Annotated in this window: 48 protein-coding genes and 1 pseudogene (2 of these 49 only partly in view); 30 read left to right on the plus strand and 19 right to left on the minus strand. The window is 60.6% G+C overall.

Annotated features, from left to right (window positions below; translation table 11 throughout):
• The 6 genes from PR017_RS27990 to PR017_RS28015 form a co-directional block, all read right to left on the minus strand.
• A protein-coding gene (locus tag PR017_RS27990; protein ID WP_111221669.1) for an ATP-binding protein crosses the window boundary here: on the minus strand, positions 1-432 show its start. It extends 897 nt beyond the left edge of the window; only the first 432 of its 1,329 coding nucleotides appear in the window; the start codon lies at positions 430-432; its stop codon lies off the left edge, out of view.
• Positions 429-1,151 (minus strand): response regulator, encoded by a 723-nt coding sequence (locus PR017_RS27995; RefSeq protein WP_111221670.1) that lies wholly within the window; start codon positions 1,149-1,151, stop codon positions 429-431. The genes PR017_RS27990 and PR017_RS27995 overlap by 4 nt, the downstream gene beginning before the upstream one ends.
• 94 nt (positions 1,152-1,245) lie before the next feature.
• Positions 1,246-1,752 carry a hypothetical protein gene (locus PR017_RS28000; protein WP_133255640.1) on the minus strand — a complete coding sequence of 169 codons (507 nt, stop codon included), beginning with the start codon at positions 1,750-1,752 and terminating at the stop codon, positions 1,246-1,248.
• Positions 1,692-2,165 (minus strand): hypothetical protein, encoded by a 474-nt coding sequence (locus PR017_RS28005; protein WP_133255641.1) that lies wholly within the window; start codon positions 2,163-2,165, stop codon positions 1,692-1,694. Before PR017_RS28005 ends, PR017_RS28000 begins: the two co-directional genes overlap by 61 nt.
• Positions 2,166-2,334: 169 nt before the next feature.
• Positions 2,335-2,943, minus strand: a complete 609-nt coding sequence (locus PR017_RS28010) for an outer membrane protein (RefSeq protein ID WP_111221673.1) — start codon at positions 2,941-2,943, stop codon at positions 2,335-2,337.
• 168 nt (positions 2,944-3,111) lie between these two features.
• The gene (locus tag PR017_RS28015; protein WP_133255642.1) at positions 3,112-4,872 is read right to left on the minus strand and encodes a sensor domain-containing diguanylate cyclase; all 1,761 of its coding nucleotides are present in this window, start codon (positions 4,870-4,872) and stop codon (positions 3,112-3,114) included.
• Between the two features lie 360 nt (positions 4,873-5,232).
• On the opposite strand from PR017_RS28015, the gene PR017_RS28020 reads away from it, so the two are divergent.
• From PR017_RS28020 to PR017_RS28055, 8 genes are all read left to right on the plus strand, one after another.
• On the plus strand, positions 5,233-6,933 hold the full coding sequence (locus PR017_RS28020) for a methyl-accepting chemotaxis protein (protein ID WP_111221675.1): 1,701 nt from the start codon (positions 5,233-5,235) through the stop codon (positions 6,931-6,933).
• A 438-nt stretch (positions 6,934-7,371) separates the two neighbouring features.
• Positions 7,372-9,945 (plus strand): LuxR C-terminal-related transcriptional regulator, encoded by a 2,574-nt coding sequence (locus tag PR017_RS28025; protein WP_240539095.1) that lies wholly within the window; start codon positions 7,372-7,374, stop codon positions 9,943-9,945.
• 109 nt (positions 9,946-10,054) lie between these two features.
• Positions 10,055-11,749, plus strand: coding sequence for a hydantoinase B/oxoprolinase family protein (locus tag PR017_RS28030; protein ID WP_111221677.1), 1,695 nt, complete (start codon positions 10,055-10,057; stop codon positions 11,747-11,749).
• Complete coding sequence (locus tag PR017_RS28035) at positions 11,746-13,803, plus strand: hydantoinase/oxoprolinase family protein (RefSeq protein ID WP_111221678.1); 2,058 nt, start codon at positions 11,746-11,748, stop codon at positions 13,801-13,803. The genes PR017_RS28030 and PR017_RS28035 overlap by 4 nt, the downstream gene beginning before the upstream one ends.
• Before the next feature lie 2 nt (positions 13,804-13,805).
• Positions 13,806-14,864: an ABC transporter ATP-binding protein gene (locus tag PR017_RS28040; protein WP_111221679.1), complete on the plus strand. Its 1,059-nt coding sequence runs from the start codon at positions 13,806-13,808 to the stop codon at positions 14,862-14,864.
• A 69-nt stretch (positions 14,865-14,933) separates the two neighbouring features.
• A complete protein-coding gene (locus PR017_RS28045) occupies positions 14,934-16,109 on the plus strand; it encodes an ABC transporter substrate-binding protein (RefSeq protein WP_111221680.1) in 1,176 nt (391 codons plus the stop codon).
• A 59-nt stretch (positions 16,110-16,168) separates the two neighbouring features.
• Positions 16,169-17,038, plus strand: a complete 870-nt coding sequence (locus PR017_RS28050; protein WP_111221681.1) for an ABC transporter permease — start codon at positions 16,169-16,171, stop codon at positions 17,036-17,038.
• Complete coding sequence (locus tag PR017_RS28055) at positions 17,035-17,841, plus strand: ABC transporter permease (protein WP_111221682.1); 807 nt, start codon at positions 17,035-17,037, stop codon at positions 17,839-17,841. Before PR017_RS28050 ends, PR017_RS28055 begins: the two co-directional genes overlap by 4 nt.
• Before the next feature lie 60 nt (positions 17,842-17,901).
• Here the strand turns inward: PR017_RS28055 and PR017_RS28060 are convergent, their stop codons facing one another.
• On the minus strand, positions 17,902-18,378 hold the full coding sequence (locus PR017_RS28060) for an Hsp20 family protein (protein WP_111221683.1): 477 nt from the start codon (positions 18,376-18,378) through the stop codon (positions 17,902-17,904).
• A gap of 192 nt (positions 18,379-18,570) precedes the next feature.
• Entirely contained in the window at positions 18,571-19,491 is a 921-nt protein-coding gene (locus PR017_RS28065; protein ID WP_111221684.1) for a LysR family transcriptional regulator, read from the minus strand.
• Positions 19,492-19,579: 88 nt separating this feature from the next.
• On the opposite strand from PR017_RS28065, the gene PR017_RS28070 reads away from it, so the two are divergent.
• The 3 genes from PR017_RS28070 to PR017_RS28080 all read left to right on the plus strand — a co-directional run bounded on the left by PR017_RS28070 (position 19,580) and on the right by PR017_RS28080 (position 21,257).
• Positions 19,580-20,020: a DoxX family protein gene (locus PR017_RS28070; protein ID WP_111221685.1), complete on the plus strand. Its 441-nt coding sequence runs from the start codon at positions 19,580-19,582 to the stop codon at positions 20,018-20,020.
• Between the two features lie 120 nt (positions 20,021-20,140).
• A complete protein-coding gene (locus PR017_RS28075) occupies positions 20,141-20,653 on the plus strand; it encodes a DsrE family protein (protein WP_111221686.1) in 513 nt (170 codons plus the stop codon).
• Complete coding sequence (locus tag PR017_RS28080; protein WP_111221687.1) at positions 20,646-21,257, plus strand: TlpA disulfide reductase family protein; 612 nt, start codon at positions 20,646-20,648, stop codon at positions 21,255-21,257. The genes PR017_RS28075 and PR017_RS28080 overlap by 8 nt, the downstream gene beginning before the upstream one ends.
• Positions 21,258-21,284: 27 nt before the next feature.
• Here PR017_RS28080 and PR017_RS28085 read toward each other — a convergent pair whose 3' ends face one another.
• The 5 genes from PR017_RS28085 to PR017_RS28105 all read right to left on the minus strand — a co-directional run bounded on the left by PR017_RS28085 (position 21,285) and on the right by PR017_RS28105 (position 26,089).
• On the minus strand, positions 21,285-22,055 hold the full coding sequence (locus tag PR017_RS28085; protein WP_111221688.1) for an SDR family oxidoreductase: 771 nt from the start codon (positions 22,053-22,055) through the stop codon (positions 21,285-21,287).
• Positions 22,052-23,047 carry an ABC transporter permease gene (locus PR017_RS28090; protein ID WP_111221689.1) on the minus strand — a complete coding sequence of 332 codons (996 nt, stop codon included), beginning with the start codon at positions 23,045-23,047 and terminating at the stop codon, positions 22,052-22,054. The genes PR017_RS28085 and PR017_RS28090 overlap by 4 nt, the downstream gene beginning before the upstream one ends.
• Before the next feature lie 62 nt (positions 23,048-23,109).
• Complete coding sequence (locus PR017_RS28095) at positions 23,110-24,150, minus strand: sugar ABC transporter substrate-binding protein (protein WP_111221694.1); 1,041 nt, start codon at positions 24,148-24,150, stop codon at positions 23,110-23,112.
• Positions 24,151-24,182: 32 nt separating this feature from the next.
• The gene (locus tag PR017_RS28100) at positions 24,183-24,953 is read right to left on the minus strand and encodes an ATP-binding cassette domain-containing protein (RefSeq protein ID WP_111221690.1); all 771 of its coding nucleotides are present in this window, start codon (positions 24,951-24,953) and stop codon (positions 24,183-24,185) included.
• A complete protein-coding gene (locus tag PR017_RS28105) occupies positions 24,950-26,089 on the minus strand; it encodes an ROK family transcriptional regulator (RefSeq protein ID WP_111221691.1) in 1,140 nt (379 codons plus the stop codon). Before PR017_RS28105 ends, PR017_RS28100 begins: the two co-directional genes overlap by 4 nt.
• 366 nt (positions 26,090-26,455) lie before the next feature.
• Here PR017_RS28105 and PR017_RS28110 point away from each other — a divergent pair, with 366 nt between their 5' ends.
• The 3 genes and pseudogenes from PR017_RS28110 to PR017_RS28120 all read left to right on the plus strand — a co-directional run.
• On the plus strand, positions 26,456-27,559 hold the full coding sequence (locus tag PR017_RS28110; protein WP_425070066.1) for an alanine racemase: 1,104 nt from the start codon (positions 26,456-26,458) through the stop codon (positions 27,557-27,559).
• A gap of 174 nt (positions 27,560-27,733) precedes the next feature.
• Positions 27,734-29,155: an ISNCY family transposase gene (locus PR017_RS28115; RefSeq protein WP_111218748.1), complete on the plus strand. Its 1,422-nt coding sequence runs from the start codon at positions 27,734-27,736 to the stop codon at positions 29,153-29,155.
• Between the two features lie 555 nt (positions 29,156-29,710).
• Positions 29,711-29,974: pseudogene (locus PR017_RS28120) on the plus strand (helix-turn-helix domain-containing protein); the annotation flags it as partial.
• Between the two features lie 133 nt (positions 29,975-30,107).
• On the opposite strand, the gene katG reads toward PR017_RS28120, so the two are convergent.
• From katG to PR017_RS28135, 3 genes are all read right to left on the minus strand, one after another.
• Positions 30,108-32,297: a catalase/peroxidase HPI gene (gene katG, locus PR017_RS28125; RefSeq protein ID WP_111218745.1), complete on the minus strand. Its 2,190-nt coding sequence runs from the start codon at positions 32,295-32,297 to the stop codon at positions 30,108-30,110.
• A gap of 228 nt (positions 32,298-32,525) precedes the next feature.
• Complete coding sequence (locus PR017_RS28130) at positions 32,526-33,836, minus strand: ABC transporter ATP-binding protein (RefSeq protein WP_111218687.1); 1,311 nt, start codon at positions 33,834-33,836, stop codon at positions 32,526-32,528.
• Between the two features lie 29 nt (positions 33,837-33,865).
• Positions 33,866-35,599, minus strand: coding sequence for an ABC transporter permease (locus tag PR017_RS28135; RefSeq protein ID WP_111218685.1), 1,734 nt, complete (start codon positions 35,597-35,599; stop codon positions 33,866-33,868).
• Positions 35,600-36,095: 496 nt separating this feature from the next.
• On the opposite strand from PR017_RS28135, the gene PR017_RS28140 reads away from it, so the two are divergent.
• The 3 genes from PR017_RS28140 to PR017_RS28150 all read left to right on the plus strand — a co-directional run bounded on the left by PR017_RS28140 (position 36,096) and on the right by PR017_RS28150 (position 39,328).
• Positions 36,096-37,097 carry a sensor histidine kinase gene (locus PR017_RS28140; RefSeq protein ID WP_240538938.1) on the plus strand — a complete coding sequence of 334 codons (1,002 nt, stop codon included), beginning with the start codon at positions 36,096-36,098 and terminating at the stop codon, positions 37,095-37,097.
• Positions 37,094-37,732 (plus strand): response regulator transcription factor, encoded by a 639-nt coding sequence (locus PR017_RS28145; RefSeq protein WP_111218681.1) that lies wholly within the window; start codon positions 37,094-37,096, stop codon positions 37,730-37,732. The genes PR017_RS28140 and PR017_RS28145 overlap by 4 nt, the downstream gene beginning before the upstream one ends.
• Before the next feature lie 168 nt (positions 37,733-37,900).
• On the plus strand, positions 37,901-39,328 hold the full coding sequence (locus PR017_RS28150; RefSeq protein ID WP_111218743.1) for an aldehyde dehydrogenase family protein: 1,428 nt from the start codon (positions 37,901-37,903) through the stop codon (positions 39,326-39,328).
• Between the two features lie 30 nt (positions 39,329-39,358).
• Here PR017_RS28150 and PR017_RS28155 read toward each other — a convergent pair whose 3' ends face one another.
• Positions 39,359-40,234, minus strand: a complete 876-nt coding sequence (locus PR017_RS28155; protein ID WP_240538942.1) for a GNAT family N-acetyltransferase — start codon at positions 40,232-40,234, stop codon at positions 39,359-39,361.
• A gap of 248 nt (positions 40,235-40,482) precedes the next feature.
• On the opposite strand from PR017_RS28155, the gene argE reads away from it, so the two are divergent.
• The 6 genes from argE (at position 40,483) to PR017_RS28185 (ending at position 47,166) form a co-directional block, all read left to right on the plus strand.
• The gene (gene argE, locus PR017_RS28160; protein WP_111218677.1) at positions 40,483-41,607 is read left to right on the plus strand and encodes an acetylornithine deacetylase; all 1,125 of its coding nucleotides are present in this window, start codon (positions 40,483-40,485) and stop codon (positions 41,605-41,607) included.
• 67 nt (positions 41,608-41,674) lie between these two features.
• On the plus strand, positions 41,675-42,598 hold the full coding sequence (locus PR017_RS28165; RefSeq protein ID WP_111218675.1) for a 2-hydroxyacid dehydrogenase: 924 nt from the start codon (positions 41,675-41,677) through the stop codon (positions 42,596-42,598).
• A 21-nt stretch (positions 42,599-42,619) separates the two neighbouring features.
• Positions 42,620-42,973, plus strand: a complete 354-nt coding sequence (locus PR017_RS28170; RefSeq protein WP_111218673.1) for a cupin domain-containing protein — start codon at positions 42,620-42,622, stop codon at positions 42,971-42,973.
• A 199-nt stretch (positions 42,974-43,172) separates the two neighbouring features.
• Positions 43,173-44,636, plus strand: a complete 1,464-nt coding sequence (locus PR017_RS28175; RefSeq protein ID WP_111218671.1) for an aldehyde dehydrogenase family protein — start codon at positions 43,173-43,175, stop codon at positions 44,634-44,636.
• Positions 44,637-44,647: 11 nt separating this feature from the next.
• Positions 44,648-45,691, plus strand: coding sequence for a tartrate dehydrogenase (locus PR017_RS28180; protein ID WP_111218669.1), 1,044 nt, complete (start codon positions 44,648-44,650; stop codon positions 45,689-45,691).
• A gap of 17 nt (positions 45,692-45,708) precedes the next feature.
• Positions 45,709-47,166, plus strand: a complete 1,458-nt coding sequence (locus PR017_RS28185; protein ID WP_111218667.1) for an NAD-dependent succinate-semialdehyde dehydrogenase — start codon at positions 45,709-45,711, stop codon at positions 47,164-47,166.
• 57 nt (positions 47,167-47,223) lie between these two features.
• Here PR017_RS28185 and PR017_RS28190 read toward each other — a convergent pair whose 3' ends face one another.
• Positions 47,224-48,501, minus strand: a complete 1,278-nt coding sequence (locus tag PR017_RS28190; protein ID WP_111218741.1) for an NAD(P)/FAD-dependent oxidoreductase — start codon at positions 48,499-48,501, stop codon at positions 47,224-47,226.
• 11 nt (positions 48,502-48,512) lie between these two features.
• Positions 48,513-49,181 (minus strand): haloacid dehalogenase type II, encoded by a 669-nt coding sequence (locus tag PR017_RS28195; protein ID WP_111218665.1) that lies wholly within the window; start codon positions 49,179-49,181, stop codon positions 48,513-48,515.
• A gap of 361 nt (positions 49,182-49,542) precedes the next feature.
• Here PR017_RS28195 and PR017_RS28200 point away from each other — a divergent pair, with 361 nt between their 5' ends.
• The 7 genes from PR017_RS28200 to PR017_RS28230 form a co-directional block, all read left to right on the plus strand.
• The gene (locus PR017_RS28200) at positions 49,543-50,376 is read left to right on the plus strand and encodes a GNAT family N-acetyltransferase (protein ID WP_111218739.1); all 834 of its coding nucleotides are present in this window, start codon (positions 49,543-49,545) and stop codon (positions 50,374-50,376) included.
• A gap of 14 nt (positions 50,377-50,390) precedes the next feature.
• On the plus strand, positions 50,391-51,764 hold the full coding sequence (locus PR017_RS28205; protein WP_111218663.1) for an aspartate aminotransferase family protein: 1,374 nt from the start codon (positions 50,391-50,393) through the stop codon (positions 51,762-51,764).
• A gap of 269 nt (positions 51,765-52,033) precedes the next feature.
• Positions 52,034-52,750 carry an HAD-IA family hydrolase gene (locus tag PR017_RS28210; protein ID WP_111218661.1) on the plus strand — a complete coding sequence of 239 codons (717 nt, stop codon included), beginning with the start codon at positions 52,034-52,036 and terminating at the stop codon, positions 52,748-52,750.
• 64 nt (positions 52,751-52,814) lie between these two features.
• Complete coding sequence (locus PR017_RS28215; RefSeq protein ID WP_111218737.1) at positions 52,815-54,428, plus strand: ABC transporter substrate-binding protein; 1,614 nt, start codon at positions 52,815-52,817, stop codon at positions 54,426-54,428.
• 92 nt (positions 54,429-54,520) lie between these two features.
• Complete coding sequence (locus PR017_RS28220; RefSeq protein ID WP_111218659.1) at positions 54,521-55,471, plus strand: ABC transporter permease; 951 nt, start codon at positions 54,521-54,523, stop codon at positions 55,469-55,471.
• Between the two features lie 2 nt (positions 55,472-55,473).
• The gene (locus PR017_RS28225) at positions 55,474-56,316 is read left to right on the plus strand and encodes an ABC transporter permease (RefSeq protein ID WP_111218657.1); all 843 of its coding nucleotides are present in this window, start codon (positions 55,474-55,476) and stop codon (positions 56,314-56,316) included.
• On the plus strand, positions 56,316-57,671 hold the 5' portion of the coding sequence (locus tag PR017_RS28230; RefSeq protein ID WP_111218655.1) for an ABC transporter ATP-binding protein. Its footprint extends 306 nt past the window's final position; only the first 1,356 of its 1,662 coding nucleotides appear in the window; its start codon is at positions 56,316-56,318; its stop codon lies off the right edge, out of view. The genes PR017_RS28225 and PR017_RS28230 overlap by 1 nt, the downstream gene beginning before the upstream one ends.

Here is a 57,671-nt window from a genome sequence, read left to right on the forward strand (position 1 = left end):
TATCGACAACGCATTGTCGTTGTCGAGCATGACGAGCAGGTTATGGCGGGGACTGGAATGCGAAAAGATTTCGCCGATCTCCGCAACAAAGGATTTGTCCAATAGCCTGCGAATGCCTGGGCGAACGTCTGCCTGGATCGGCACGACGGCAGCAGCATCGGCGAACTCCCTGGGATCGACCCGCCCCATGCGAAGCCCGACTGCCGCCGCATTGGCCAGTGCGGCATCCTCGTCCGCTCGAGAATTGGCCTTTTTGAATTGCTCCAGCACCGTCTCCACGCGACCGGCGAACAAGCCGATTTCGATCCCCTTGTCGTGACGGCCATAGATGAACGGCTCTGTGATCGTCGCGACAGCTGACACGAGTACGACGAGGAGAACGGCAAGCAGAAGTATCTGTATGCGAAGTGACGCAGAACGCAGCGATATCACAATATCCGCTCCACTTTTGCGGCAAACATGTAGCCGCCGAGCCGAACCGTCTTGATGAACGTCGGCTCCTTGAGGTTCGGCTCGATTTTCTGCCGAACCCGACTGATGTGCGCGTCGATGCTGCGCTCGATCGGTCCCGCAGTGCCCGCGTGGGTCATCGACAGCAGTTGCTCCCGCGTCAGGATCTTGTTGGGATTTTGGCAGAAGGCCAGAAGCAGGTCGAACTCGGCAGTTGTCATCGACACCTGCGCGCCCTCGGCGTCGTGAAGCTGGCGACTGTTTGGATCTATACGCCAGCCCGAAAATGCCAGGGCGGCAAGCCCGCCATCCTGTTCCCGCACATAGGAAGCCCGGCGCAGGATGCTCTTGATTCGGGCGATGAGTTCGCGAGAATTGAACGGTTTGGTGACGTAGTCGTCCGCTCCCAGCTCTAGCCCGAGAATACGATCGATATCCTCCTGGAGCGCCGTCAGCATAATGATCGGGATGGTGCCGGAGGAGCGTAGCCTTCTGCAGATGCTGAAACCGTCTTCTCCGGGAAGCATCGCATCCAAAACGATCAGGTCGTATTTGTAGCGCGCCAGAAGGCGGTCCATGTCCGCACCGCTGTCGGCCGACGTCGCCTTGTAGCCATTGGCACAGACGAGTTCGACCAGCATTCCGGCGATTTCGGTGTCATCTTCAACGATGAGGATGTGAGCTTGGTCTGGAAATGTCATCTCGGCGGGCTCCCCGATCTCAGAGGCCAGTCTTACCGCAGTTGCAAGACGGCTGCTGGATTTATCGGCTCCGGTCTTTTTTTCAAGCTCCAGATCATATCCCACCGGCCATCCCCGTATCGACGATGATCATCGAGATATAGCAGGCGCGTGCCGCAACCATGAGAAAAAAGGCAATCCCGAGAGTGAGTGTCGCGTAGTGGCGCCCGCGGGAATACTTCGGCATGCCTTCGATGATCTTCATGAGAGATATCTTCAGAACCTTCGCAAACGTCAGAAGGCAAAAGAAGGCTGTCAGAACGAAACCGCTGACCGAGGCAGCGCCAATTATCCACAACATCAAAAGAGACCCTATCCAGAAGAGGAGTTCGCATTTTACCGCGGCGACCTGTGCAGGATCCAATCCTTGGGGGAGCCAGGTGAAAGCGGTCCTGCCAGTTGCCAACGTTTTCAGGCGACCAATGCAAAACATCGGGTCTGCGCTCCCATGACGCGTCATGAAATCCGGGCGATGGCCAGAGAGATCGGAAATACGCACGCTCAGATGTCGATCCTCGCCATGGAACGGCTTTTGAAAAAATGCACCGCTGCTTTGCGCCATCCCGCATAGCCGGGGTTCGCTGCAGCCTGCTTGCGGCCGAACTCCTTGACCTTCTCGGGCTCACGGCCTGACCGGGGCACAGTGAGCGTCTTTATGCGGTTGACGAAGGCATTGACGTCGAACTGTTTGCCGCTGATCTCGGCGCTGTCGGCCGTGAGCGCCGCGTGGAAGAAGACCTCGAGGTTGACGACCGGGATCGTCATGATGTTCCGGACGATATCGATCTGCGGCCGGACTGTGACTGCCAATGCGAACGCATCCGAGCGAAGCGCATCGAACAGGTCCGGGACTGTCGTGACCGCCACCGCCGGATAGCCCGCTAGCTCTAGCCTGGCGACGATGGTGTTTGCCGCGTTGGCCGGAAGAAAGACAAGAATGGGGCGTCTGTTGTTTTTGCTCGCAGGTCCGCTCACGGCAAAGTCTCCTTGCTTGATCGCCTGGAGGCTTCTCCCGGGATCCATCTGTTCGTTGGATTTTTGTTCCGTCTTTATTGCCGGGCTGCGGCGGCGACGGGATGGAGGTGACCATCCCGGATGGGCCGGGAAAGTCTCGTCTCGTCCTTCCCGGCCGTCCTGCCTGCGGCTAGAACTTGTAGCTGGCGCCGATCAGGACCTTGTTCTGGGTGGCGCCAAAATCGCCGACGCCGGCACCGAAATCCTTCTTGCCGAAATCCGAATAGCGATATTCGCCACGAACCAGGATGTTGTCGGTGATGGCGTGTTCGACACCTCCACCCGCAGTCCATCCAATGAGGATGTCGTCTTTCTTGCGTATAGCGGGGATGTCCAGCTTGCCGCTCGTCGCCGCGATGCCGGCAGTTGCGAAGATCAGCGTACGGTCAAGGGCATAACCGATACGACCACGCCCGGACGCATCCCATTCAAGGTCGGTGTCCTTGTCTTTGGCGAAGTTGTAGTTGAAGTCGTTCTCAATTCCGTAGACGATGCTGCCCGACTGGAAGTTGTAGCCGGCGTGAATGCCTGCGGAGCCGTTGTCCAGATCTTCCTTGGTGCCGAGAACGGTGGTTTGATTCCAGCTATAGCCACCCTGGGCGCCGATGTAGAAACCTGACCAGTCATAGGCTGAATAAGCAGCAGGCGCTGCCTCCGGAACAACGGAAAGGTCCGCTGCCATTGCGGGTGCTGCCGACGAAATGGCGATAATGGCAAATACGAATGACTTGATGTGCACGGGAATGACTCTCTTTCATAGTGTGGATGCAGAGGCTGACCCCACAACGGGAGGCCGGTTCGCATCGCACTATGCCTGAGAGCAATATTGCGGAGTGTCATTTTGTATTAAGTTATGTTCGCGGCGCGAACGGAACCACCGTTTTCGTTCGCGCCCCGGTCTCGTCGTTCAATTTCGCAATGATCCCGAAGCACTGGAATCTGCCGTCTGCTGGCTCTGCGTCGGCCGGCTGTCGAACGTAACGCAGTTCCGGCCACTCGTCTTTGCAGCGTAGAGTGCTTTGTCGGCGCTGTGGATGACGTCTTCGAGATCGCGGGCCGCCGGCGTGCTGACGGCGCATCCGACGCTGGTCGTGAATGTGATCTTGTGAGCGCCGGTGTTGACGACGGTCGCCGCAATCTCTTCCCGGAGACGATTTGCGAGCATGACTGTCGCCGCTTCGTCGGTCTCGCGGAGCAGCACCACGAATTCTTCACCTCCGAACCGTGCGACCTTGTCGGTCGAGCGGATGCCGGCGCTGAGGATGTTGCCCATGGTGCGGATGACATAGTCACCCGCCGAATGGCCGAATGCATCGTTTATCCGTTTGAAATTATCGATGTCGAACATGAGAATGCTGAATGTGCCATTGCTTTTCTTGTAATAACTCCAGGCATCTTCAGCAAATTCCAGAAAGGCCCGCCGGTTGAGGAGTCCGGTGAGGCCGTCCGTATCGGCAAGGACCTGGAGGGTATGGAGATCCTGCCCGAACCGCCGCATCTTCTCCTCGGTGGTTCTCTTTTGAACCTCCACCTCGCGCTGCAGCGTATCGATCGTACTGTGGGCGTCCTGCTGGCCGGCTTCGGCCGAGCCAAGCCTTCGCAACAGGGAACGGACCGCAGCGGAAAGCTGCAGAATATCCAGCGACCCGTGTTCACGCTCTACAGTCGTGCCATCTGTCTTGCGCCCGACGAGATCAAGGCTCTCGGCCAGGTTTTGCAGCGGCCTTGTGACAGCGCCGGACAGCACCCAGGCAATGCAGGAGGCGATTCCGGCCACTGCAAAGCCAACCAGCAAAATCTGAAGTACCAGCTTGTTCGCCGCCCCATAGATCACATCCACAGGCTTGCGGGCGGCAACCGTCCAGCCGAGACCCGGGTAGTCTCCATATCCCTTGGTCGGAACCAGCGCGGTCAACATATCCTTGCTGTCCGTCTGATCGATGAAGACCGTGCCCTGGTTGGTGCCTGCGGCCCCGAGACGGGAAACGTCGATCTTCGCCGTATTGTCGCCGATCAGCACCGAACCGTCGCGCCCGACGACCCACAGATCCGAAGGCGAACTTGGATCTTCGTTGCTGAGAACTGTCCGTCGGACATCGTCCGCCCATGTCCAGCTCATATGAGCGCCAAGCACGCCGGCAAGCGTGCCCTGCCGGTCCCGCACAGGCATGGCAACGTCTACAAAGCGAAACGGGGCATCGTTCGGAGAGGTGCGCAGCAGCTTGTCCAGCAGTTTTGCTTCGTGCACGTCCTCGACGGTGGGTTCTTTCAGTCCGTTCGCAAACCAGGGGCGGGCAGACACGGATTGACCTTCGAGCATGCCCTTGGTCGCAGCCCGCACGATACCGTCCGGAGATGCAAAGCCCAGCCAGGCGTATTCCGGCAAGCTCTCCTGAAGCCGCTGGAGAACGACGCGCACGGCATCGGGCTCGCTCTCCCAGATCGACTCCAGCGGTGCCAAGTTGGAAATATTCTGGATTTCGCGGTAGCGCTCGAACATATGCTGGTCAAGACGCTCTGCCAGGTGGCGTGCCAGGGTCAGCAACTGCTGGTTCGCGCTGGAGACCGCATTCTGACGTGCCAGAATTGCAGCGCCGGAGGCAGCAATGCCAACTGCTCCGACGCAGGTTACAGCCGTCAGCAGCGCCATCTGTGCCCTGATCGTCAATCTGTCGCGAAGACTTTGGAAAGACCAACTGCGTAGTGAAATATGCACGTTGAGAACCCCCGCCTGCGAAGAAAGCCACCTTCAGAACTCATCCCCGTTTAAACGAGGCCGACCAACAGAACCACACCACCATTTAAAATTTATGCACGTATGCCGCGCCGCCGACGCCCAAATTGGGACGTTCGTGGTTACAGGTCCATAGCCATCGTGCGGAAAATTGTAATGATTGCTGTCGAGGTACCGATTCCGCGCATATGTCTTGAGCAGCATAAAGAGCTGGCGTTCGCAATTAATGGCTTTTTAAATATGATGTCCCACAATTGAGACAGCATCTCAACACTGTTTCTTTGGAGCCACGCGGTGGTAAATTTTCTTTCTTCGAATTCCAAGCAAGTGCTCGGCGCCCTTGATCTTTCATTTGCCGTCATCGAATTCGACATCAACGGAAAGATTTTGGCCGCCAACAAAAACTTCTGCGATCTCATGGGGTATTCGCCATCGGAAATCATCGGGAAGCATCATCGGATTTTTCTCGACAAGGAGTACGCTGAGTCTGCCGACTACGTCGCATTCTGGAAAAAGCTCCAGAGCGGCGTATTTGAATGCAGGGAATTTACGCGCCTCGCCAAAAACGGCAGCGAGGTTTATATTCGCGGAAACTATAACCCCATCAAGAACAGTCGCGGCAAAGTCCTGAAGATCGTAAAATTTGCCAACGACATTACCCAAACCAAGATCCACGAACTCGACAGCGCCGCGAAAATCACCGCAATGTCCCGCGCTCAGGCAATGATCGAGTTCACACCGGACGGAAAAATCCTTTCGGCAAATGCGAATTTCCTGAAGGCGCTCGGCTACACACTTGAAGAGGTCGTCGGCAAACATCACCGGCTTTTCGTTTCCGCCGCTGAAGCCAATTCCGAGAAATATGCGGAGTTCTGGGCACGTCTGCGCGGCGGAGACTTTGTCGCGGACGAGTTTACCCGTGTCAGCAAGTCGGGGCATCAGGTTTTTATCCAGGCGTCCTACAATCCGGTCTTCGACCTCAAGGGCAAAGTGATCAAAGTGGTAAAATTCGCCACCGATGTCACCCAACGCGTTGAAAACGTCGAGCTGCTTGCCGATTGCCTGACGAAATTTGCTTCCGGCGACCTTTCGCAACGGATCGATACCCCCTTTATTTCCTCGCTGGAGAAGCTACGGGCCGATTTCAACGCAGCATCCGAAAAGCTGCAGGATGCCATGAGAACCGTCGCGGAAAATGCCAAGGCGATTTCGGCGGGATCCAACGAAATTCGCTCGTCTGCCGATGATCTGGCGAAGCGGACGGAGCAGCAGGCGGCATCCGTCGAGCAGACGGCGGCAGCTCTCGAGGAAATTACCACGACCGTCAAGGATTCCAGCCGACGTGCAGAGGAGGCCGGACAATTGGTCGCCCGTACCAAGGAGCATGCGCACCATTCCGGCGCGGTCGTGCGGGAGGCAATCGGGGCGATGGACCAGATCGAGAACTCCTCGCGAGCGATCTCCAATATCATCGGCGTTATCGATGAAATCGCGTTCCAGACCAACCTTCTGGCCCTGAATGCCGGGGTGGAAGCTGCGCGTGCCGGCGAGGCGGGCAAGGGTTTTGCCGTCGTGGCACAGGAGGTGCGCGAATTGGCGCAACGCTCGGCAACGGCAGCCAAGGAGATCAAGGCCTTGATCACGGCCTCCAGTGTTCAGGTCGGCAACGGCGTTGCGCTGGTCACCAAGGCTGGTGGCGCCCTGCAGGAAATCGCGCAGCATGTCGAAAATATCAATGCCGATATCTCGGCAATCGTCGATGCTTCACGGGAGCAGTCCACGGCCCTGATGGAGATAAATCGCGCAATCAACACGGTCGATCAGGGCACACAGCAAAACGCGGCGATGGTCGAGGAGCAGACTGCTGCAAGCCACAGCCTTGCCAACGAGGCATCCGCACTCTTTAGCCTGCTAGACCAGTTCAGATTTGCCGATGGTGCCACGACCAAGTCGCAGCGCTATACGACGACCGCTGCTCTCCGAAAGGTGGCATGATCGCTTCCTGAAACGGGGTCCGAGAGGGTCGGGATCCGGACTTCCATAGGCTCTCCTTCTTTCGAACGTGGACACGGCTGCAAGGCCTTGTCCTCCGGCATTGAATGAACTGCCGTCGGTCACGGGCTGCGACCTGTTGCAATGATCGTGTTTTTGTAAGGATCGTGCCCAGCGCACAGTGACCGGTCGGCTAGAACGCGGAGCCGGGCCATTTCTGGTCAAAATCAGTTTACAACGTGGACTGGGTAACTGCGCGCTGGTTTCAATTGCGTCCACAGAACGCGTCATTTTGCGTCCCCGACTTGCAACTGGCGCTGGCGCCAGCAATCATGGGGAATGACAATCGACCGACCCTTGTTTCAGCCACCAGCAAGCAACTACGCAGATATAACGCGTCGGGATATTCTTGCGCAGTTGCAGCGCTCCGGATCGCGGCGGTTGACAACGATCGTTGCTCCGGCTGGCTACGGCAAGACATCGCTTGCCGCGCAGTGGTACCAGTTGTTGAAAAGCGAGGGTGAGCGGCCGGTCTGGCTGACGCTCGACGCCGAGGATTGCAACGAGCGTCATTTTCTCCTGGCGTTGATGGATGCGCTTGCGCCGCTCTTGCCGGACGAGGGGCGGGGGCTCGATGCCAGCAGCATGGCCGTGCCTTCGGTTCTCTCGGTGTTCATCACGCGGCTGCGCCAGATCGAGATGCCCGTCACTGTGTTCGTCGATGACTATCATTTTGCCCAGACCGACGCGACGGAAGCACTTCTGGCGAGACTGCTTGCCGCAGCCGATCTCACCCATATCAGCTTTATTCTCATCTCCCGCTGCGCGCCCCGCTTTCCGCTGTCTGCACTGCGCCTCAACGGCGAACTCAGGCAGATCGGCGTTGCGGATCTGAGCTTTTCCGACGGCGAAGCACGGGAATTCTTTGCGGGTCGCTCGACACTATTGACGAGCAGGCAGATCGGCGCGTTGAACAAGCGGACCGAAGGCTGGGCCGTGGCCCTGCAGATGGTCCGGGTCTTGGTCAACGATACCACAGACAGCGGCGCGATCCTCGATTCTTTCGATGGCAGCAATGCCGAGATGGGGCGTTACCTGTCGGAGCAGGTTTTCTCCAGCTTGCCGGAAGACATCCAGCAGTTCCTGATCGAAACTGCCTCGCTTCCGGTTATCGGGCGGACGCTTGTCGCAGCCGTCTGCGATCTGCCGGATGCTAACGGACTGTTCAATCGCCTCGGCACCTATGCGCTGCCGATCGCCGTGCTCGATGGGCAGGGAGCCTGGATCCGGTATCACCCGGTTTTCAACGGCTTCCTCAAGGAAGAGGCTGCCCGGATCGGTATCGATCCCGGTCAGGTGCTGAGAAAGGCTGCGCGGTGGTTCCAGGCGTCCAACGATTGTGATGCGGCAGTGCGGCATGCGATGCTGGCCGACGATACGGCGCTGGCAGCCGAGATCATCGAGGCTGCCGGCGGATGGCGGCGGGTATATGCGACGACGCGCGGCGGCGCACTTCTGTTTCAGGCGCTGATCGAAAAGGCGGCGGGCATCAATCTATCGGCATTTCCGCTGACGACGCTCGGGCTTTGTGTCATCAGCGCCAAGGCCGGACAGCTCGATACGGCCAACCACTATCTGGCGCTGGCCGAGCGTACTTCCGGTGACGGTAAATTGTCACGCGACCTGAGGGTCGTCCGGGTGCTCCTGTCGCTCTATACCGACCGGCGGGCAAGTCCCGGCGATCTTTCAGCTCTTGAGGCGGATCTGTCGCAGGACAGCGATATGGAGATTATCCATCGCGCGCTTGCCTTGAACATGCTGTCCTACAATTTCCTGATCCGGACCGAGCTCGATCGTGCCTTGCACTACGGCCAACTCGCGCTTCGGGCTTTCCGCGATGGCGGCGCCGATTTCGGGGCGATGCACCTCTATACGCATATCGGTCAGGCATCGTTTTTCAGCGGAGACAGCATCGGGGCTGCCGAAGCCTATCGGAACCTCATCGTCGAGGCGCAGACGCATATTGGTAAGGGAAGCGATCTCGACGCCGTCGGGCAAGTGCTGGAAAGCGAAATACTCTCCATGCGCGGCGAGCGGCAGGCCGCATCATCGTCGCTATCCTGGGCTTTGCCGCATCTCGAGCGCCACGACACCTGGTTCGATCTTCTCGCCGCCGGTTTCATGGCGCAGCAGCGCGTACACCGGCTGAACGGCCACATCATTGCCGCCCACGCCGCCATGGACAGCGCCCGCGCGGTGGCTGCCCGGCGTGGCTTCGACCGCTTGACGCGGCTGATCGACGGCGAGCGTGTCACGCTACTGATCGCCTCTGGCCACGTCGACGAAGCAGCCCGCTTTGCCGAGGTCCAGGGAATGAGCCGGCAAAGCGCTGCCACCGACAGCTCCAACATGCTCGCCTATCATCTGCGCGGCACGGTGCCGGCGCTACTCTGGACGCGTATCGATGCTGCGCGCGGCGAAATCGCGGCCGCGCGCGCGGGGTTTCAGCGGCTGATGGACCAACAGCCCGCCAAACCGCACATCCCCCGGCGCATCGAACTCGGTTTTCTCGATATCCGCCTGCTGCTTGCCGAAGACAAGCCGCAGGAGGCCGCGGCAAAATTATCGGACATGCTGCTGTCGCTGCCGGTCTTCGATTATCGCGCCATACTTCTGCTCGAAGGGGCCGAATTCACCGAGCAACTGGTTGGGCTTGCGGCGTCGATGGACGTCCCCGACGTGGTGTCGCAAAGACTTGCCGACGCGCTCAAACTTGCGCCCGAATGCGATCCGCTGGCAGAGGCGGTGGCTGTAATCGCCAAGGTCGAGCCGGGCGGGCTGACGGAGCGTGAGCGCGGCGTCATGCAGTTGCTCAGCGAAGGACTGAGCAACAAGGAAATCGGCCGACAGCTTTGCCTCAGCGACAACACGGTCAAATTTCACCTGCGCAACATCTTCGCCAAGCTCAATGTCACGACGCGCACGGCTGCCGTGATGGCCATCAGGGACCGCTGACCTATCCATATGGGTAGGGTGCAGCGAAGGCAGCCCACCCATATGGCAGGCTACCCGCAATGCGCGAGGTCACCTAATCTACCCTCGATATGAATGATGAGGGTAGAAAATGACCCCAGGGAACATGACTGTCGATCCCGTTACCCAGGAGATCATCGAAGGCAAGCTGATGGCGACCGTCGACGAGATGGGGATCGTCATGGCGCGCACGAGCATGAGTCCGGTAATCTATGAAGTGCTGGATTTTGCCTGCGGCCTGCTGACAGCCGAGGGAGAGCTCGTCGCCCAGATGAACGGCATCACCCTGTTCACCGGCACGTTCGGCGTCCAGGTTAAGGCGCTGATCGGCAAATTTGCCGGTAATCTTGTCGATGGCGATATCCTGCTTTCGAACGATCCCTATGCCGGCGGCACGCACGCCTGCGACTTTGCCATTGTCAAGCCGCTGTTTGCGGATGGCACGATCGTTGGCTATGCGATCAATGTCGCCCACTATCTCGACGTCGGTGGATCTGTTCCCGGCAGCCTTGCGCCGAATGCTACCTCGGTGTTTCAGGAGGGCCTGCGGCTACCCGGCGTCAAAGTCGTGCGCTCTGAGGTGTTTTCCGACGAAATCCTCCACATCATCAGCGAAAACGTCCGCCTGCCCGAAATCGCGCTCGGTGATCTCAATGCGCAGGTCGCGACGGTGCGTGTGGCGGCGCGGCGGATGATGGAGCTTTCAGCGAAGTATGGTTCCGAAACCGTTCGGGCTGCCTTCACCAATCTGCTCGATGCCAGCGAGAAGCGCAGCCGGGCTGCCATCTCCCTCATCCCCGACGGCTGTTACGAGGCAACCGATATCATCGATGGCGACGGCGTCAGTTCGGCGCCTATTTTCGTCAAAGTTGCCGTGACGATTTCCGGCGACAGCATTACAGCCGATTTCACCGGGTGTCCGCCGGCCGTTGCAGGGCCCATCAATTGTGCACGCGGCGCGCTGCAGTCTGCCGTCAAGACTATTGTCAAGGCGATGGTCGGGCCGCAGGAGCCCTCCAACGAAGGCTGGTTTCGGCCGTTGACGGTGATCGCTCCATCCGGAACGCTGTTTACCGCTGAAAAACCCTCGCCGACGGGCTGGTATTACGAGGGCTCGGTGCATGCGTCGGAACTGGTCTGGAAGGCGCTCGCCGCTTTGGTGCCGGGGCGATTTTCCGCCGGTTCCTATTCCAGCCTATGCGTCGTCTACATTTCCGGCCGGGATGCCAACGGGCAGCCGTTCATCCACATCGAGCCGCATCACGGTGGCTGGGGCGCCAGTGAGCATCGCGACGGCGCCAATGCCGTCATCGCACTCACGGACGGCGATACCTACAACTATTCTGTCGAGCTGATCGAAGCCCGTTTTCCGTTGCGCGTCAAACGCTACGCCTTGAACGTCGAGGGTGGAACCGGCGAGGGCCGCCGACGCGGCGGCTTCGGCATCGTGCGCGAGTACGAGATCTTGAGCGGCGGTGCATCGGCCTACGGCAGCTTCGGACGCACCAGCACCCTTCCCTGGGGGATGGATGGCGGCGGAAGCGGCACTGCGAATGTGCTGCAGATCGCGCCGGCAGATCGGGGTGCGCCGCAGTCGCATGGTCGCGTCGCCCATATCGACCTTACGACCGGCGACATCCTGCGGGTTGTCACCGGCGGCGGCGGCGGATGGGGCGACGCCCGCGACCGGGAAACCTCCATGATCGAGCAGGATCTGCAGGACGGATTTTTGACGGAGGCCGACGCGTCCAGGCTTTACGGATATGAGAGAAGGATTGCGGGATGATCAGAATGGCAACGGATGTCGGGGGCACGTTCACGGACCTCGTCGGCTATGACGAGCAAAGTGGCGAACTGTTTACCGCCAAAAGCCTGACGACCGTCGACGACCAGTCGATCGGCGTACTCGACGCCATCGCTGCTGCCGAAGCAAAAGACGGGTTGCGCACACGGGACGTGACATTTTTTGCCCACGGCGGGACGACGGTCATCAATGCGATTACAGAGCGAAAGGGCGTGCGCACTGCGCTGGTGACCACTGCGGGCTTCCGCGACGTTCTGGAAATCGGCCGTGGCAACCGGCCCGATCTCTATAACCTACAGTTTCACAGCCCCGAGCCGTTCGTGCCCCGGCATCTCCGTTTCGAGGTTCGGGAACGCCTCGATGCTTCCGGTAAGGTGCTGATGCCCCTGGAATGCGACGACCTGCGGCCGATCATCGCGAAATGCCTCGAGGAGGATGTCGATGCAGTGGCCATCCTCTTTCTTCACAGTTACGCGAACCCCGAGCACGAGATACTGTGTGCCGGGATCCTGGCCGATGCGCTGCCTTTTACGACCATCTGTGCGAGCCATGAAGTCTCGCGGCAGTGGCGGGAATACGAGCGCTCGAACACAGTCGTGTTGAATGCCTATGTGCAGCCGATCATTCGCAACTACTTTGCGCAGCTGGAAAGCTCGCTGACGGGCCGCAACCTGACCTGCCCCTATTATGCAATGCAATCGAACGGCGGGATCTCGACATTCGACCAGGCCGTCAACAGCCCGCTGACGCTGGTGGAATCGGGACCGGCGGGTGGTGTTGCCGGGGCGGCACGTATTGGTACCGCCATTGGCGAAAGTGAGGTTCTGTCGCTGGACGTCGGGGGGACGACGGCAAAATGCTCGCTGATCCACGACGCCCGCCCGACCCTGAATGTCGAATACAAGCTGGAACACACACGGATTGCGCCCGGCCACGCCATCCAGGTTCCGGTTGTCGATATTGTCGAAATCGGCTCCGGTGGTGGCTCTATTGCGCGCATCGACGATCGCGGCGCGCTGATCGTTGGCCCGCAAAGTGCCGGCTCGACACCGGGTCCCGCCTGCTACGGGCGCGGCGGCACGCAACCGACCTTGTCCGACGCCATCCTTGCCATAGGGATTTTCGATCCCGCGACATTTGCCGGCGGCAGCATGCATCTGGACAAGCAGAAGGCAGAAGACGCGATCGCGACTGTCGCCAGGCCGCTGGGGCTAAGTATCGAGGATGCTGCGCTGGCGATCATCGATATAGCCCATGCGAGCATGATCAATGCCCTCAAGCTGGTGACCGTCCAGCGCGGTCACGATCCGCGCGATGCCGTCTTTGTCGTCAGCGGCGGTGCCGGACCTGCACTCGCGACCCGTCTCGGCCGCGATCTCAGTGTCAAGGCGACCATCATTCCGCCGCATCCCGGGATCTTTTCCGCATGGGGCATGCTGGCGGCGGAACCTCGGGCGGACTTTCGCGGCACTTGGTTCGTGCAATTGTCGGCAGGCGCTCTGGCGGAGATGGGTCCACGGTTCGAGAGCCTGGAGACGGAGGCCATCGCCTACTTCGCCAAGGGGCAGGAGGCCGATATCAGGTTCACCTATCAGGTCGAAGCGCGTTATCGCGGACAGGAGCATGGCGTCTACGTGCACTTCCAGCACGAAGACGATGTCGACAGCCTTGCAGAACGCTTCCATGCGGCGCATGAACGATCCTATTCCTTCAGGCTCGCGGATGCGGCTATCGAGATCACGACACTGCATCTCGAAGCGGTTCTGAACGGAACGGTCATTGCCTTGCCGAAGATAAAGTCGGCCGTCGAGCGCGTCGCGCCCAGCGGACAAAGAAATGTCTATTTCGGCGGTTCGAAGGGATGGATCGCGTGCCCCGTCTATGCGCGTGACAAGCTCTGCGGTGGCCAGCAGATCGAAGGGCCGGCTATCGTGGAGGAGGCGACGGCAACGACCTTGATCCAGGAAAATCAGACATTGAGCGTCACCGATAACGGCATTCTGATCGTTCGCGAAACCAGCGCCAAGGCAGGGTAAAGATGGCGATATCGATCCAGATCGATCATGTCAGCAGAGAGTACGGGCCTGTCAAGGCGCTCGACGACGTGACGCTCGAGATCAAGGCGGGCGAATTCTTCACGCTGCTTGGATCGTCCGGATGCGGGAAAAGCTCGCTCTTGAAGCTGATCGGCGGCTTTGACCGCCAGACCTCGGGTCGTGTTGCGTTCGACGGCAAGGATGTCGGCGACGTTCCGGCCAATCGTCGGCCGGTCAATACCGTCTTCCAGAACCTGGCATTGTTTCCGCATATGAGCGTTGCCCAGAATATCGGCTACGGGCTTCGTCTGAAGGGGATGTCCAACGCGACGCTTCAGGCAAAAGTAGATGATGCGCTGGATCTTGTCGAACTCTCAGGCTTCGGGCCGCGCGACGTCAATCTGCTCTCCGGCGGCCAGCGGCAACGGGTGGCGCTCGCCCGCGCCCTGGTCATGGAGCCGGGCATCCTGCTGCTGGACGAACCGCTGACCGGGCTGGACGAACGCTTGCGCCAGCAGATGCGCGACGAATTCGGACGCTTGCACAAGCGCACCGGCGCGACCTTCATTCTGGTCACCCATAATCAGGACGAAGCTCTCAGCCTCTCCGATCGCATGGCGGTCATGCATCGCGGCCGCATAGAGCAGGTCGACGTGCCGGCGCAGTTTTTCGAGACACCGGCGAATGCCTTCGTCGCCCGTTTCGTCGGCATCGATACGGTGCTGCGGCCGGAGGCGGTGATATCGGTTGGCGATCATGCGCAGGCCACTGTCGCCGGTCAGGTGATGCCCGTGCGCACGGCCGGACCGTTGGACCCGACGGCCAGTGTCGTTGCCATTCGGCCGGACCGCTTGTTTCTGACGCCGTCGGGCGCCTCTCCGTCGCTGCGGCTCACCGTTGTCGACACGACTTTCCGGGGCCTGCATCGGGATCTGAAACTCGCCTTTGCCGATGGGCAGACGCTGATGATCGTGATTGATGCCGATAGCGGGGATCTCGCTATAGGGCAGGAGGTGTCAGTTGGCCTGAAGCCCGGTGCGGCAGTCCTGATTGCAAGTTAGAGACTGCCAACTGACGGTTCTGCAAGCGGATCAAGCAATGCATGCCAACAACAAAAAAGGGGAATGACAATGACGATCCATGACAGACCACTTTCATCCAACCGGAACAGCAATGTGCAGCGCCGCGATTTCCTGAAGCTGATGGGCGCAGGTGCTGCCCTGTCTGCCGGCGGCCTGGGTTTCGCCTCGCGTCTTGCCGCGCAAGGGGCTGGCACGGTTGCCTTCTGGGCCACGGCAACGCTGGACATCGGCGACAAATGGCAGGCGTTTGCAAAGCAGAGTGGCGTAACTCCTGAATTTACCGACAACGGCAACGACCTCGGTCCGGTGATCGCCCGCCTCAAGGCGGGCAATGCCAATGATCTTTTCGACGTCGGTGGCTTCCAGGGCGGTGCCGAAAAGGAGCTTGCGCGCCAAGGCGTCATCGTTCCCTGGGACCTTTCGAAGATCCCGAATTACGAGAGCGTGTGGCCGTGGGCAAAGAACATTCCCTACCTGAAGCAGGACGGAAAGCAGTACGGCATACCGACCGTGGTCAACGCCGACTCGATCATCTATAGGCCCGACAAACTGGGCAAGATCGACAGCTACGGTGCGATCTTCGATCCGAAGCTGAAAGGTCGCGTTGCGATGGAGGATGCGTGGATAAATAGCGTCATCTTTACCGCCATGTACCTGAAGGAAAGCGAAAACAAGCCGATCGTCGATCCCGGCAACCTGACCGAGTCCGAACTCGGTATGGTCATGGAGTTCCTGATCAAGCACAAGACCGACGGCCAGTTCCGCACGTTCTGGAATGGCTGGGAACAGGGTGTGCAACTCGTTGCCGACCAAGAGGTCGACGCGATGACCGGATGGGAGCCTATTGTCTACGAAGGCCGCAAGCGCGGGCTGCAGGTGGAATACGCCGCACCCGTCGAAGGTTACGAAGGCTGGGGCAACAACACCGTTCTCCTCAAGGGGGCTGCCGATCGCGGTGTAGCCGACGCCGCGCATGGCTTCGTCAATGGCCTGCTCGGCGGCCTCTACGGCTGCGAGCTCGGCCAGGCGCGCGGCTATCTGGTGCCGACCGACAACAACGTCGCCTATGCCAAGGCGCATCCAGAAGAATACAAGCCGGAAGAGATTGAGAAGCTGGCCGAACACGTGAAAGCCAAGTTCGCCGGCAAGATCTACTGGCAGAATGCCAGGCCGGACAATTTCCAGCTTTACGAAGAGTGGTGGCAGAAGCTGCGCAACGCCTGAGCCCAACAATCGGCGGCGGTCGTTTTCACCACCGCTGCCACCGAACCCCGGAGATGCCGATGGCGAGACTGCGCCTGCCTATGTCGTCGATGCTGATGACGCCGCCGCTTCTGGCGATCCTGACGCTTGGGCTCGCGCCGCTGACCATCGTCGTCGTCTGGAGCTTCTGGAGCTGGGACCCCCAGACCTATTGGATAAAACCGGATCTGAGCCTTGCCGGCTACGAAGCCATTCTGGACGCGGGCCGCTGGACCGTCATCGTCTCGACGCTGGTGAAGGCTTTCGCCACGGCGTTCCTCTGTCTGCTGATTGCCTATCCCACCGCCTATGCGATCCATTTTCTCGCAGGCCGGCGGTTGAACATCCTGCTTCTCGCGCTGATTACCACCCCCTTTTTCACGTCATACCTTATCCGCTCCTTTTCATGGCGGCTCGTGCTCGGCCGCACGGGTGTCATCAATACGATGCTGCAGCAATTCGGCATCACCCACGCACCCCTCGACTGGTTGCTTTTCAGCAATTTCGCGGTCGTGGTCGGACTTGTCGCTTCCTATCTGCCGTTCGCGATCTTCCCGTTGCTGTTGTCGATGCGCCGTGTCGATCCAACATTGCTGGCGGCGGCCCAGGATCTCGGCGCCGGCTTCTGGAGAAGCCTTGCGACCATTCTGCTCCCGCTGACATTGTCGGGCATTTTCGCCGGCTTCCTGTTCGTCTTCGTCATGGTGGTCGGGTCTTCGACAGAGGTCCAGATGCTCGGCGGCGCAGGCGCTTCGATCGTTTCTGTAATGATCAACGACGTTATGCGTGTCGCCAACTATCCGCTGGCCTTTGCAATCTCGACGGTGGTCCTTGCTGTCATCTTCGGTCTGGTGCTGGTCGGCAACCGGCTTTTCGGCCTTGCCTCGCTCTTCGAGGACCAGTCACCATGATGCTCCGTGAAGGACTTTCTAACCGCATCCTGCTCTGGGTCGTCACCATCGCCGGACTGCTCGTCATCTATGCACCGCCGCTCTATCTGCTTGCCGTGTCGTTCAATCCGGCGCTTCAGCCGGGTCTTCCGAGCCTGTCCAACCTCAGTCTTCAGTGGTACCTCGCGCTGCCAAAGGAAACGGCGCTGATGTCGGCGTTGGAACAGTCGCTGATCATTGCGCCCGTCACGGCATTTCTGGCGACAGGGATGTCGCTGCTCGCAGCCCTTGCCTATTTCGAGTTGCGGGCCCGGCGACCGGCATGGTTCCTGATGGTCATCCTGCCAATGTTCGTGCCCGGCGTCATTCAGGGGCTGGCTCTTTCGGCGGTTTTTACGCGAGCCGGTATCAAGGCATCGAGCGTGACGGTCATCGCAGGCCACGTGCTGTGGGCGATGCCGTTTGCCTTCATCGTTATCCTCACTAGCTTTGCCGCCGTTCGCCGGTCCTATCTCGTCGCGGCCGCTGATCTCGGCGCTACCCGCTGGCGGCAGTTCATCGATATCACGTTGCCGCTTATCCGGCCGGGCCTGATAAGCGCTTTCATATTCTCTTTCCTGCTTTCGCTGAACGAATTCACCCGTGCCGTCTATCTGGCGGGCCGCCAGAACACGCTTCCGGTGGTGCTGTTCGGCAAGATGAATTCCGGTGCGTCGCCAGTTATCTACGCAATGTCAGGCGCCATTTTCCTGGTGTCTCTCGCCTGCGTCGCTCTCATCGCCATCCGCTCGTTCATTCGCAGGGCTGGCCCGGCGACAGGCTGATGGCGCCGGAAGGGGCGCCGAAAACCAGCGCCCCCAATGCTCATACGTTCGCTGACATATTCAGGCAGCTTTCTTGGCTTCAATTTGTGGAGCGGTCGTGCTGGCGGCCAATGTCGGGCCTGTCTGGATCTCGATCTTGCGCGGCTTCATCGCTTCCGGAATTTCCCGGACCAGATCGATGGACAGCAGGCCGTTGGAGAGACCGGCGCCGGAGACGCGGACGTGGTCTGCCAATTCGAAGCGATGTTCGAACGGGCGACCGGCAATTCCGCGGTGCAGATAACCTTCACCATGCGTTTCCGCCTTGTTTCCGGTAACCGTCAGCAGGTTCGACTGGAACGTCAGGCTCAGCTCGTCCTGCGAGAAACCGGCGACCGCGACCGAGATGCGGTAGGTATCGTCGCCCGTCTTTACGATGTCATAGGGCGGCCAGTCGCTGATCGAACGCGCGCGCTGTGCATTTTCGAGAAGATTGAAGATCCTGTCGAAGCCGACGCTCGAGCGGAAAAGCGGTGCATAGTCATAAGATGTTGCCATAGCCATATCCTCCTTGAAGCAACATGGGTACGAAGACGCCGAAGCAACCGGCGCCTCGGTGATCGCTGGCCCTTTCTGGCATCCAGCAACAATTATCTGGTTTTCCAAAAATTCGGTTTCAAGAGTTGTTTTGCGAAAAAAGTGAGGGCTTCCGGCGGACTGAATTTGGTCTCGCCGCGCCGGCACCGGGCGTCATTTCTCTGACAGCCTCTCCACGAGCCAGCGACCCGCCGTGCCCAGGGCAGTACCTTTTCGCCGTGCGACGACAAAGGGAAATCTCGGCATACTGTCCAATCCATCCCATTGCGTGGGGTGGAGCTCCACGAGCGTCCCCGCTGCAATATCGGCTTCTACCCGCGACCGTGGCATGCTTCCCCATCCGAGGCCGACAAGCAGCATAGCGTGCTTGGTCTCGAGCTCGGTCGTGTACCAGCGATTGACGGCGATGATCCCGTGATCCTGCTTTGTCGAAACGGAGGGACGTGCTGCAAGAATGAGCTGCAGGTGATCTCGCAGAACTTCAGGCTCGATGGGGCCGGCGATCCTAGCAAGCGGATGTGCAGGTGCCGCGACCGCAACGAGTTCGATCAATCCGCAGGCGCTGCGTTCCAGCTGGTTGGTCAAGGGGAAATAATCGACGGTTATCGCGACATCTGCCCAACCATCCGTAATCGCCCGGACGGAAGTCTCGACCGGCTCGACCATGAGGCGCACCTGCAGGGTCGGGAAGGTCTCGTGGAAAGCTTTCAGTGTTGTCGTCACGAGATCCATTGGAATGAACGGATCGATGACGAGCCGGACCTCCGTCTCGACGCCTTTTGCCAGACCCGTGGCAACGAGGTGATATTCCGCGACGACATCGAGGATTCTTCGCGCGCGCGGCAACAGCGCAATGCCCGCTTCGGTCAGCAACGGACGGTAAGCTGAGCGGTCGAAGAGCCGCGCGCCTGTCTGGTCCTCCAGTTTCTGGATAGCATAGGTTATCGCCGAGTGCGCCCGGTTCATGCTTTTGGCTGCGGCTGCGAAGCTGCCTTCGTCAACGATGGCTACGAAAACAGCGAATTGATCGAAGGATGCAGCGTTCATGCTGTTCAGATTATCCGAACGTCTCATTCAAAACTATCCCTATTTCATTTCAAGCATGGCGCAGGCAAGTTTCCCCGGAGCAGACGAATTCATCAGAGATGTGAAGAGGCACGACATGATCCCCTCCGTAATCGGCACCGAGACCAGAAACAGTCATAAGCTCCTGAAGGGCGCGCTTTGGGTAGCTCAGGGGCTGATTTTCGCCAGCTTCTGTTTCTTCGGCTTTACCAAGCTGACCACACCGATCTCGCAGCTGGCCGGCATGATGCCGTGGACAGGCGCCGTTCCCGCAAGCTTCGTTCGCCTGATGGGGCTCATCGATATCGTCGGCGGCATCGGCATCTTCATGCCAGCGCTGACCCGAATTCGGCCTCGCCTCACCGTGGCTGCAGCATTTGGCTGTACGGCGCTGCAGATCTGTGCCTCAGCGTTCCACATTTCCCGTGGCGAATTCGCGGTGTTGCCGCTGAATGTCGTTCTGCTGGCACTCTGCCTGTTCATTCTCTGGGGTCGCACGCAGCGCTTTCCGATTTTGTCTCGGACAGACCAGCCATGATGCAGCGAGGATTGCTTGCTGTGCAGTCCTTCCTCGATATCACCCATGAAGTGCAAAACGACACCCTTCCAACCCGCGTTAAACCGAAGCTGTCGTCTAAAGTATGAGAAAGCAAATCGTATGAAGTTCGAGGAGGATCGTTTTAGGCTGCTGCGGCGTAGCGTGATGACGATGATGTCGTTCGGGCTCGTTGGCCTGGCCACTGCAAGCCCTGCCTTGGCATCCGAGCCAAGCCCTGCCGCCATTCCCGCCGGAAAACGCAAGAAACCTCACCGCGTGATATTCCACGTCGATAGCGGCGATGAGGCAATCATGGGTCATGCGATCGGCGGCTCCATGAATTTGAGCCGGTACTATGGCGACAAGGGCGAGCCACCGCTGATCGAGATCGTCGCAAATGCTGCGGGCATCGCGATGTTTCGCGCCGACAAATCTCCGCTTGCCGATCCCATCCGCGCGCTGCGGGAACTCATCCCCGGGCTGACGCTCAGTGTCTGTGGCTCCTCGAAAGCAATTGCCGAGAAAAAGGAGAGACAGGAAATAACGCTGCTGGAGGGCGTCAAGGTAGTCCCTTATGGTGTAGGGAGGCTGGTTGATCTCCAGGAAGCCGGATGGAGCTATATCCATGCATGATCTGAAGACGCGCGGGCTGCGCAAGCCGTTAACGCGGCGGAGCGTTGTGGCTGGCGGCCTTGGTGCGGCAGCTACCCTTGCCTATCCGCACGTTGCGCCTGCGCGCTCTTTTGACAATCCGCCGGTGTTTTATTCTGACCATCACCAGTTCACCATTCTGGAGCCATCGCTCGTCATGGCGCCGACGACGCTGTCCGGCCTCGACGGGAAGCCAAAAATCCTGAAGCCTGCCAGTGGCAAAGTAACATTGGTCAGCTTCTGGGCAACGTGGTGTGTCTTCTGCAAGACGGATATTCCTGCCCTGGCGAAACTGAAGGCTTCCATGGGAAAGCGGATCGACGTCGCCGCAGTTTCAATCGACAAGGGAGATCGCGGAGACGTCAAGCTCTTCCTCTCCGATCTCTCCGTAGCGGGCTTGCCGATCTACCTCGATCCGAACGGTATAGTCGCGGGAACGGATGCTGCCTCAGGCCAGCAGTTTCCGCTTTATGGAATGCCGATTACCTATCTGGTAACGCCTGATCAGCACATAGCGGGCTATATCGCGGGGACGGCGGACTGGCTGAGCAAACCGGGCCAGGACCTGCTTTCCTATTACAGTTAGCTGTCAGTCCGCGGTCCGCAAATCCGTTCAGGTCGGCAGGATCTTGAAGTCGGCGCCTTCCGGCAACAGCTGTCCGCCATCAACGACGATCGTCGTGCCCGTCACGTATTTCGCGTCGTCCGATGCGAGGAACAGGAAGGCGTTGGCGACGTCCCGGGGCGTTCCGAGACGGCCGAGCGGGATCGAATCTTCCATGTTCTGGATGAACGCGGCGCTGCGGTGTAGCTGGACGGCCTCCGTCAGGATGTTGCCCGGCTCGACGCCGTTCACGGTGATGCCGTAGGACGAGAATTCCAGTGCTGCCGAGCGGATGAAACCGTTGATGCCGGCTTTGCTGGCCGCATAGTGGCCATGACCGGGACTGGTGACATGCGGGCCGGTTATCGACGAGGTGAAGAGGATGGTGCCCGACCCCTGCGCCTTCATCGGCGTGAGGGCTGCGCGTGCGGCATTGAAGCAACCGCGCAGGTTGACGGCCAGCACCCGGTCCCAGTCATCAGGGGTGGTGTGTTCGATCAGCTGCCAGGGATAGATGCCGGCGTTCTGGACGATGATGTCGAGGCGACCATGGCGCTCGATGGCGAGCGAGACGGCAGCGACAGTCTCCTCCATCGATGAGACATCGGTGCGAATAAAATCCGCTCCGAGTTCCCTGGCGGTTGCCTCGCCCTCGTTTTCCTCGAAATCGGCGAGCACGAGCTTTGCGCCCTCTTCCTTGAACCGCAGGGCGACGGCCTTGCCGATGCCGCGCGATGCGCCGATGACCAATGCTACCTTGTCTTTCAGTCTGTTTGTCATGCGAGCCTCTGGCGAAGTCTTTGTTTGAATGTGTCGAGAAGAACGGCGGCGAGCACCAGGAAGCCGTGGATGACCTGGGTGTAGTTTGCCGGCAGTCCCATGAGGTTGATGGCGGTGTTGATGGAGGAAAGCAGCAGCACGCCGGCATAGACGCCCGGCAGGCCTCCGACGCCGCCCTTGAGGCTGACGCCGCCGATCACCACCGCCGCGAAGGCATTGAACAGCAGCCCGACGCCGAGATTGGCAGTGGCACCGGATGTGCGGATCGCCAGCAACCAGCCTGCAAGCCCGGCTATGGCACCGGCCATGACGAAGGCGAGGATCAGGTTACGGGTAACGCGAATGCCGGCCCGGTATGTCGCGGTTTCGTTACCGCCGATCATCACCAGGTGCCGACCGAATTTCGTCTTCGACATCATCACCGAGAAGATCAGGAAGCAGCAGATGGCGATCCAGGCCGAAAGCGGAATGCCGAGGAACCGCTCGATGGCGAACCAGCGGATGGCCGGCGTAAGGTCCTGGGCCGATCGTCCGCCCGAGATCGCAAGCACGATGCCGCGCACCCAGATGAACGACGCCAGCGTGATAATGAAGGCACTCATCTTCAACTTGACGACCAGCACGCCGTTGAGGAGCCCGATCAGCCCGCCGATGGCACAGGCGATCAGCAGGGAAACGGGGACCATGAGCCACTCGGGCGACAGCTTGATGCCGAGACCGATGCCGGCAGAGCAGAAGAGGATACCAACCGCCATCGCCGAAAGGGCGGCAACGGATTCGACCGAGAGGTCCATGTGGCCGGTGATGATCACCAGCGCCAGGCCGATCGACATGACGCCGAGCACGCTCGACGCTTCGATGATGTTGGTAAAGATGCCGATCTGGAAAAAGCTCGGGATCACCGCCGAGAATACGGCAAGCACGAGGATAAGCATGAACCAGACGAGATTATCGAGAACGTATTCGAGCGTTTTGCGTGTACGAGGCGTCATCAGGCAAATCCGAATTGGAGGGGAGGGGTCCGGGGTGCTGTGACCCCGGACGGAAGGTCCGACTACTTCACGGATTCAATCGTTCCAGCAGGTGGCTTCAGGTTGCCCCAGAATGCAGGGTTGTCGACATTGGCCTTGGTGATTGCAGAGCCCGGGACTTTGATGTTCGGACCCCATGGCTCGATCGTCACTTCGCTCTTCAGGCCCAGCACGTCGTAGGTGCCGGCCTTGATCTCCTGCTTGGCGACCACCTTGTCCATGAACATGGCAACGGCGGCTGCCTGGGCGTAGAGCGGCTGTTCCACTTCGGTGTTGAGCCAGCCCTTGCGGATCAGGTCGAGGCCGACGGGTGCGCCGTTCGAGCTCATCAGCATGACGTCGCCCGGCTTCTTGCCGGCTGCCTCGAGGGAAGCCACCGCTGCCACCGAGAGATGGGCTGCATGCAGGAAAATCAGATCGATATCGGGATTGGCGAGCATCTGGTCGGAGACGATGGTGCCGGCATTGCTCGCTTCCCACTGCATGGCGGGAACCGAAATGATCTTGACGCCGGGAAAGGCTTTCATCTTTTCCTCGAAGCCCTTCTGGATATCGAGAGTGTAGGGGTCGCCGGGGTCGCCGAGGACCTGCAGGATCTTGCCCTTCACGTCACCCTTCCTGGCCTTCAGCATCGCCTCGGCCTGGTCGCCGGCGATATGGCCGATCTCGACCGTACCTGCCACGGAGGTGAAATCTGATGGGGTCGAGGTGACCTGCCGGTCGAATTCAACGACGGGAATGCCGGCAGCACGGGCTGATTCGATGGAAGGCTTCAGCGCGTTGAAATCGACGGCAGCGAGAATGATCGCCGCAGGCTTCAGCGCCATGACGTCGTTCATCTGCGACTGCTGGGCGTCGGTCTTGTTGTCGGCATTGAGTGTCTTCATGTCATAGCCCGCCTGCTTCAGGAACAGTTGCAGGGCATTGACCGAGCCGGTCTGAAATTCGTCGAGCAGGGTCGGCACAAGGTAATAAACGGTGCCCTTGCTTTCGGCGGCGGCTGTCGTGAGCATGGACAAGCCGAGCACCATGACGCTCAGCAAGGTTAGCACTATACGCTTCATGATCGTTCTCTCCAGTTTGAGCCGGACCCCGTTCATTGTCTGCCCACCGGTCCGGCTCCGGCGAGAGTTTGCCCTGTGATCATCTCGATCACTGCATCCGGGCTTGTTTTGCTGCACTCGACATCGCCGGCGACGACGCCATGGCGAATGACGACAATGCGATCTGCGACTTGGAAGGCCTGTTGCATGATGTGGGTGATGATGACGACGCCGATGCCCTGGTTGGCGACATGGCGGATCATGTCCAGCCCACGCCGCGTCTGTTCGACGCCGAGTGCCGCAAACGGCTCGTCCAGCAGCACCAGCTTTCCGCCCCAGTGGACAAACCGGTTGAGCTCGATCGCCTGGCGCTGGCCGCCGGACAGGTGCTCGACCTTGGTGCGCATGGAGGGAATGCGCGTTCCGGCGCTGGACAATGCCTCGCTGGTGATCTTCTCCATCGCCTTCTCGTCGAGAAACGGTATGCCCGCGAACTTGCGGGTAATCTCCCGGCCCATGAAGAAATTGCCGACCACGTCGACGTTGGTGCAAAGCGACAGGTCCTGGTAGACGGTCTCGATACCGGCTGCCTTGGCTTCCGCAGGAGTTTTTGCCTGGAACTCCTTGCCCTCGAAGAGCATGTGGCCGGCAGTTGGCTGCAGGCCACCGGAAATAATTTTTACCAGTGTCGACTTGCCGGCGCCATTGTCGCCGAGAAGTGCGACGACCTCGCCCTTTCCGATCGAGAAACTGATGCCCTTCAGGGCTTCGATCGCGCCGAAGTTCTTGCGAACACCATCGAGGACGAGCAGTTTCTCAGTCATACGGCAATCCCTTTTTCTGCAGTTTCAAACATCTGGCCGAAGCGTGGCGAAAGCGCCCCGAAGACCGCAAGCGCCGCTGCGCCGCGCAGCGCTGAATACTGGCAATCGCTCGCCACCATCACGCGTGGGTGGGCGCGGTCGGAGCGGGCAGAAACCGAGCTGTTGAGCCCGTCGACCAGCGAGGCCAGCTCGTCTATCAGCGGCTGTGGTGCCAGGCCGCCGATGACGACGGTTTCGGGATCGAAGAGGTTCTCGATGGTGCGGATCGTGTTGCGGAAGATCGGCGCGATCTCGCGCACCCAGTCGGCCTCCGACAGTCCGCGCCGGTTGAAGGCATCGAGTGACAGATAGCGCTCCAGGCAGCCGTGGTTGCCGCACGGGCAGGGCTCGCCGTCGGGGACGGCCGGCATGTGGCCGATTTCCCCCGCATTCCCCCAGGCCCCCCGCATAACGAGGCCGTCATGCATCATGGCGCCGCCGAGGCCGACGCTGAAGAACAGGTAGTAGTAATCCGAAAGCTGCTGCCCGAGGCCGTAAAGCTGCTCGCCGAGCGCTGCGGCTGCCATGTCGTTCTCGAAGAACGCAGGCAGGCCCGTGGCGTCGGCAAGCCGCTGGCGGATGTCGACGTTCTTCCAGCCGATCATCGTCGTGGAGCCGACGAAGCTCATGGATTCGACGTCGAAGGGTCCCGGCAGCGCCAGGCCCGCGCCCAGCAACCGGCCGCCGCGAAGGCCTGCCTTCAGCTCGGAGATCATGTCTTCGATCAGCGCGAAAGCTTCGTCCGGCATTGGATTCAAGGCGACGCAATGGCGGCTGTCGACAACGTCACCGAGCAGGTTGACCAGCGCGGCCTCGATGAAAAGCGGTGTGATGTGGATCCCGATTGAAAGCCCGCCGTCGGGATTGATGGTCAGCGTCGAGGGCGGAATGCCGCGTCCGCGGGGCTCCTCTTTTACGGACAGGATGAGGCCCTGTTCCTCGAGTTCGCGGACGATGGTGGAAACGGTCTGCACGGTCAGTCCCACTCGGGTGGCGATATCGCCACGGGTGGTCGGGCCGAGAAGCCGGATCGATTCCAGCACGATCCGCCGGTTGTACGGCCTTCCCGACTCCTGATTGGTGCCCCGCAATGCCATCCCAAAACTCCATGCAAGCTCAGGATGGCAGCACAATTCTATTTAGTCAAATGGTTTTCATAAATAATGATGGCTGTCGATTCTGCCGTTTTCCTAGGCAAAAAATTGTTTATTAATGTCGCGATCCATCATTATCGCAGGATTGCCGCAAGACACGCCGATGGATTTGGAGAGGGAATGGTCGTGCAGGCCTCAGGCCCCGTGAGCGATATGTTCGGCGCCATCCATTGTCTGGGGGACGGTTAGAGATGCTCGTATTGTCGCTCTTTCGTGATCTTCGGTTGACAGCCCGTCCAGCCTTGGGGACGTTCGCGTGCGAGGCGACGAGTCGCCAGCCAGATGCCGATAGCGCCAGGAGTACAGACGATGCTGCATGCCCGTCCATTCGAAATGATGCCCAAGCCGGGCGATGCGATTGCCGACCTTTCAACGCCACGACCGGTCATCGACGAGGACAGGATGACGGCGAACATAGAGCGGGTGCAGGCCTACGCGGACAGCCACGGGCTGGATTTTCGCCCACATATCAAGACACACAAGCTGATCAGCGTCGCCGCACAGCAGGTCGCAGCCGGCGCCAAGGGGATAAACTGCCAGAAGGTCACCGAGGCCGAGGTCTTCGCCGATGCGGGTTTCGACGATATCCTGATTACCTTCAACATTCTCGGCGCCGAGAAACTCGATCGACTTGCCGCCCTCAACGAGCGCATATCGAGCCTCAAGGTCGTGGCCGACAGCCGGATAACGGTCGATGGACTCTCAGGCCGTTTCAACAGTTCGAAGACGCTTACGGTGCTCGTCGAATGCGACACCGGCGCCGGTCGATGCGGCGTCGCCGATCCTGACCAAGCCTTTGATCTGGCGCGATATATCCACGAGAGCTCGGGTCTTGTCTTCGGCGGACTTTTGACCTATCCAAAGCCGGATTCGGCGAATGCAGTCCAGGCCTATTTCGCCCGTGCCGCGGTGCTGCTGGCAGACGCCGGTATCCCGTGCCCTGTTATCAGCAGCGGCGGCACACCGAGCCTGTTCGACGGGCACGATGTGAAGGCGGCAACCGAATACAGGGCAGGCACCTATGTCTACAATGACCGTTCGCTGATCCGCGCCGGACATTGCACCGAGGCCGATTGCGCCATGACCATTCTCGCCACCGTCGTTTCACGCCCGGCACCCGGCCGCGCCGTGATCGACGCTGGAGTAAAGGTTCTCACCAGCGATCTGCTCGGCTTTTCCGACTACGGCCTCGTCGCCGACTTTCCGGACGCCGTCATCAAGGCGCTCTCCGAGGAACACGGGGTCATCGATATCTCCGCCTGCAACGACACCTTTCCCGCCATCGGTGAAAAGATCCGCATCATCCCGAACCACACCTGCGTCGTGACCAACATGTTCGACACCATGGTCTTCCACCGCAACGGCATCATCACCCGCACCGAAGACATCGCCGCCCGCGGCATGGTCTGGTGATGTTCCATAAGATGGATTACGCATTTACGGGCTGTAGCGGCTATTTAGTAATGCGACAGTTGGGCCAGTTAGAGATGCGACAGTCTCGCCTTTCGATGCACTGGTCAACATCAACGTTGGGAGCAAGGATGACGACGTCCAGCCTGGTGGAGACCAGGAGCGAACGGAGTCGTCATGTCCTGTTTGATCACCATGTCACAGAAAGAATTGCATCGCCTCGAAGTCATCCAGAAGATCCGGGATCATCGCTTGAGTGTCGTTCAGGCGGCCGAACTGCTTGATCTCTGTCGCAGCCAGGTCCACAGGCTGCTGCAGGCTTATGACAGTGCCGGTTCGGCCGGCCTCGTGTCGAAGAAGCGATCACGACCCAGCAATCGCCGCCACAGCGAAGATTTTCGCAATGCGGCGCTGGATCTGATCCGGGAACGCTATCTGGATTTCGGTCCGACGCTGGCGCGTGAGAAGCTGATCGAGCTTCATCAGATCTCGGTGGCCAAGGAGACGCTGCGCCAATGGATGACCGAGGCTGGTATCTGGACCTCGCGCCGAGCCCGCAAGAAGCGCGTGTTCCAACCGCGCGGCCGGCGCGACTGTTTTGGTGAACTCGTCCAGATTGACGGCTCGCATCACTGGTGGTTCGAAAGCCGCGGCCCCAAATGCGCCCTGCTCGTCTACATTGATGACGCCACCGGCAAACTGTTGCATCTGCGCTTTGCCGGATCGGAGAACACATTCGACTACCTGCATGCGACGAAGGCCTATCTGCAGCAATGGGGCAAACCGCTGGCTTTCTACAGCGACAAGCATGGTGTCTTTCGGGCGACCCATGCGTCGGAGAAAGACCGGACGAGCGGCCTGACGCAGTTTGGACGCGCGCTTTATGAGCTGAACATCGACATCATCTGCGCCAACACCCCGCAAGCCAAGGGCCGGGTTGAACGCGCCAACCAGACGCTGCAGGATCGGCTGGTGAAGGAGTTACGGCTACACGGCATCGATACGATCGCGGCGGCCAATGCCTATGCGCCGGAATTTATCGCCGACTTCAATGGTCGTTTCGGCAAGTCACCACGCAATCCGAAGGACATGCACCGGTCGCTGGCCGATCATGAGAACCTTGATGGCGCTATGTGCCGGAAGGAAGTCCGCACGTTGTCGCAAGCTTTGACGCTGCGCTACGACAAGGTGTTGTTCATTCTCGATCCGACTGACCTCTCCAGGCCACTTTCGGGAAAGAAGGTTGTTGTCTGCGATTATCCCGACGGTCGCCTCGAGATCATGCACGAGAGCTTTGCCCTGCCCTACAGAACGTTCGACAAGCTGCGGTCGGTCCATCGGCCGGACGTCGTTGAGAACAAGCGTCTGGACGACATGCTGTCTGTTGTCGCCGAGATGCAGGCCGGGCGCGAACTGCACCGTAGCAAGAGCGGTCCCCGCCGCACCGGCCAGACGGATCACATGTTCGGCATTCGCGACGGCAGCCAGGGCAATGGCTATCAGAAGCGCGGTCGCAAGCCGAGGACAGATTACATGAACGACCCGGCGGTGATTGCAAAGCGGCAGAAGGCGCTGGCGCGGATGGAGGCTGCCGAATGAACAGAAGCGCACATCGTCTCAAAGCTAAAGCCGAAACGGTGTTCTCCACCGCCCCCGCTCCGCCCTTGCAACCCGGACCAGCCGGGCGGATCGGGGGCTGACCCGCAGAGCCAGTGTCGCATTTCTAAATGGCTGACACCGTCGCGTCTCTAACCAGCTTTGACACGGGCTGTAGCGGGGGTGGGTTCAAGGATGAAATGCGACTTGCCAATGATTTCAAGAGTTTTAATTTGGAGATTTTGGTATGTCTCGATGCTATACGCAGATCACCCTCGCCGATCGCCGACGCCTGCATCACCTAGTGGCGGCAAACGTTTCCATCAAAGGCAATTGCGCGTCAAAGCTTCACATTTGATCGTGGTACCGAGTTTGCCGGGCTCAGGGCTTTAGAAGATGGGATCGGTGCGTGCAGTAGGTTACGACAGCTGATCCCTATCCTGCAAAGCAGGCATGATGCACTTGGATAGCTTCTCCACCGCAAAGTTGAAGTGTCCTGTTTGTGCAAAGTTGGAATGTCATACTCCCGGGGTCTGATTGACGTGTGGGAGATTGCAGATGGGATTGATAGCGATGAGCGAGCGCGATCTTCAGCGGATCGAGGTTTTGTCAAAGGTTGTCGATGGGCGGATGACGTTAGTGACGGCGGCGCATGTGCTGGGCTTGAGCACGCGCCAGATGCATCGGCTGCTGGACAGTTTCCGGACGACGGGTGCGGCTTCGATCCGCCACAAAGCAATTGGGCGACCGTCGAACAACCGGGGCAGTTCTGGTTTTCGCGATTACGCAGTGATGTTGGTTCGTGAACGCTATGCGAATTTCTGACCGGGCAGTTCATGCTGGAGGAAAATGATGTGGCGCGGGCGGTTCAGAGCGTCTCCAGACTGCACCACAAAACGCAAAGGGGAAAGGCCTCTGTGGCCCTTCCCCTTCGTGGTAGAAGAATACGCAGCTATTATTTCTTGAGATCGAAACGGTCTGCGTTCATGACCCGCGTCCAGGCGGCGACGAAGTCCCTCACGAACTTTTCGCCGGAATCGGACTGCGCATAGACTTCGGAAATCGCCCGGAGCTGCGAATGAGAACCGAAAATCAGGTCCACACGCGTTCCCGTCCAACGCCGTGCGCCCGTCTTGCGGTCCCGACCTTCGTACACGCTTTCCGAACCCTCGACAGGTGACCACACCGTGTTCATGTCGAGCAGGTTGATGAAGAAGTCGTTGGTCAACGTCTCCGGCCTGTCGGTGAACACGCCATGTTCCGGCTGTCCCACCTTTAGAACCCGAAGCCCGCCAACCAGAAGCGCCATCTCCGGTGCGGTCAGCGTCAGCAGTTGCGAACGATCGACCAGTGCTTCTTCCGGCCTCATATATTGCCGGCCGCTTATATAATTGCGGAAGCCGTCAGCGCGTGGTCGCAGTGCCGCGAAGGAGGCCTCATCCGTCTGTTCTTGGGATGCGTCCATGCGGCCGGGGGTAAACGGGACTATGATATCGTAACCACCTGCCTTTGCCGCCTTTTCGATACCGGCAGAGCCTGCAAGGACGATCAGATCCGCCAAAGAGATCTTTTTACCACCCGACTGAGCACTGTCGAAGTCGGCTTTGATGCGCTCCAAAACGGCCAAAACCTTCGCCAACTGTGCCGGCTGGTTGACCTCCCAGTCTTTTTGCGGCGCGAGCCGGATGCGTGCGCCGTTGGCACCGCCGCGCTTGTCAGAGCCGCGGAATGTCGATGCGGAAGCCCAAGCGGTCGATACGAGTTCCTGAACAGTGAGACCAGAGGCAAGTACCTTGGCCTTCAGGCTGACGATGTCTGCATCATCCACCAACACATGGTCCACAGCTGGAATGACGTCCTGCCAGATCAGATCTTCCGCCGGAACTTCCGGCCCAAGGTAGCGGATCTTCGGTCCCATGTCGCGATGGGTGAGCTTGAACCATGCCCGGGCAAACGCATCGGCGAACTCAGCGGGGTTTTCCAGGAAGCGCCGGGAGATTTTCTCGTAGGCAGGATCGACACGCAGCGCCAGATCGCTGGTCAGCATGGTTGGAAGACGCTTTTTCGACGGATCGAACGGGTCCGGGATTGAAGGTTCGGCGTTCTTTGCGACCCATTGCTTGGCGCCGGCCGGACTTGTGGTCAGCTCCCATTCGAAACCGAACAGGTTCTCGAAATAATGGTTGCTCCACTGCGTTGGCGTCTGCGTCCAGATGACTTCGAGGCCGCTACCGATCGCGTCGGCACCGACGCCGGTGTTAAACTTGCTGGTCCAGCCAAGCCCCTGGGCCTCGAGTTCGCCGCCTTCCGGATCGATGCCGACGAAGGAAGGATCGCCTGCACCGTGGGTTTTGCCAAAGGTATGGCCACCTGCGATCAGCGCGACGGTTTCTTCGTCATTCATTGCCATCCTGGCAAAGGTTTCGCGGATGTCACGGGCGGAGGCAAGCGCATCGGGATTGCCGTTCGGACCTTCGGGATTGACGTAGATCAGCCCCATCTGCACCGCGCCCAGCGGCTCGGCCAGCTCCCGTTCTCCGCTGTAGCGCTCGTCGCCGAGCCAAGAGCCCTCCGGCCCCCAGAACAGTTCCTCAGGCTCCCACACATCGGCGCGACCACCTGCAAAACCAAAGGTCTTGAAGCCCATGGATTCGAGGGCAACGTTTCCGGTCAGGATATAGAGGTCTGCCCAGGAAAGCTTGTTGCCGTACTTTTGCTTGATCGGCCAAATCAGACGTCGGGCCTTGTCGAGGTTTACGTTGTCTGGCCAGCTGTTGAGAGGCGCGAAACGCTGCTGGCCGGCGCCGGCGCCGCCGCGGCCATCGGTGATACGATAGGTGCCGGCGCTGTGCCAGGCCAAGCGGATGAACAGACCGCCATAATGGCCGAAATCAGCGGGCCACCAATCCTGGCTGTCCGTCATCAACGCCTGGAGATCGGCCTTCACGGCGGCAAGATCGAGTGTCTTGAATTCTTCGGCGTAGTTGAAATCCTTGCCGAGAGGATCGGCGCGGCCGGCACCGTGGTGAAGGATCTGGACGTCCAACTGGTTGGGCCACCAATCGCGGTTGGAGCGCTTTTTCGGCGCCGGCGCATGCGCTACGGGACATTTGGCGCCCTGAGCGCTGGCTGGTTCGTGGTCCATGATTTTCTCCTCGAAAAAATGCGTCCGCGTTGGAGCATCGAATTTCAACAGTTCGGGCTCTTTTGAAAATCTCGCATGAAACCCGAAATTTTCAAAAGATTGTTCCCGTCTATCGGAGCGGAACTTAGCGCAGGACTGCGATAAATTTAAGTTGGATTTATTGATCGTCGCGATAGGCTGAGGTTATGATCACTGTCGCACTCGCGCGCGTCGCGGAATGCCATTTTCTCACTCCGGATCTTCCAGGCTGAACATTTCATTGCGTTCGTCGTAGGCAAACAGCTCTGCGTACCTTGCCCATGAAACGATGGTCCTAAGGGTTTCGTCAGCGCGGGAGGCCGTCATGTAGTCTTCCAGTTCGTTTCGGAAACGGGCTGCCGGGGCTGTGTGGGTGGTGCGTTCGTCGAGCACGCGCCTGATGAGGCCCATCAGCGGCACGTAGGTAACCAGATGCTCGGCGAAGAGCTTCTTGCGGGCGTCGGTGGCGAGATGGGCGAATTTGGTTCCGGCTTCGGTGAGCACGAGGTCGCCTTCGCTGAGGTGGGCGAAGCGCAAGAGTTGCAAGGCTTCGCCGAGATGAAAGAGCTCATCCGCCTCGAGCTGCAGGGTTTCTGCAAGGACGGGAAGGTCTGCCCGCCCGTGATAGGGCGCTCCTGCCAGTGCCTCCATCAGTCCGGACAGGATATTGGTCGACACCGGTTCAAGCACCATGCCCATCCCGGTTCCCGGAATGCCCTCCATCTCGGTTGCTCGCGGCTCGGCTCTCTGGGTCATCAGCGCATAGATACTCTCGACCAGCTGCCGGAACGCCGGATCGAGGCGGTTCCTCGGGTGCATCAGGTCGATTTTTACCTCACGGGCGACCCGGCCGGGGTTCGACGAGAACACCAGTATGCGGTCGCACATGAGGACGGCCTCCTCGATATTGTGGGTCACCATCAGCACCGACTTGATGGGCAGCCGGCCTTCGATCCAGAGGTCGATCATGTCGGTGCGCAATGTCTCGGCGGTGAGGACGTCGAGTGCGGAGAAAGGCTCGTCCATCAACAGCAGGTCCGGATGGACGACAAGGGCGCGCGCAAAGCCGACGCGCTGGCGCATGCCGCCGGACAATTCCTTCGGATAGGCATTCTCGAAGCCGTCGAGGCCGATCAGGTCGATGGCAGCCAAGGCCAGCGATCGCCGCTCCGCCCGGTCGACACCCTTGGCCTCGAGCCCGAGTTCGACATTCTGCAGCACGGTCAGCCAGGGAAAGAGCGCAAAGGACTGGAACACCATCGAGATACCCACGGGTGGCCCGGCGATCGGGTTGCCGCGATATGTAGCCTCGCCGGACGACGGTGGAAGCAGCCCGGCGATGATGCGCAGCAGCGTCGACTTGCCGGAGCCGGAGCGGCCGAGCAGTCCGACGATCTCACCCTGGGAGATGGTCACGTCGACATTGTCGAGAACGACGACATCGTTGCCGTTGGCCTTGGGGAACGAGCGGCAGACCTTGCTGATATCGATTAGCGACGCCTTGGCGGTTTGGTCGAGCATAGGATTTGTCCCTTACGATAGGAGGCGGATCAGCCGAGCCGCAGGTGGCGTTCGCCGAAGGCGTAAAGCGGCCTCCAGAGCAGGCGGTTGAACAGGGTGACAAAGGTACACATCACGATAATGCCAAGGACGACACGCGGGAAATCGCCGTTCACGGTGGCATTGGCGATGTAGGAGCCAAGCCCGGGCGTCACCAGCTGGGTGTCGCCCCAGCTGGCGACCTCGGCGACGATGCTGGCGTTCCAGGACCCGCCGGAGGCCGTGATGGCACCGGTGATGTAGTAGGGAAAGACACCGGGCAGGATGACTTTGATCCACCAGCGCCAGCCGGAAATGTGGAAGCTGCGGGCGGCCTCCTTGAGATCGCTCGGAAAGGCGCTGGCGCCGGCGATGACGTTGAACAGGATATACCACTGCGTGCCAAGGATCATCAGCGGGCTCAGCCAGATGTTGGCGTTGAGCCCGAACCGGACGATCACCACCACGAAGACGGGGAAAGCGATGTTGGCGGGGAAAGCTGCCAGGAACTGTGCCAGCGGCTGCACCTTTTCGGCAAGTTTTGGCCGGAGACCGATCCATACGCCGATCGGCACCCAGATCAGGGTGGCGATGGTCATCAGGACAACGACGCGCAGGAGCGTGATCGAACCATAAAGAACCGCCGTCGCCACATCCGACCAACCGATGTTGGCGCGGAGATAGTCCAGGCTGAGAAAGCCTCCCCAGGCTGCTGCAGCGACGATGGTAGCGATCCAGATCCAGTCTACCGCACGCGATCGTGCAACGCCCCTCGCCTTCGCGCCACCCGGCAGAAGTTTAGGCAGGCGAAAATTCCACACCTGCCGCGACATCCAGCGAAAGGGAGCCATGGCAATGCGCGTGACGCGTGACTTGCTTAACAGGTCCAGCATCCAGGATGTCGGCGCGACGCCCGAGGTTGTCGTTTCGAAACGAAACTTGTCGGCCCAGGCCACCAGCGGCCGGAACATCAGCTGGTCATAGAGCACGATGACGCAAAGCATGGCGATGACGGCATAGAATATCGCCATGATGTTCTGCTGCTTGATGGCCAGCGCCACATAAGACCCTATCCCGGGCAGGGTTATGGTGGTGTTGCCGACCGTGATCGCCTCCGAGGCAACGACGAAAAACCAGCCGCCGGACATCGACATCATGGTGTTCCAGACGAGCCCCGGCATGGCAAATGGCACGTCGAGACGCCAGAAGCGCTGCCATCCGCTCAGGTGGAAACCGCGTGCCACTTCTTCCAGGTCCTTGGGCTGGCTGCGCATGGACTGGTAGAGGCTGAAGGTCATGTTCCAGGCCTGGCTGGTGAAGATCGCAAACACGGAGGCAAGTTCGGCGCCGAGCACGCGTCCGGGAAAGAGATTGAGGAAAAACGTTACGGTAAAAGTCAGGAAGCCCAGGATCGGAACAGATTGCAGGATGTCGAGGATCGGGATCAGCACCATCTCGGCCCGTCGGCTTTTGGCCGCAAGTGCGGCATAGACGAAGGTGAAGGCCAGCGAGAACACGATTGCCAGCAGCATCCGCAAAATGGTGCGCAGGGCATAGACCGGCAGGTTGGCCGGATCGAGCGAAAGTGGCGCGACGTCGAGCGCCGAAAGCGGAACTGTCGTCACCCTTGCGCCATAGGCGAAGAGCACGATGGCACCAATGACAAGGAGCAGCGCCATGAAATCCCAATGGCTGGGCATCAGCGACCGGCGAATGGCAAGCGGCGCAAGTTTCTGCAATTTCATGGGTCGCTCCTGTTTCGAGAGCCAATGCGTTGAACGTCCAAAGGCGGCTGCCACGATCGCCAGACGGTCGAGCGACCATCCGGGGTTGGTTGCAGAAAGACGGCATGCTTGCCTTAGCTGCACGAATGCACGGCTTTTTGACGCGTCCAACCGGGACGGATGACACATAGAATAGCTTGCCTGCCCGGGCCATCCGAATTGAGGTTAGCGGGGCGACGCTTAGGCATAGGAACCCTATACCATGGTATATCCGGCAGAATTGATCTGGCCACTGGCTGTTCGATCGGACACATGTCGTCTACTGAGCGTGAAAGGGCGCGCGCTTTTTTACACGCTTGGCATTCATGGGATTTTCTGAAGGCTTGATCGTCCAGCGACGAATAATGCCGCGAAAACAGAGCGAACGATTGGGCATGGCTGCCGGACAATGATGCACGCTATATTTCTGAACCAGCAAAAAAGGCCACGGTTGAGGGCGGCGTTCATCGTCTTGCTGATGATATCGATCTTTATCGCCGACACGGTGACAGACTTCGAAATCGCCTTTGCGGTTTTTTATATTGCAGTCATCCTGATCGCCATCGGATTTCTCTCGACACGGGGGGTTATCGCGCTCGCAGTCCTCTGCATTTGCCTCACTGTCGTCAGCCTGCTCCTGACCCGGCATGGATCCTTCGAGGCCGGGCTGTTCAACTGTGGCATCAGCGCATGTGCCATCGGCATTACCACCTATCTCGGGCTCAAAACTGTCGCCGCCCAGGCCGCAGTCTATGACGCGCAGGAGCAGTTCGGCCGGATGGCACGTCTGACGCGGCTGGGAGAATTGACGGCCTCGATCGCCCACGAGATCAACCAGCCGCTCGCCGCAGTGACGACCAGCGCCGATGCGTGCCGCCGCTGGCTGGACCATTCGCCGCCCAATCTCGAAAGAGCGCGGCAGGCGGCGGAGCGAATTGTCGGTGATGCGAAGCGCGCCAGCGACGTCATCGTGCGGGTGAGAGGGCTGGCGAAAAACGACGTGCCCCATCGGGAAAGCTTCGACCTCAACGCGGCCGCAGCCGAAGCAATCGAAATGGCCCGGCATGAAATGGAGCGCAACAGCGTCGTGCTACGGCTCGATCTTGCAGAAGACATGGCGATGGTCATGGCGGACAAAATCCAGATACAGCAGGTGATCAGCAATTTGCTGCTGAATGCCATCGAAGCGATGAGCGATGTTCCGAGCTTCAAAAGAGAGCTGGCCATCTCTTCGTCCTATGACGATGCGACAGGCGCCACTTTTGTCGTTGCCGATTCCGGCATCGGCATGAAGCAGTCGACAATCGATCATCTGTTCGAGGCCTTCTGGACGACCAAGGAAAGCGGCATGGGCATCGGCCTCTCCATAAGTCGTTCCATCATCGAAGCGCATGGCGGACGCATCTCGGTGACATCAGCGCCGCGCATGGGCACCACCGTCCAGTTCAGCCTGCCGGCCAAGGAGGACGATCAATCATGACAAGGCTTGGCCAGATCGACGCTTTGGACGATCCGGTCGTCTACGTGGTAGACGATGACGTATCCGTGCGCACCGCACTGGAGGATCTGCTTGCGTCCGTGGGGCTGGCGGTCTTGACCTATGGTTCCGTACACGAATTTCTGAGCGCACCGATTGCCGACGCGCCGGGTTGCCTCGTCCTCGACGTTCGAATGCCCGGGCAAAGCGGCCTTGAATTCCAGCAACGCATGACGGCGATAGGAATTACGCTGCCCGTCATTTTCATCACGGGACACGGCGATATCGCCATGTCGGTCAAGGCGATGAAGAACGGGGCCATCGAGTTTCTGACGAAACCCTTTCGCGATCAGGATCTCCTTGATGCGATCCAGCTGGGTATAGACAGACACCGTCTGCAGCGAAAAGAGGAAATCGTATCGGCAAAACTGCGCGACCTCTGGCAGAGCCTCAACACGTCGGAGCAGGCTGTCATGGAACTCGTCGTCCAGGGCTTGCTCAACAAACAGATCGCCGGGCAGCTGGGGGTCAGCGAAATCACCGTCAAGGTGCGACGCGGCCAGATGATGCGCAAGATGAACGTCAAGTCCGTGACGGACCTCGTGAGGATCTGGGACAAACTGAAGCTCCACAGCTGACCTCTGGCGGATCGAAGCCCTGTCGAAACCATTGGCCTTGAACAGCGGCGTCGATCGGCAGATTTGGCCGCAGCAAGCAAGCTTTCGGCAAGACCTGCCGCCAGCCCGCCTTAAACTGCGAGCGACCGAGGAGCCGGTTGCGGAGGCGCCTTGATGCGGGAGCACAAGATGAAGAATACGGACAAATTCTATATCGGCGGTGCATGGGTGGACCCCGTCGGCAAGGCCACTATCGATGTCACCGACCCCGCGACGGAACAGGCGTTCGCGACGATTGCAATGGGCAATGCAGCCGACGCCGAAAGGGCGATAGCAGCTGCGAGGCAGGCCTTTCCATCCTTCTCGCAAACCTCGAGAGAGCAGCGTCTTGCCCTGCTCAGGCGGGTGCTCGATATCCTCAAGCGTCGCAACGACGAGATCGGCGACGTCATCTCGCGGGAGATGGGCGCACCGACAGCACTTGCACGCCAGTCACAGGCAATACTCGGGGCTGCCCATTTTGCAGAGACAATCCGCGCGTTCGAAAGCTTCGATTGGGAGTATATGCAGGGCGATACGCGCATTATCCACGAGCCGATCGGCGTCGTCGCGATGATCACGCCCTGGAACTGGCCGATCAACCAGATTGCCTCCAAGGTCGCACCGGCGCTGGCTACCGGCTGCACCATGGTGCTGAAACCCTCGGAGATCGCACCGCTGAATGCGATCCTGTTTGCGGAGATCATGCACGAAGCAGGCGTTCCCGCCGGTGTTTTCAACCTCATCCACGGCGATGGCCCGACAGTCGGCACGATCCTTGCCAGCCACCCCGATGTCGACATGATATCGTTTACCGGCTCGACGCGGGCGGGCGTGTCCGTGGCGACGGCCGCCGCCCCCACCGTCAAGCGCGTGCATCAGGAGCTCGGCGGAAAGTCGCCGAACATCGTTCTGCGCAGCGCTGACCTCAACGCGGCGGTGACGATGGGCGTATGTCGATGCTTCGATAATTCCGGCCAGTCCTGCAATGCGCCGACGCGCTTGCTCGTGCCGATGGAACGGATGGACGATGCCATCGCGGCAGCGGCGAACGCCGCCGGTGAAATCGTCGTCGGGTCGCCGGCGGACCCGTCAACGACGATGGGGCCCGTTGTCAGCCAGCAGCAGTTCGACAAGATCCAGAACCTCATCCGCAAGGGCATCAACGAGGGCGCCGAGCTGATTGCCGGCGGCAATGATCGGCCGGATCACCTGGATGTCGGCTACTACGTCAAGCCGACCGTCTTTGCGAAGGTTACCAACGACATGACGATTGCGCAGGAGGAGATCTTTGGTCCTGTGCTGGTCATCATCGGCTACGGAACCGAGGATGAGGCAGTCGCCATTGCCAACGACACGCCGTACGGCCTTGCCGCCTACGTGCAAGGGGACGCAAGCGAGGCACGCGCCCTGTCACGAAAGCTGCGGGCGGGAATTGTGCGTATCAACAATTCTGCCTGGGACGGCGCCGCACCGTTCGGCGGCTACAAGCAATCGGGCAATGGCCGTGAATACGGCAAGTTCGGCATCCAGGAGTTTACCGAGATCAAAGGTGTGGTCGGCTATGCCGGCACCTGAACCAGAGTGATTTAGACCCCGCCGGACTGGTCAGCCTAGGGCTTGGCTGACCAGTCCGTAGATCGTTGGGCGCGGTTCGGCGCTCGGGCGATCCAGCAACCAGCGACCGCCAAGCGACATGCTGGTGACCGTATCGAAGACCGGCATCCCCGATTGCGTCAGGAACTCGGCAAAGTCACCCGTTGCCTGGCGCGTATCGATGCGCAGGAAGGCGCTGGCATGGGTTTTCACGTGCGGGGCAGTCACGGCGATCGCATCGGCGTCATCGACGGCCACGACCGGACCGATCACGGTGCCCCGGCCGAAATTGCGTGCGAGCGAAAATGCGGCTATGCGGCCGCCGCGTATCAGCGCCACGCCCTTGGAAGCATGCAGCAGACCGCCAAGCAACGCTGCCCTGTCCGTGCCATAGGCGGCGCGGTCGAGCGCTGCAATCTCCGCCAGATCGTCCAGCGTCACAGCGCGCAGAATTGCCTGCTCTGGGAGCGGCGGCTCGCCAGATTGCACCGCGGTCCCCTGGCACTGATAGACGGTTTTTTCCGGCGTGAAGCCCATCGAAAGATAGAGCCGCCGGGCCGCCCGCGTCGCATTGAGGCGCAGCGGGCGCGACCCGGTTTGTCTCAAGACATGGTCCATCAGCCAGCGGCCATGGCCATGCGCCTGCAGCCTCGGCGAAGTGATCACCATGCCGACAGTGACGAAATTGTCCGCCAGCGGAAACCACATGGCCGAGCCGATGGCACGGCCGATCTCGTCCTGCGCCACTACGCCGGACCCGATCTCGCGCAGCATCAGCCAGTCCTTCACCCGGTGCGGCCAGCCGACGGCAAGCGACAACGCATGCAGCTTTTCGGGATCGGTTCCGGCGATGTCGCAAAGCTGCAGGTCAAAGGACTCCAGCCGCATCGTTTCTTCTGTGGTCAATTCCCCCTCCGTCGCCCGCACTCCAAGATAGGGAGCCGGGCGTGCGACGACAATCGTCATCACCGCATATCATCCGCCTTGAACCGTCGATTTTCAGCCATTCGACGCCAAAGATTTCGCTTCAGATACGGTCTTTTTCAGCAGTTTGCGCTGCAGCGGGTGAACCTTCGGGAGACCCGTGCCGGAATGTCTCCCTATGCTGCGGTCGACACGGGAAGGACAATTGCGCGATGCATGAGCGGGACATTCTTGAACGGCTGGTCGCTTTCCCCTCCGTGGTCGGCACTGCCAACCATGACATCGTCGAGTGGATCCGTCACCATGCAGAAAGCTGCAGCGCCAACGTGACGGTGGCGATGGGCCCGGAGGGCGACCGCGCCAATCTCTTTGCGACGATTGGCCCGAAAGACGTCCCGGGCATCCTTCTCTCCGGGCACATGGATGTGGTGCCGGCAGGTGAACAGGGTTGGACCTCCGATCCTTTCCGTCTGCGCGCGGAAGGAGACAGGCTCTATGGACGTGGCACCAGCGACATGAAGGGTTTCCTCGCCTGCGCCCTCGCAGCCCTGCCGGCGCTGGCGGCCATGCCGCTGACGCAGCCCGTGCATCTCGCCTTCTCCTATGACGAGGAGGCGGGTTGCCGAGGCGTGCCGCATCTGCTCCGGTTGCTGCCCGACCTCTGCGCCAAACCTCAGGGCTGCATCATCGGCGAACCCAGCGGCCTGCGTGCGATCCGCGCCCACAAGGGCAAGGCTGCCGCCCGCATCGAGATCCGCGGCTGCACCGGCCATTCCTCGCGTCCGGATCTCGGCGCGAATGCCATCCATGCGATGGCATCAGTGCTAGGCGAGGCAGTCGCGTGCGCTGGACGCCTTGCAAATGGTCCTTTTGACAGCAACTTCGAGCCGCCCTACTCCTCGTTGCAGGTCGGCGTCGTCAGCGGTGGCCAGGCTGTCAACATCATCCCGGATTTCTGCACAGCCGACGTCGAGGCGCGCGCCATAGCGGGCGTTTCGCCCTCGGCACTGCTCCAGCCGATAAAGGCCGCCCTGCTCGCCCTGGAAACGCAAGGCTTCACCACCCGCTGGGACCTGCTCAGCGAATATCCGGCCTTGTCGCTTGCAGCCGACGCCCCTCTGGCCGCCCTCCTGGAAGCGTTGACGGGGCAAACGCCGCTTGCTGCCGTCAGCTACGGCACCGAGGCCGGTCTATACGAGGCCGCCAGCATGGACGCGATTATCTGCGGGCCGGGCGATATCGGCCGCGCCCACAAGGCTGACGAGTATATCGAGGTGGGCGAGCTCGCCGCATGCCGAAAGATGATCGAAGACCTCGGGCGGCGATCATGCGCCTGAACGCTATCTCCACAGATTGCCCTGGCAGTTGATCGCCATTTTCCACACCAACGAGCGGGACAATCGAATGACCTTTCTATTCAACTCGGACGCAGCGCGCGCCCGGATATTTGCCGTAGAGTTCGCCCGCGAGCTGCCTCGTTTGCCGTTCGTGACCGACGCGCAGTCGGTTGCTCCAGAAGACGTGCGCTACCTCCTGACCTGGACGGCGCCCGACGACCTCAAGCGCTACACCAATCTCGAAGTGCTGTTTTCCATCGGTGCCGGCGTGGATCAGTTCGATGGTCAGGCCTTGCCGGACAGCGTCAAGCTGGTGCGGATGGTCGAGGACGGAATCGTGCGGATGATGCAGGAATATGTGACGCTCGCCGTACTGACCTTGCACCGGGACATGCCCGGCTATCTCGCGCAGCAGAAGCAGGGCGTCTGGAAATCCCGCCCGGTGCGTCAGGCGCCGGACCAGCGTGTCGGTGTGCTCGGTCTTGGACTGCTCGGAAAGGCCGTGCTGGAACGGCTCGGGCCATTCGGATTTTCGCTGGCAGGGTGGAGCCGCTCGCCTCGTGAGATCGAAGGCGTCGCGTGCTTCCACGGCGAAGACCAGCTCGATGCATTTCTGGCGCGCACCGACATCCTGATCTGCCTCCTGCCGCTGACGCCGGAGACCCGGGGCTTGCTCGATAAGGACCTCTTTTCGAAGCTGCCGGCCGGCGCATCGCTGATCCATGCGGGTCGCGGACCGCAACTCGATCAACAGGCATTGATCGACGCGCTGGACAGCGGGCACCTTTCCGGTGCGGTGCTCGACGTTACCGATCCTGAACCCCTCCCCGCCAGCGATCCCCTCTGGCAACACCCAAAGATCATCCTGACGCCGCATATCGCCAGCGTCACCCAACCCGAGACTGCCGCCAAGGCCGTCATCGCCAACATCCGCCGTCACGAGGCCGGGCGGGACCCGATCGGCCTCGTCGACCGCAAGCGTGGCTACTGAAACCCAAAGGAAAGAAAACACATGTCCCTTCTCAAGCTTATTGACACCAACCCGACCACGGCTCCGCGCGAATCGAAGCCGACGGCCGAGCGCCTGATCTCCGGCGATCCGTCTTTCAAGACCTGGCCGCAGGACGCCTCGCGCGACGACAGCGTGCTGACCGGCGTATGGGAAGCGACCCCCGGCGAGACGCATTCGATCAAGGGGACGACCTACGAGTTCTGCCACCTCATCACCGGCGTTGTTGAAATTGTCGAGAAGGACGGCGAGACCTATACCTATCGCGCCGGCGACAGTTTTGTCATGAAGCCTGGCTTCGTCGGCATCTGGCGCACGATCGAGACCGTCCGCAAGATCTACGTCACCGTCAACTGAACTTTCGCCTGCGGGACAGCATCACTCGCCAGTGGGCAACGATCGCGGCACGATATCGCCGCGATCAAAGCCGCCGAAGAATGCGCTGCGAATGCACCGGCAAACGGGAGAATCCATCGCCTCCCGGGCCACAGTCGATGCAAACTGCGCGGCAATGACCGCTAGTTTCGGTGGTCTGCCAACGCTTAGAGGAAATGCCATGTCGCTGAGCTTCAATCCCGATACCGTGCAGCTTCCCAATGGACATTTCATCGGCGGGCGGATGATCGCGGCCAAGGGTGAAATTGCCATGCATCGCCCCTCCGACGGCGCCGCATTCGCCGATTGCCCCATAGCCGGGGCTGATCTTGTCGACGAGGCCGTTCAGGCCGCAAAACGCGCCTTGAAGGAAAGCGGCTGGGCGGATGTGAGGCCGCGCGAACGCACGCGGATGATGCATCGCTGGGCCGACCTGATCGAGGCCGAGGCGGAAACACTTGCAAGGCTCGAAGCCGTCGCCTCGACGCGTCCCATCGGCCACCTCATTGAGGGCGATATCGCCATCAGCGCCGAACAGATCCGCTTCTTTGCCGAGTTTGCCGACAAGGAGGGCAGCGATCTCGTGCCGACTAGCAAAGGCAGCCTCGGCATGATCATGTCCGAAGCCTATGGCGTGGTCGGCGCGATCACCCCGTGGAACTTTCCCCTGTCGATGGCCGCTTGGAAACTCGGGCCGGCGCTGGCTGCAGGCAATGCGGTGGTGCTGAAACCCTCGGAACTCACACCGTTTTCGACACTCTATCTTGCCGAGCTCTCGGTGCGCGCCGGCCTGCCCGCTGGCCTTATCAACATCGTGCTCGGCGATGGCGCGACGACCGGGACTGCGATCACCGGCCACCCCGAGATCGGCAAGATCAGCTTCACCGGCTCGACAGCGGCCGGAAGTGCCATCATGGCCAACATCGCTCGAACGGGCATCAAGCCGATGACGCTCGAGCTCGGTGGCAAGAGCCCGCAGCTGGTCTTTGCCGATGCCGACATTGCCCGCACCGCAAAGGCCGTCGCGCAGGGCATACTGTCGAATGCCGGGCAGGCCTGCGTCGCCGGATCGCGGCTGATCGTCCACCAGTCGGTGGCTGCGCAGCTGGTCGATGCGCTGACATCAGCCATGGATGACATTACCCCGGGCCCGACATGGGACGAAAAGACGCAATATTCGCCGATCATTTCGAAGCGCCAGATCGGCCGCATTGACGGCATCGTCCGGGCATCGGTTGCCGAGGGTGCCGAATGCCTGCGTGGCGGCAAGATGCTCGAGCGCGACGGATATTTCTATGCTCCGACACTGATTGCCGGCGTCACCCCGTCCTCCCCTGCCGTGACCGAGGAGATCTTCGGCCCGGTGCTGACGATCCAGACATTCGTTGAGGAGGAAGAGGCCTTGGCGCTGGCCGATCACCCGACCTATGGGCTTGCGGCCGGCGTTTTCACGACCGATCTGTCACGGGCGATCCGGGTGACGAAGCGGCTGCAGGCCGGTACGATCTGGGTCAATCGCTACGGGCGGTCGCGCGACCACATCCTTCCGACAGGCGGCTACAAAAGCTCCGGCATCGGCAAGGACCTCGGCCGCGACGCTTACCTCGCCAATCGGAAATCCAAAAGCGTCCTGATCGACCTCTAAAGGAAAAATCCATGAAGACCTATTCCATTGCCCTGATCCCCGGCGACGGCATCGGCGCTCCCGTGATCGACGCCGCCTGGCAGGTACTGGAGGCAGCCTCGAGGCGGGCGGGCTTCAAGCTGGAGGGCACGACCTTCCCCTGGTCCTGCGCCTTTTACAAGGAAACCGGCGCGATGATGCCGGCTGATGGTATCGAGATACTTCGCAGACACGATGCCATCCTGCTGGGTGCCGTCGGCTGGCCGGCGGAGGTGCCCGATTCCGTATCGCTGCACGGCCTGCTGCTGCCGATCCGAAAAGCCTTCGTGCAATATGCCAACATCCGTCCGCATCGTCTTCTGCCGGGCGTCGAGGGTCCGTTGAAGTCGACGGGCTTCGATATCCTCTGCATCCGCGAAAACACCGAGGGCGAATATTCCGGTGCCGGCGGCCGCGTGCATGTCGGCACGCCGGATGAAGTCGCCGTCGAAACGTCGATCTTCACCCGCAAGGGTGTGGAGCGCATCCTGCGCTTCGGCTTCGAGCAGGCGCGCCTGCGCCGCAAGATGCTGGCCTCCGTCACCAAGTCGAATGCGCAGAAATACTCGATGGTGTTCTGGGACGAAGTGACTGCGCAACTGTCCGCCGAGTATCCGGATGTCGAGGTGAAAAACTATCACATCGACGCGATGGCGGCGCGCATGGTGATGGCGCCGGAAAGTCTCGACGTCGTCGTTGCGTCCAACCTGTTCGGCGATATCCTGACCGATCTCGGCGCCGCCATCCAGGGCGGCCTCGGCTTTGCAGCCTCCGCCAACATCAATCCCGATCGCACCGCGCCATCGATGTTCGAGCCGGTGCATGGATCGGCGCCCGATATCGCCCATCTCGGCATCGCCAACCCGATTGCCACCATCTGGTCGGCGGCAATGATGCTGGAGCATCTCGGCGAGACCGCTGCGGCAGCCGGGATCATCAAGGCTATCGAGACTGCGACCGCAAGCGGCATCGGCACAAGGCCGGGCCGCGACAAGACCGATGCGATAACTGCCGCTGTGCTTTCGGCACTGGGCTGACGAGAAGGAACGCTACAATGGACACTCTGAAGGACAACAGCCTCTTCCGGCAGCAATGCGTCATCGACGGCATCTGGCGCAACGCTGCCTCCGGTTCGTCGGTGCCGGTCACCAATCCGGCGACGCAAGGCACTATCGGGCACGTTCCCGATGTCAGTGGTGATGAAACACGCGAGGCGATCGCGGCAGCGCGGGCAGCCTTCGCCCCCTGGAAGGCGAAGACCCATGCGGCGCGGGCAGCGCTCTTGGAAGCCTGGCGCCGCCTGATCCTCGAAAACGAGCAGGATCTCGCCATGATCCTGACCCTGGAGCAGGGCAAGCCGCTGGCGGAAGCGCTGGGCGAAATCCGCTATGGCGCATCCTTCGTCAAGTGGTTTGCCGAGGAAGCCCGCCGCGTCGGCGGGACAACCGTTCCGTCGCCGACTGCAGATCGCCGGATCATCGTGCTGAAGGAAGCCGTCGGCGTCTGCGCCATCATCACGCCGTGGAATTTCCCGAACGCCATGATCACCCGCAAGGTCGCTCCGGCGCTTGCGGCCGGCTGCACCGTGGTCGTCAAGCCTTCGGAATTCACGCCGTTTTCCGCGCTGGCCCTTGGCGTGCTTGCCGAGCGTGCCGGAATCCCGGCAGGTGTCATCAATATTGTCACGGGCATGCCGGCCGAGATCGGCAATGAGATGATGGCGAACGAGATCGTGCGCAAGATATCCTTCACCGGATCGACCCGCGTCGGCTCGCTGCTAATGCGGGGCGCCGCCGACAGCATCAAGCGCCTCAGCCTGGAACTCGGCGGCAACGCGCCGTTCATCGTCTTCGACGATGCCGATATCGATCTGGCCATCGAAGGCGCGCTGGCGTCCAAGTTCCGCAACGGCGGTCAGACCTGCGTCTGCTCCAACCGCATTCTCGTGCAATCCGGCGTCTATGATACGTTTGCCGAAAAGCTGGCGGCCCGGGTCTCCGTGATGAAGGTCGGCCCCGGGGCCGGCGAACCCGTGGATATCGGACCGATGATCAACGCGGCGGCCATCGACAAGATCGACCGCCATATCGAGGATGCACTTGCCAAGGGAGCCCACATCCTCTCGGATCGTCCCGCGATGCCCGAGGGCAGGCAATATGCCGTCCCGGTCGTGCTTGGCGGTGCCACAACGGACATGCTGCTGGCGAACGAAGAGACATTCGGCCCGGTCGCTCCGCTGTTCCGGTTCGAGACCGAGGAGGAAGCGATCGAAATCGCCAACGCCACCCCGTTCGGCCTGGCATCCTATTTCTACACCGAGAGCCTGCGACGCTCATGGCGGGTGGCAGAGGCGCTGGAATTCGGGATGGTCGGCCTCAACACCGGCTCCGTCTCGATGGAGGTCGCACCCTTCGGCGGCGTCAAGCAATCCGGCATCGGCCGCGAGGGCGGACAATGCGGGATCGAGGAATATCTGGAAATGAAGAGCTTCCACATCGGTGGACTTGGCTGACACGGACGCGAACAGGGGCGGAGATCACTCTCCGCCCCTGTTCGTGAGATCTTTCGTCTACTGGAACCGGTCGAGCGTCTTGTAGTAGAGCCCGACCATCGGCAGGAACCATGGCTTGCCGAAATGACCGGCGATGGCGGGCCATTCCAGACCGGAGACCGGGTTGCGGTCCGCTTTTCCCATGATCGCGTCGGCGATGACGATCCCCATGTGGCTTGCCATCTGCGCTCCGTGGCCGGAATAGCCCATCGCATACCAGACACCGTCGGCAAAGCCGGCGCGTGGGAAGCGATCCTTGGTCATGTCGACGAGGCCACCCCAGCAATAATCGATCTCGACCTGACCCAGCTGCGGAAAGATCTGGCGCAGGCTCGCCTTCAGGATGGCGCCGCTCTTGTCGTCCGAGCGTTGATCCGACGACGCCGAAAACCGGGCACGGCCGCCGAAGATCAGTCGCTGGTCCGGCGACAGGCGGAAGTAGTTGCCGATGTTGAGCGAAGTGACGCAGGTGCGGTTGCCCGGCATGACGTCGGCGACCTCAGCGTCGGTCAGCGGCCGGGTGGCCAGCAGGAAGCTTCCGACCGAGACGATGCGGCGCCGGAAATAACCGAATGGACCGGAGGTATAGGCACCCGTTGCCACGAAGACTGCATCTGCGGTGACGCTGCCACGCGCTGTGGTCAGCGTATGCCTGGCGCCTGCCACCTTGCGGTCCGTCACGGCGGCATTCTCGAAGATCACCGCGCCATGGCGCACGGCGGCGTCGGCAAGCCCCGCGACGTAGCGGCCCATGTGCATCATGGCGCTCTTTTTCGACAGCATGGCGCCGTGGAAAGCATTCGAGCCGATCTCGTCCCGCAGGTCAGTCGCCGTCAACAGGGCCGTGTCGGGATCGACGTCCCGATTGACGAGCTCGAAATTGGCGGCGATCGATTTGAAATGCTCCGGCTTCGAGGCGAGCTTCAGCTTGCCGGCACGGCGAAAATTGCAGTCGATGCCCTCCTCCGTAACGATGTGCTCAATGGTATCGATGGAGGCGTCGAAGGCGCGGTAGAGCGTTTTCGCCCGTTCCGGCCCGAGTTCCTTTCGGGCAGAGGCAAAACCGTGGGCGATGCCGTTGTTGAGGTGTCCACCGTTGCGACCGGATGCGCCCGCGCCGACATGGGCCGCCTCGAGGACGACGACCTTGACCCCTGACTTAGCCAGGTGCCGGGCTGCCGACAGGCCGCCGAAACCGCCGCCGATCACAGCCACATCGTAATGTCCTTCGACCGGGCCTTTGTCAGCCGCCGCGAAAGCAGGCGCGGTGTCGTGCCAGTAGGACTTGAACTGCATCGCCATCCCCGTCAGAGCCCGACGACGCCGGGCAGGCCCGAAATGTCCTTGATCTCGGTATATTCATAGTAAGGATTAGCCGGCTCGTGGCCACGGTTGACCCAGACCTTGTTCTTGATGCCGAGATCGTGGGCCGACATCAGATCGTAGCGAAACGACGACGAGCAATGCAGGATATCTTCCGGACCGCAGCCGAGCATGTCGAACATGTATTCGAATGCCTGGAAGCGCGGCTTGTAGGCATTGGCCTGCTGCGCGGTGTAGACCGCATGGAATGGCGCGCCGAGCTTTTCGACGTTCGACATGATCTGCTCATTCATGGCGTTCGACAGGATGACCAGCGGAATTTCCTTGGCGACCTTGGCGAGGCCAGCCGGCACGTCGGCATGCGGGCCCCAGCTCGGCACCGTCTCGTAGATCGAGCGCGCATCCGCATCGTTGAAGGCGACGCCGTTCCTCTTGCAGGTGCGCTCGACGGCATTGTGGATGACTTCGTTGTAGGGCTTCCAGTCCCCGAGGATCTCGTCGAGGCGATAGGCGGCGAAATTCTTGATGAACTGCTTCATGGCGACGGCTTCGAGTTGGCCGCCATAGATCTTCTCGGCCGCCTCCGCCATCTGGAAGTGGGTCAGCGTTCCGTAGCAGTCGAAGGTGATGTATTTGGGCCGAAACTGTGACATCGCTCTCAAATTCCTTACTGGTTCTGGGCTGGTAACGGGATATTGGCGTCAGTGCCGGGCGCCTTGTTGACCCGATCATAGTCGCGGCCCGGGTATGTCGTTGACCGCAATTGCTGTGACTGAAAGCAGATTGTTGCGTATCTCAATAGCCGTTTGGCAGAGAGTTGTGCCGGCTGTCCCGGCCGGTCGTCTCTGTCGCCTGGCGCGGCTCGACCCACGGCATAAGATGCGGCGCCCCTCCGGAAAGACGATGCAAACATGTTGCCGCCAACCCCATGGTCAGGAGGTTCTACCTGCACGCCGGCGCTATCAATGAAGACAGGACAGGATTATCCGGAACAAGAGAATGCCGCCAGACCAGATCGACCCCAGCCACATCGACATCGTGAAGTTTTCCGCCGACCATCTCGAAGGCGCGCTGACGCTCTCGCGTCAGGCCGGCTGGCCGCACCGCCTGCAGGACTGGGCGATGGTGCTTTCCCTTAGTGTCGGCTTCGTGGCCATCGAGAACGGACGCGTGGTCGGCACCACCTTCGTGACCCCCTACGGGACTGCGGCCGCCATCAACATGGTGATCGTTGACGAGGCGATGCGCGGCCGTGGCATCGGACGGCGGCTGATGGATATGGCGCTCGCCGAATGTGGAGATCGCGAGTGCCGCCTGAACGCAACCCAGGAAGGCCTGCCGCTCTATAGCAAGCTCGGCTTCAAGGAGACCGGCCGTATCCTCCAGCATCAGGGCACCCTAAGTGCTGCGAAAGGTGAAGCCAGCCTCGAATGGGCAAGTGTCGAAGACCTTGCCGATTGCGCAGCGCTGGACCGGTCGGCCTCCGGCCTCGAACGCTTCGACCTTATCAAGGCGCTGCACCAGGCCGGCCGGATCGCCGTCCTGCGTCCCGCCGGCAAGATCACCGCCTTTGCCGCCCTGCGCGCGTTCGGTCACGGCGAGGTCATCGGTCCCGTGGTGGCCGCACATGCTGACGAGGCCAAGGCCCTCATCGCCACTCTCATCGAATCCCGCCACGGGAAATTCGTCCGGGTCGACACCACCGAGGCCTGCGGCCTGGCAGCGTGGCTGGAGGCGCAGGGCCTTGCCAATGTCGGCGGCGGCATCGCCATGCGGCGCAACGCCAAGCCTTCCACCGGGACATCCGCGTTTCAAACCTTTGCCCTTGCAAGCCAGGCGCTTGGCTAAATCAGGAGACGACCATGCTGAGCAACTCTCTCATCGAACTCGACCGCGCCCACCTCGTCCATCCGGTCGCGTCCTACAGGACCCACGAGAAAATCGGCGTGCGGGTTCTGAAATCCGGCAAGGGTGCGACGGTCACGGATGCCTCTGGCCATCAGCTTATCGATGGTTTTGCCGGGCTCTGGTGCGTCAATGCCGGCTACGGCCAGGAAAGCATCGTCGAGGCTGCCGCAAAACAGATGCGCGAACTGCCCTACGCCACCGGCTATTTCAGCCTCGGTTCCGAGCCCGCCATCCGCCTTGCCGCCGAACTTGCCGATCGGACGCCCGGCGATCTCAACCATGTCTACTTCACGCTCGGCGGATCCGATGCCGTCGACAGCACGGTGCGTTTCATCCGCTATTATTACCATGCCAAGGGCACGCCCGCGAAAGACCAGTTCATCTCCGTCGAGCAGGGCTACCACGGTTCATCGACTGTCGGCGCCGGGCTGACGGCCCTGCCGGTGTTTCATGCCGGCTTCGGCATCCCGTTCGACTGGCAGCATAAAATCCCGTCGCATTACGCCTATCGCAACCCGGTCGGCAGCGACGATGCTGCGATCATTGCCGCGTCGACTGCTGCGCTGCGTGCCAAGGTCGAGGCTCTCGGCGCGGACCGCGTCGCTGCATTCTATGTCGAGCCGATCCAAGGGTCCGGAGGCGTCATCGTGCCGCCGAAAGGCTGGATCAAGGCGATGCGCGATCTCTGCACCGAACTCGACATCCTGTTCATCGCCGACGAAGTCATCACCGGTTTCGGCCGCACCGGACCGCTGTTTGCCTGCAGCGAGGAAGACATCGTTCCGGATTTCATGACCGTCGCCAAGGGCCTGACCTCAGGCTACGTGCCGATGGGCGCCGTATTCATGACCGACAAGATCTACCAGACCATCGCCGACGGTGCCGGCAGCGCTGCAGTCGGACATGGCTATACCTATTCCGCCCATCCGGTCAGCGCCGCCGTCGGCCTCGAAGTCTTGCGTCTCTATGAGGGCGGGTTGCTGGACAACGGCCGCAAGGCCGGTGCCCGCCTGATGGAGGGCCTGCACGGCCTTGCCAGCCATCCGTTGGTCGGCGAGGTCCGCGGTCGCGGAATGCTGGCGGCGCTCGAACTCGTCACCGACAAGGAGCGCAAGACCCCGCTGCCGGCAGCATCGGACCCGTCGCGCCGCATCTTCGACCGCGCCTGGGACAACGGGCTGGTCGTGCGCGCCTTCGGCAACGGCATTCTCGGCTATGCGCCGCCGCTCTGCTGCACGGAGGCCGAAATCGACGCCATCGTCGAGCGTACCCGCAAGACGTTGGACCAAACACTGGAAGATCCGGATATCCGCGCCGCCATGGCATGAGATCATCGGTTCCCCATGAGCGAGAAATCATGCGGGCCGAAATACCGCGCCGGATGAATATTCGGAATTTTCTGCCGTGGCACTTCCGTCTTTAAGCGCATTCGGTGTCCGTTAACTGAGACACTGCCCTTCAGAAAGCAGCCAAAACCCGCAAACAAAGCGATCAGGCAGTTTCAAGCATGTTCGTACCGCCTGAAACGCTCACAGCATATCGTTCTGTCACTCTGTTGCAGAGGAGGACCTTGGGTCCACCGAGAAAGGACTAGGGCTTGGAAAAGACATTTGAAAACTTCAAATATCTCACCTTCGACGTGGTCGGCACGTTGATCGATTTCGAAGGCGGACTGGTCGGCTGCCTGAAGGAAATCGCTGCGGAAAACGGAACGTCCGTGGATGGCGAAGCAGCGCTCAGCCTCTATCGCAACGCCCGCTACATGCCGGATGTCGGACTTTTCCCGGACGATCTCGTTCGCGTCTACATGGCAATCGCGCCCGCCCTCGGACTTCCTACCGATGCCCGGTTCGGTGAGCGGCTGCGTGACTCCGCAAAGACGTGGACGGCATTTCCCGACAGCGCCGATGCAATGGCCCGCCTCGCCAAGCGCTTCAAGCTCATCGCTATGACAAATGCCCAACGCTGGGCGTTCGACTGCTTTTCGCAGGAACTCGGCAATCCGTTCTACCAAGGTTTTACCGCCGACGACACCGGCACGGAAAAGCCGGACCCGGCATTTTTCGAGCATGTCCTCGCCTTCGTGGCTTCAGAAGGCAGCTCCCGCGCCGATATCCTGCATGTCGCCCAGAGCCAGTACCACGATATCGGGATCTCCAGGCAGCTTGGCATAAAAAACTGCTGGATCGAGCGTCGCCATGCCCAGAAGGGCTATGGCGGTACGATCGAACCGGCAGCCTTCACCAAGCCGGATTTCCACTTTACCTCCATGGCAGCGCTTGCGGATGCCGTGGAACAGACGAACGCCGCCTGAGGCCTCAACGAGCCCCGGACGGACACGGCAATGCCTTCACACAATCAATAAAAGGGGAATGCGCATGTCTGACAATAAATTCTTCAACTGGACGTCTTCCGACGATGCCATGGTCGAGAACGCCATTCGCCGTGGTGCAAGCCGCCGCGATCTTCTGAAGATGATGATGGCCGGAGGCCTTGCCGCCACTGCCGGCAGCCTGATCCTCGGCCGCGCCAATAGCGCAATTGCCGCCATGTCTGTTTCCGGCGGATCGCTGAAGGCAGCCGGCTGGTCGGCCTCGACGGCAGATACGCTCGACCCGGCCAAGGCCTCGCTGTCGACCGACTATGTCCGTTGCTGCGCCTTCTACAACCGGCTGACGTTCCTCGACAAGGCCGGCGTAACGCAGATGGAACTTGCCCAAAGCGTCGAAAGCTCGGACGCCAAGGTCTGGACCGTCAAGCTGCGCAAGGGCGTCACGTTCCACGACGGCAAGACGCTGAAGGCCGCCGACGTCGTCTACTCGCTGAAGCGCCATCTCGACCCGGCCGTCGGATCGAAGGTCAATTCGATCGCCAAGCAGATGACCGGTTTCAAGGCCGTCGACGACCTCACCGTCGAGATCACGCTCGCCAGCCCAAATGCCGACCTGCCGACCATTCTCGCCATGCATCACTTCATGATCCTGGCCGACGGGACGACCGATTTCTCCAAGGCAAACGGCACCGGCGCGTTTGTTTGCGAAGTGTTCGAGCCCGGCGTGCGCTCGCTAGCCAGCAAGAACAAGAACTACTGGAAGCAGGGCGGTCCGCACCTCGACAGCTTCGAGTTCTTCGCCATCTCCGACGATAGCGCCCGCGTCAATGCGCTGATTTCCGGCGACATCCAGCTCGCAGCCTCGATCAATCCGCGCTCCATGCGCCTGCTCGAAACCCAGCCCTCCGTCGCCATCTCCAAGACGACATCGGGCAACTACACCAACCTCAACATGCGCCTCGACATGAACCCGGGCAACAAGGCCGACTTCGTCACCGGCATGAAGTACCTGCTCAACCGGGAGCAGATCCAGAAATCCGTGCTGCGCGGCCTGGCCGAGATCGGCAACGACCAGCCGATTTCCCCGGCCAGCATCTACTACAATGCCGATCTGAAGCCGAAAGCCTTCGACCCCGAAAAGGCCAAGTTCCACTTCCAGAAGGCCGGCGTGCTGGGCCAATCGATCCCCGTCGTTGCGTCGGATGCGGCTACCTCGTCGATCGACATGGCCATGGTCGCCCAGGCAGCCGGCGCCGAGATCGGCATGAAGCTCGACGTGCAGCGCGTTCCCTCTGATGGCTATTGGTCGAACTATTGGCTGAAGGCGCCGATCCACTTCGGCAACATCAATCCACGCCCGACGCCGGATATCCTGTTCTCGCTCCTCTATTCCTCCGACGCCCCTTGGAACGAGAGCCAGTACAAGTCGCCCAAGTTCGACAAGATGATGATCGAAGCACGCGGCATGCTGGACCAGGCCAAGCGCAAGGAAATATACAATGCGTTGCAGGTGATGATCGCGGAAGAAGCCGGCACCGCCATCCCCGCCTTCATCTCCAATGTCGACGCCATTTCCTCCAAGCTCAAGGGGCTGGAATCCAACCCGCTCGGCGGCATGATGGGATATGCGTTCGCGGAGTATGTCTGGCTCGAGGCCTAGCACCGCCATGAAGCCGGCCGGAGATCCATCGTGTCTCCGGCCTCCCTCCATGCTACAGTGCTTTGAAAGCACCGTCCCCCTGCGGAGCGCCCATGAACCTCCACGTCCTCGTGTTGGTGATCAACCGATTGCTCGTGGCTGTCGTCACCTTGCTGATCGTGTCCTTCACCGTGTTTTTCGCAACCGAGATGCTGCCGGGCGATGTCGCCCAGATCCTTCTCGGTCAGGCAGCGACACCGGAAGCCGTGGCGGGTCTGCGGACCGCGATGCATCTCGACGACCCTGCCTTCTACCGGTTTATCCACTGGCTCGGCGGTTTCGTCACCGGCGATCTCGGCATCTCCTATGCCAACAACATGCCCATCGCAAAGCTGATCGGCCCGCGCTTCCTGAGCACGCTGAAACTGGCGACTGCTACCGCCCTGTTCTCCGTGCCGCTGGCCCTGACACTCGGCATAACCTCGGCGATTGCACGAGGCTCGATCTTCGACCGGATCGTCACCACGGTGACCATCGCGGTGATCTCCGTGCCCGAATTCATGGTCGCGACATCAGCCGTACTCGTCTTCGCGGTCTATCTGAAGTGGCTTCCGGCGCTCTCCTTCGCCAACGAGGTCCACAGCTTCGGCGAGCTTCTGCGGGTCTTTGCCATGCCGGTGATCACGCTGAGCTTCGTCATATCGGCGCAGATGATCCGCATGACGCGGGCAGCGGTGATCGAAACGCTGGGAACGCCCTACATCGAAATGGCGCTTCTGAAGGGAGCATCGCGAACGCGGATCGTATTGAAGCATGCGCTTCCCAACGCGCTTGGACCAATCGTCAATGCCGTCGCGCTGTCGCTTTCCTACCTGCTCGGCGGCGTCATCATCGTCGAGACGATCTTCAACTATCCCGGCATTGCCAAAATGATGGTGGATGCAGTGGCGACGCGCGACCTCCCGCTCATCCAGACCTGTTCGATGATCTTCTGTTTCGGTTACCTGATCCTGATCACGATTGCCGACATCATCGCCATCATGTCCAACCCGAGGCTGCGCTGACCATGGCAAATTTCTCCGTATCCCCGGCACGTTTCGGCTACCGATTCAACATCGTCGGCATCCTCGGGCTGACCATCATCCTCGCCTGGGCACTGGTCGCTATTTTTGCGCCCCTGCTGATCCCCTATTCGATCGGCGATATCGTCGACTACGACTACTTCGGACCGATCTCGGCAAAATTTCTGCTCGGCACTGATTATCTCGGCCGAGACATCCTGTCGCGTATCCTGATGGGCGCGCGCTACACTGTGGGCATATCGCTTGCCGCCGTGGCTGTCGCATGTTTCACCGGCGTTGCGCTCGGCATGAGTGCCGCCGTTGCCGGAGGATGGTTCGACACGTGCCTCTCCCGGCTTCTCGACGCCTTGAGCTCTATTCCGAGCAAGCTTTTCGGGCTCGTCGTCGTTGCCGCTGTCGGCTCCTCCATACCGGTGCTCATTGTCACCCTGGCCGTGATCTACACGCCGGGCGCCTATCGCTTCAGCCGGGCGCTCGCCGTCAACATCAATACGATGGACTATGTCACTGTCGCTCGGGCCCGGGGCGAGAAGACCATCTACCTGATCGGCTCGGAAATCCTGCCGAACATCCTCGGTCCCGTGCTTGCCGATCTCGGCCTGCGCTTCGTGTTCATTGTCCTGCTGCTTTCCGGCCTGTCCTTCCTCGGCCTCGGCGTTCAGCCGCCGAACGCCGACTGGGGCGCTCTTGTGCGCGAAAACATCGGCGGTCTGCCTTTTGCAGCCCCTGCGGTGATCTTCCCGTCGATCGCCATCGCCAGCCTCACCATCAGCGTCAATCTTCTGATCGACAACCTGCCGCATAAAATCAGAGACCGGAGCATGTGATGGCAAACCTCGTCGAAGTCCGCAATCTCGAGGTCGAAGCAAAGACCGATGCCAACCGTACCGTGGCGATCATCCGCGGTGTCAGTTTCGATATTGCCGAGGGCGAGATCGTCGCGCTGATCGGCGAAAGCGGCTCGGGCAAGACGACCATTGCTCTGACGATGATGGGCCATACGCGTCCGGGCTGTCGCATCAGCGGCGGTTCGGTCATATTGTCCGGCCAAGACATGGCCTCCCTGCCCGAAAAGCGCCTCGCCAGCCTGCGTGGCACGGAAGTCGCATACGTGCCGCAAAGTGCTGCCGCAGCCTTCAATCCGGCCCAGACGATCATGGATCAGGTGATCGAGGTCGTGCGCATCCACAAGCTGATGCCAATCGACCAGGCCCGCTCGCGGGCGGTCGAACTGTTCAAGGCGCTGGCCCTGCCGGAAGCCGAGACCATCGGCGCGCGCTATCCGCACCAGGTCTCCGGCGGCCAGTTGCAGCGGCTCTCGGCCGCGATGGCGCTGATCGGCAATCCGAAGCTGGTGATCTTCGACGAACCCACGACGGCGCTCGATGTGACGACACAGATCGATGTGCTCAGGGCCTTCAAGTCGGTGATGAAAAAGGGCGGCCTTGCCGGCGTCTATGTGTCCCACGACCTCGCCGTCGTTGCCCAGATCGCCGATCGCATCGTCGTTCTGAAGGAAGGGGAAATCCAGGAAATCGGCAAAACGGCGCAAATCCTGGCATCGCCGCAGCACCCCTACACTCGCCAACTCGTGGCAGCCTTCAAGCCGACCCTGCGGATCCCTCCTGCCCCTGTAGAGCAGGCCGCGCGACAGCCGCTGCTCGAAGTGGATGCGTTGTCTGCCGGCTACGGCCCGATCCAGTCGAATGGATTGCCGCTGGCGCTGGCGGTGAAATCCGTCAGCCTGAAACTCGATTACGGCCAGAACCTCGGCATCGTTGGGGAATCCGGCTGCGGAAAGTCGACACTGGCCCGGGCAATTGCCGGCATCCTGGCGCCGGCGTCCGGCCATATCATTTTCGACGGCAAGGAACTGGCGCTCAGCGCTGCGAACCGCCGTCGCGACGAATTGCGCAAGCTGCAGATCGTCTTCCAGTTTGCAGACACCGCGCTCAACCCATCCAAATCCATTTCGGACATTCTGGAGCGACCGCTTGCCTTCTATCACGGCATGGCGAAGGGCCAGCGGCAGGCCCGCGTCGATCAGCTGCTCGACATGGTGCATCTGCCGCGCGGCGTGAAATACCGGCGTCCTGCCGAGTTGTCGGGCGGGCAGAAACAGCGCATCAATCTGGCACGAGCGCTTGCTGCCGAGCCAAAACTCATCCTTTGCGACGAGATC

The organism is Rhizobium tumorigenes, from assembly GCF_003240565.2.
In the GTDB taxonomy this organism is placed as follows: domain Bacteria; phylum Pseudomonadota; class Alphaproteobacteria; order Rhizobiales; family Rhizobiaceae; genus Rhizobium; species Rhizobium tumorigenes.

Bases quoted from the DNA above. Each gene is read 5' to 3' on its own strand.
- PR017_RS28180 (WP_111218669.1), top strand. From the start codon at position 44,648: ATGAAGACCTATTCCATTGCCCTGATCCCCGGCGACGGCATCGGCGCT.
- PR017_RS28170 (WP_111218673.1), top strand. From the start codon at position 42,620: ATGTCCCTTCTCAAGCTTATTGACACCAACCCGACCACGGCTCCGCGC.
- PR017_RS28220 (WP_111218659.1), top strand. From the start codon at position 54,521: ATGAACCTCCACGTCCTCGTGTTGGTGATCAACCGATTGCTCGTGGCT.
- PR017_RS28080 (WP_111221687.1), top strand. From the start codon at position 20,646: ATGCATGATCTGAAGACGCGCGGGCTGCGCAAGCCGTTAACGCGGCGG.
- PR017_RS28095 (WP_111221694.1), bottom strand. From the start codon at position 24,150: ATGAAGCGTATAGTGCTAACCTTGCTGAGCGTCATGGTGCTCGGCTTG.
- PR017_RS28040 (WP_111221679.1), top strand. From the start codon at position 13,806: ATGGCGATATCGATCCAGATCGATCATGTCAGCAGAGAGTACGGGCCT.
- PR017_RS28085 (WP_111221688.1), bottom strand. From the start codon at position 22,055: ATGACAAACAGACTGAAAGACAAGGTAGCATTGGTCATCGGCGCATCG.
- PR017_RS28035 (WP_111221678.1), top strand. From the start codon at position 11,746: ATGATCAGAATGGCAACGGATGTCGGGGGCACGTTCACGGACCTCGTC.
- PR017_RS28205 (WP_111218663.1), top strand. From the start codon at position 50,391: ATGCTGAGCAACTCTCTCATCGAACTCGACCGCGCCCACCTCGTCCAT.
- PR017_RS28150 (WP_111218743.1), top strand. From the start codon at position 37,901: ATGAAGAATACGGACAAATTCTATATCGGCGGTGCATGGGTGGACCCC.
- PR017_RS28185 (WP_111218667.1), top strand. From the start codon at position 45,709: ATGGACACTCTGAAGGACAACAGCCTCTTCCGGCAGCAATGCGTCATC.
- PR017_RS28155 (WP_240538942.1), bottom strand. From the start codon at position 40,234: ATGCGGCTGGAGTCCTTTGACCTGCAGCTTTGCGACATCGCCGGAACC.
- PR017_RS28130 (WP_111218687.1), bottom strand. From the start codon at position 33,836: ATGCTCGACCAAACCGCCAAGGCGTCGCTAATCGATATCAGCAAGGTC.
- PR017_RS28190 (WP_111218741.1), bottom strand. From the start codon at position 48,501: ATGCAGTTCAAGTCCTACTGGCACGACACCGCGCCTGCTTTCGCGGCG.
- PR017_RS28165 (WP_111218675.1), top strand. From the start codon at position 41,675: ATGACCTTTCTATTCAACTCGGACGCAGCGCGCGCCCGGATATTTGCC.
- argE (WP_111218677.1), top strand. From the start codon at position 40,483: ATGCATGAGCGGGACATTCTTGAACGGCTGGTCGCTTTCCCCTCCGTG.
- PR017_RS28060 (WP_111221683.1), bottom strand. From the start codon at position 18,378: ATGGCAACATCTTATGACTATGCACCGCTTTTCCGCTCGAGCGTCGGC.
- PR017_RS28215 (WP_111218737.1), top strand. From the start codon at position 52,815: ATGTCTGACAATAAATTCTTCAACTGGACGTCTTCCGACGATGCCATG.
- PR017_RS28100 (WP_111221690.1), bottom strand. From the start codon at position 24,953: ATGACTGAGAAACTGCTCGTCCTCGATGGTGTTCGCAAGAACTTCGGC.
- PR017_RS28110 (WP_425070066.1), top strand. From the start codon at position 26,456: ATGCTGCATGCCCGTCCATTCGAAATGATGCCCAAGCCGGGCGATGCG.
- PR017_RS28140 (WP_240538938.1), top strand. From the start codon at position 36,096: ATGATATCGATCTTTATCGCCGACACGGTGACAGACTTCGAAATCGCC.
- PR017_RS28065 (WP_111221684.1), bottom strand. From the start codon at position 19,491: ATGAGACGTTCGGATAATCTGAACAGCATGAACGCTGCATCCTTCGAT.
- PR017_RS28070 (WP_111221685.1), top strand. From the start codon at position 19,580: ATGATCCCCTCCGTAATCGGCACCGAGACCAGAAACAGTCATAAGCTC.
- PR017_RS28135 (WP_111218685.1), bottom strand. From the start codon at position 35,599: ATGAAATTGCAGAAACTTGCGCCGCTTGCCATTCGCCGGTCGCTGATG.
- PR017_RS28145 (WP_111218681.1), top strand. From the start codon at position 37,094: ATGACAAGGCTTGGCCAGATCGACGCTTTGGACGATCCGGTCGTCTAC.
- PR017_RS28225 (WP_111218657.1), top strand. From the start codon at position 55,474: ATGGCAAATTTCTCCGTATCCCCGGCACGTTTCGGCTACCGATTCAAC.
- PR017_RS28115 (WP_111218748.1), top strand. From the start codon at position 27,734: ATGTCCTGTTTGATCACCATGTCACAGAAAGAATTGCATCGCCTCGAA.
- PR017_RS28075 (WP_111221686.1), top strand. From the start codon at position 20,141: ATGAAGTTCGAGGAGGATCGTTTTAGGCTGCTGCGGCGTAGCGTGATG.
- PR017_RS27995 (WP_111221670.1), bottom strand. From the start codon at position 1,151: ATGACATTTCCAGACCAAGCTCACATCCTCATCGTTGAAGATGACACC.
- PR017_RS28030 (WP_111221677.1), top strand. From the start codon at position 10,055: ATGACCCCAGGGAACATGACTGTCGATCCCGTTACCCAGGAGATCATC.
- PR017_RS28195 (WP_111218665.1), bottom strand. From the start codon at position 49,181: ATGTCACAGTTTCGGCCCAAATACATCACCTTCGACTGCTACGGAACG.
- PR017_RS28090 (WP_111221689.1), bottom strand. From the start codon at position 23,047: ATGACGCCTCGTACACGCAAAACGCTCGAATACGTTCTCGATAATCTC.
- PR017_RS28045 (WP_111221680.1), top strand. From the start codon at position 14,934: ATGACGATCCATGACAGACCACTTTCATCCAACCGGAACAGCAATGTG.
- katG (WP_111218745.1), bottom strand. From the start codon at position 32,297: ATGGACCACGAACCAGCCAGCGCTCAGGGCGCCAAATGTCCCGTAGCG.
- PR017_RS28050 (WP_111221681.1), top strand. From the start codon at position 16,169: ATGGCGAGACTGCGCCTGCCTATGTCGTCGATGCTGATGACGCCGCCG.
- PR017_RS28055 (WP_111221682.1), top strand. From the start codon at position 17,035: ATGATGCTCCGTGAAGGACTTTCTAACCGCATCCTGCTCTGGGTCGTC.
- PR017_RS28105 (WP_111221691.1), bottom strand. From the start codon at position 26,089: ATGGCATTGCGGGGCACCAATCAGGAGTCGGGAAGGCCGTACAACCGG.
- PR017_RS28175 (WP_111218671.1), top strand. From the start codon at position 43,173: ATGTCGCTGAGCTTCAATCCCGATACCGTGCAGCTTCCCAATGGACAT.
- PR017_RS28000 (WP_133255640.1), bottom strand. From the start codon at position 1,752: ATGGCGCAAAGCAGCGGTGCATTTTTTCAAAAGCCGTTCCATGGCGAG.